At 68.0% G+C, this 55211-nt stretch carries 52 protein-coding genes and 4 pseudogenes (2 of these 56 cut by a window edge); 29 read left to right on the forward strand and 27 right to left on the reverse strand.

The window, feature by feature from the left end:
- From ACIRQP_RS18390 to ACIRQP_RS18400, 3 genes are all read right to left on the reverse strand, one after another.
- A protein-coding gene (locus ACIRQP_RS18390; RefSeq protein WP_403890786.1) for an RNA polymerase sigma factor crosses the window boundary here: on the reverse strand, window positions 1-631 show its 5' portion. 515 nt of this gene lie to the left of the window's left edge; only the first 631 of its 1146 coding nucleotides appear in the window; it begins with the start codon at window positions 629-631; its stop codon lies beyond the left edge, outside the window.
- Window positions 632-638: 7 nt separating this feature from the next.
- On the reverse strand, window positions 639-1046 hold the full coding sequence (locus ACIRQP_RS18395) for a YciI family protein (protein WP_403890789.1): 408 nt from the start codon (window positions 1044-1046) through the stop codon (window positions 639-641).
- A gap of 496 nt (window positions 1047-1542) precedes the next feature.
- Window positions 1543-2106: a dihydrofolate reductase family protein gene (locus ACIRQP_RS18400; protein WP_403891197.1), complete on the reverse strand. Its 564-nt coding sequence runs from the start codon at window positions 2104-2106 to the stop codon at window positions 1543-1545.
- A 346-nt stretch (window positions 2107-2452) separates the two neighbouring features.
- On the opposite strand from ACIRQP_RS18400, the gene ACIRQP_RS18405 reads away from it, so the two are divergent.
- Window positions 2453-3391 (forward strand): MerR family transcriptional regulator, encoded by a 939-nt coding sequence (locus ACIRQP_RS18405; protein WP_403891200.1) that lies wholly within the window; start codon window positions 2453-2455, stop codon window positions 3389-3391.
- A gap of 219 nt (window positions 3392-3610) precedes the next feature.
- On the opposite strand, the gene ACIRQP_RS18410 is transcribed toward ACIRQP_RS18405, so the two are convergent.
- Both ACIRQP_RS18410 and ACIRQP_RS18415 read right to left on the reverse strand, forming a co-directional pair.
- Window positions 3611-4753 carry a phosphatidylinositol-specific phospholipase C1-like protein gene (locus ACIRQP_RS18410; protein ID WP_403890792.1) on the reverse strand — a complete coding sequence of 381 codons (1143 nt, stop codon included), beginning with the start codon at window positions 4751-4753 and terminating at the stop codon, window positions 3611-3613.
- 464 nt (window positions 4754-5217) lie between these two features.
- Window positions 5218-5561: pseudogene (locus ACIRQP_RS18415) on the reverse strand (MMPL family transporter); the annotation flags it as partial.
- Between ACIRQP_RS18415 and ACIRQP_RS18420 the strand changes: the two are divergent.
- The 4 genes and pseudogenes from ACIRQP_RS18420 to ACIRQP_RS18435 all read left to right on the forward strand — a co-directional run.
- Window positions 5559-5879 (forward strand): annotated as a pseudogene (locus ACIRQP_RS18420) (TetR-like C-terminal domain-containing protein); the annotation flags it as partial. The pseudogenes ACIRQP_RS18415 and ACIRQP_RS18420 sit on opposite strands and share 3 nt — an antisense overlap.
- A 6-nt stretch (window positions 5880-5885) precedes the next feature.
- Window positions 5886-6086: a hypothetical protein gene (locus ACIRQP_RS18425; protein WP_403890795.1), complete on the forward strand. Its 201-nt coding sequence runs from the start codon at window positions 5886-5888 to the stop codon at window positions 6084-6086.
- A gap of 375 nt (window positions 6087-6461) precedes the next feature.
- Window positions 6462-7673 carry a cysteine desulfurase family protein gene (locus ACIRQP_RS18430; RefSeq protein ID WP_403890798.1) on the forward strand — a complete coding sequence of 404 codons (1212 nt, stop codon included), beginning with the start codon at window positions 6462-6464 and terminating at the stop codon, window positions 7671-7673.
- A gap of 1325 nt (window positions 7674-8998) precedes the next feature.
- Window positions 8999-10480 carry a multicopper oxidase family protein gene (locus tag ACIRQP_RS18435; RefSeq protein ID WP_403890801.1) on the forward strand — a complete coding sequence of 494 codons (1482 nt, stop codon included), beginning with the start codon at window positions 8999-9001 and terminating at the stop codon, window positions 10478-10480.
- Between the two features lie 72 nt (window positions 10481-10552).
- Here ACIRQP_RS18435 and ACIRQP_RS18440 read toward each other — a convergent pair whose 3' ends face one another.
- The gene (locus tag ACIRQP_RS18440; protein ID WP_403890803.1) at window positions 10553-11329 is read right to left on the reverse strand and encodes a TetR/AcrR family transcriptional regulator C-terminal domain-containing protein; all 777 of its coding nucleotides are present in this window, start codon (window positions 11327-11329) and stop codon (window positions 10553-10555) included.
- Window positions 11330-11539: 210 nt separating this feature from the next.
- On the opposite strand from ACIRQP_RS18440, the gene ACIRQP_RS18445 reads away from it, so the two are divergent.
- Window positions 11540-12085 (forward strand): ester cyclase, encoded by a 546-nt coding sequence (locus ACIRQP_RS18445; RefSeq protein ID WP_403890806.1) that lies wholly within the window; start codon window positions 11540-11542, stop codon window positions 12083-12085.
- A gap of 324 nt (window positions 12086-12409) precedes the next feature.
- On the opposite strand, the gene ACIRQP_RS18450 is transcribed toward ACIRQP_RS18445, so the two are convergent.
- Window positions 12410-12808: a winged helix-turn-helix transcriptional regulator gene (locus ACIRQP_RS18450; protein WP_403890809.1), complete on the reverse strand. Its 399-nt coding sequence runs from the start codon at window positions 12806-12808 to the stop codon at window positions 12410-12412.
- 129 nt (window positions 12809-12937) lie between these two features.
- On the opposite strand from ACIRQP_RS18450, the gene ACIRQP_RS18455 reads away from it, so the two are divergent.
- Window positions 12938-13327, forward strand: a complete 390-nt coding sequence (locus ACIRQP_RS18455) for a VOC family protein (RefSeq protein ID WP_403890812.1) — start codon at window positions 12938-12940, stop codon at window positions 13325-13327.
- Between the two features lie 226 nt (window positions 13328-13553).
- On the forward strand, window positions 13554-13964 hold the full coding sequence (locus tag ACIRQP_RS18460; RefSeq protein ID WP_403890814.1) for a hypothetical protein: 411 nt from the start codon (window positions 13554-13556) through the stop codon (window positions 13962-13964).
- Window positions 13965-14137: 173 nt separating this feature from the next.
- Here the strand turns inward: ACIRQP_RS18460 and ACIRQP_RS18465 are convergent, their stop codons facing one another.
- Window positions 14138-14770 (reverse strand): isochorismatase family protein, encoded by a 633-nt coding sequence (locus tag ACIRQP_RS18465; RefSeq protein WP_403890816.1) that lies wholly within the window; start codon window positions 14768-14770, stop codon window positions 14138-14140.
- A gap of 612 nt (window positions 14771-15382) precedes the next feature.
- Between ACIRQP_RS18465 and ACIRQP_RS18470 the strand changes: the two genes are divergently transcribed.
- From ACIRQP_RS18470 to ACIRQP_RS18480, 3 genes are all read left to right on the forward strand, one after another.
- The gene (locus tag ACIRQP_RS18470; protein ID WP_403890819.1) at window positions 15383-16795 is read left to right on the forward strand and encodes a family 2B encapsulin nanocompartment shell protein; all 1413 of its coding nucleotides are present in this window, start codon (window positions 15383-15385) and stop codon (window positions 16793-16795) included.
- A gap of 90 nt (window positions 16796-16885) precedes the next feature.
- Window positions 16886-18232, forward strand: a complete 1347-nt coding sequence (locus ACIRQP_RS18475; RefSeq protein WP_403890822.1) for a family 2 encapsulin nanocompartment cargo protein terpene cyclase — start codon at window positions 16886-16888, stop codon at window positions 18230-18232.
- Between the two features lie 5 nt (window positions 18233-18237).
- Window positions 18238-19149, forward strand: coding sequence for a geranyl diphosphate 2-C-methyltransferase (locus ACIRQP_RS18480; protein WP_403890825.1), 912 nt, complete (start codon window positions 18238-18240; stop codon window positions 19147-19149).
- Window positions 19150-19246: 97 nt separating this feature from the next.
- Here ACIRQP_RS18480 and ACIRQP_RS18485 read toward each other — a convergent pair whose 3' ends face one another.
- The gene (locus ACIRQP_RS18485) at window positions 19247-20152 is read right to left on the reverse strand and encodes a LysR family transcriptional regulator (protein WP_403891203.1); all 906 of its coding nucleotides are present in this window, start codon (window positions 20150-20152) and stop codon (window positions 19247-19249) included.
- An 89-nt stretch (window positions 20153-20241) separates the two neighbouring features.
- On the opposite strand from ACIRQP_RS18485, the gene ACIRQP_RS18490 reads away from it, so the two are divergent.
- Entirely contained in the window at window positions 20242-21567 is a 1326-nt protein-coding gene (locus tag ACIRQP_RS18490; protein ID WP_403890828.1) for an aspartate aminotransferase family protein, read from the forward strand.
- A 386-nt stretch (window positions 21568-21953) separates the two neighbouring features.
- Here the strand turns inward: ACIRQP_RS18490 and ACIRQP_RS18495 are convergent, their stop codons facing one another.
- Window positions 21954-22562 (reverse strand): TetR/AcrR family transcriptional regulator, encoded by a 609-nt coding sequence (locus tag ACIRQP_RS18495; RefSeq protein WP_403890831.1) that lies wholly within the window; start codon window positions 22560-22562, stop codon window positions 21954-21956.
- 93 nt (window positions 22563-22655) lie between these two features.
- On the opposite strand from ACIRQP_RS18495, the gene ACIRQP_RS18500 reads away from it, so the two are divergent.
- A complete protein-coding gene (locus tag ACIRQP_RS18500; RefSeq protein ID WP_403890834.1) occupies window positions 22656-23405 on the forward strand; it encodes an SDR family NAD(P)-dependent oxidoreductase in 750 nt (249 codons plus the stop codon).
- A 185-nt stretch (window positions 23406-23590) separates the two neighbouring features.
- Here ACIRQP_RS18500 and ACIRQP_RS18505 read toward each other — a convergent pair whose 3' ends face one another.
- Both ACIRQP_RS18505 and ACIRQP_RS18510 read right to left on the reverse strand, forming a co-directional pair.
- Window positions 23591-24541, reverse strand: a complete 951-nt coding sequence (locus ACIRQP_RS18505) for an SDR family NAD(P)-dependent oxidoreductase (protein WP_403890838.1) — start codon at window positions 24539-24541, stop codon at window positions 23591-23593.
- Between the two features lie 335 nt (window positions 24542-24876).
- Window positions 24877-26961 carry a SpoIIE family protein phosphatase gene (locus ACIRQP_RS18510; protein ID WP_403890841.1) on the reverse strand — a complete coding sequence of 695 codons (2085 nt, stop codon included), beginning with the start codon at window positions 26959-26961 and terminating at the stop codon, window positions 24877-24879.
- A gap of 267 nt (window positions 26962-27228) precedes the next feature.
- Here ACIRQP_RS18510 and ACIRQP_RS18515 point away from each other — a divergent pair, with 267 nt between their 5' ends.
- The gene (locus tag ACIRQP_RS18515) at window positions 27229-27411 is read left to right on the forward strand and encodes a hypothetical protein (protein ID WP_403890843.1); all 183 of its coding nucleotides are present in this window, start codon (window positions 27229-27231) and stop codon (window positions 27409-27411) included.
- A gap of 126 nt (window positions 27412-27537) precedes the next feature.
- Here ACIRQP_RS18515 and ACIRQP_RS18520 read toward each other — a convergent pair whose 3' ends face one another.
- A complete protein-coding gene (locus tag ACIRQP_RS18520) occupies window positions 27538-27714 on the reverse strand; it encodes a hypothetical protein (protein ID WP_403890846.1) in 177 nt (58 codons plus the stop codon).
- A 284-nt stretch (window positions 27715-27998) separates the two neighbouring features.
- Here ACIRQP_RS18520 and ACIRQP_RS18525 point away from each other — a divergent pair, with 284 nt between their 5' ends.
- Window positions 27999-28622: a DUF998 domain-containing protein gene (locus ACIRQP_RS18525; RefSeq protein ID WP_403890849.1), complete on the forward strand. Its 624-nt coding sequence runs from the start codon at window positions 27999-28001 to the stop codon at window positions 28620-28622.
- Between the two features lie 221 nt (window positions 28623-28843).
- Here ACIRQP_RS18525 and ACIRQP_RS18530 read toward each other — a convergent pair whose 3' ends face one another.
- The 4 genes from ACIRQP_RS18530 to ACIRQP_RS18545 form a co-directional block, all read right to left on the reverse strand.
- Window positions 28844-29530: a response regulator gene (locus ACIRQP_RS18530; RefSeq protein WP_403890852.1), complete on the reverse strand. Its 687-nt coding sequence runs from the start codon at window positions 29528-29530 to the stop codon at window positions 28844-28846.
- 11 nt (window positions 29531-29541) lie between these two features.
- Window positions 29542-30765, reverse strand: a complete 1224-nt coding sequence (locus ACIRQP_RS18535) for a sensor histidine kinase (protein ID WP_403890855.1) — start codon at window positions 30763-30765, stop codon at window positions 29542-29544.
- 23 nt (window positions 30766-30788) lie between these two features.
- Window positions 30789-31523 carry a hypothetical protein gene (locus tag ACIRQP_RS18540; protein ID WP_403890858.1) on the reverse strand — a complete coding sequence of 245 codons (735 nt, stop codon included), beginning with the start codon at window positions 31521-31523 and terminating at the stop codon, window positions 30789-30791.
- Between the two features lie 164 nt (window positions 31524-31687).
- A complete protein-coding gene (locus tag ACIRQP_RS18545; RefSeq protein WP_403890861.1) occupies window positions 31688-31810 on the reverse strand; it encodes a hypothetical protein in 123 nt (40 codons plus the stop codon).
- 455 nt (window positions 31811-32265) lie between these two features.
- Between ACIRQP_RS18545 and ACIRQP_RS18550 the strand changes: the two genes are divergently transcribed.
- From ACIRQP_RS18550 to ACIRQP_RS18560, 3 genes are all read left to right on the forward strand, one after another.
- Window positions 32266-32502 (forward strand): hypothetical protein, encoded by a 237-nt coding sequence (locus tag ACIRQP_RS18550; protein WP_403890864.1) that lies wholly within the window; start codon window positions 32266-32268, stop codon window positions 32500-32502.
- A 208-nt stretch (window positions 32503-32710) separates the two neighbouring features.
- Window positions 32711-33592, forward strand: coding sequence for a hypothetical protein (locus ACIRQP_RS18555; protein WP_403890867.1), 882 nt, complete (start codon window positions 32711-32713; stop codon window positions 33590-33592).
- Window positions 33593-34036: 444 nt separating this feature from the next.
- Window positions 34037-35689: a thiamine pyrophosphate-binding protein gene (locus tag ACIRQP_RS18560; RefSeq protein WP_403890870.1), complete on the forward strand. Its 1653-nt coding sequence runs from the start codon at window positions 34037-34039 to the stop codon at window positions 35687-35689.
- Between the two features lie 298 nt (window positions 35690-35987).
- On the opposite strand, the gene ACIRQP_RS18565 is transcribed toward ACIRQP_RS18560, so the two are convergent.
- A complete protein-coding gene (locus tag ACIRQP_RS18565) occupies window positions 35988-36956 on the reverse strand; it encodes a histidine kinase dimerization/phosphoacceptor domain-containing protein (protein ID WP_403890873.1) in 969 nt (322 codons plus the stop codon).
- A 92-nt stretch (window positions 36957-37048) separates the two neighbouring features.
- Here ACIRQP_RS18565 and ACIRQP_RS18570 point away from each other — a divergent pair.
- Both ACIRQP_RS18570 and ACIRQP_RS18575 read left to right on the forward strand, forming a co-directional pair.
- Window positions 37049-37324, forward strand: a pseudogene (locus ACIRQP_RS18570) (RNA polymerase subunit sigma-24); the annotation flags it as partial.
- A 415-nt stretch (window positions 37325-37739) separates the two neighbouring features.
- Window positions 37740-37973, forward strand: coding sequence for a hypothetical protein (locus ACIRQP_RS18575; protein ID WP_403890875.1), 234 nt, complete (start codon window positions 37740-37742; stop codon window positions 37971-37973).
- Window positions 37974-38241: 268 nt separating this feature from the next.
- Here the strand turns inward: ACIRQP_RS18575 and ACIRQP_RS18580 are convergent, their stop codons facing one another.
- Window positions 38242-38595 carry an ArsR/SmtB family transcription factor gene (locus ACIRQP_RS18580; protein ID WP_403890877.1) on the reverse strand — a complete coding sequence of 118 codons (354 nt, stop codon included), beginning with the start codon at window positions 38593-38595 and terminating at the stop codon, window positions 38242-38244.
- 86 nt (window positions 38596-38681) lie between these two features.
- Here ACIRQP_RS18580 and ACIRQP_RS18585 point away from each other — a divergent pair, with 86 nt between their 5' ends.
- Window positions 38682-39545 (forward strand): SDR family NAD(P)-dependent oxidoreductase, encoded by an 864-nt coding sequence (locus ACIRQP_RS18585; RefSeq protein WP_403890880.1) that lies wholly within the window; start codon window positions 38682-38684, stop codon window positions 39543-39545.
- A 213-nt stretch (window positions 39546-39758) separates the two neighbouring features.
- Complete coding sequence (locus ACIRQP_RS18590) at window positions 39759-40487, forward strand: SDR family oxidoreductase (protein WP_403890883.1); 729 nt, start codon at window positions 39759-39761, stop codon at window positions 40485-40487.
- A 339-nt stretch (window positions 40488-40826) separates the two neighbouring features.
- Here the strand turns inward: ACIRQP_RS18590 and ACIRQP_RS18595 are convergent, their stop codons facing one another.
- From ACIRQP_RS18595 to ACIRQP_RS18610, 4 genes are all read right to left on the reverse strand, one after another.
- Window positions 40827-43733 (reverse strand): NHLP bacteriocin export ABC transporter permease/ATPase subunit, encoded by a 2907-nt coding sequence (locus ACIRQP_RS18595; RefSeq protein ID WP_403890886.1) that lies wholly within the window; start codon window positions 43731-43733, stop codon window positions 40827-40829.
- A gap of 1 nt (window position 43734) precedes the next feature.
- On the reverse strand, window positions 43735-45864 hold the full coding sequence (locus ACIRQP_RS18600) for an NHLP family bacteriocin export ABC transporter peptidase/permease/ATPase subunit (RefSeq protein ID WP_403891206.1): 2130 nt from the start codon (window positions 45862-45864) through the stop codon (window positions 43735-43737).
- Window positions 45865-46085: 221 nt separating this feature from the next.
- A complete protein-coding gene (locus ACIRQP_RS18605) occupies window positions 46086-46892 on the reverse strand; it encodes an HlyD family efflux transporter periplasmic adaptor subunit (protein ID WP_403890889.1) in 807 nt (268 codons plus the stop codon).
- 190 nt (window positions 46893-47082) lie between these two features.
- A complete protein-coding gene (locus ACIRQP_RS18610) occupies window positions 47083-47289 on the reverse strand; it encodes a type A2 lantipeptide (RefSeq protein WP_403890891.1) in 207 nt (68 codons plus the stop codon).
- Window positions 47290-47991: 702 nt separating this feature from the next.
- Here ACIRQP_RS18610 and ACIRQP_RS18615 point away from each other — a divergent pair.
- Window positions 47992-48552, forward strand: coding sequence for a DinB family protein (locus ACIRQP_RS18615; protein WP_403890894.1), 561 nt, complete (start codon window positions 47992-47994; stop codon window positions 48550-48552).
- Window positions 48553-48747: 195 nt separating this feature from the next.
- Here the strand turns inward: ACIRQP_RS18615 and ACIRQP_RS18620 are convergent, their stop codons facing one another.
- Together ACIRQP_RS18620 and ACIRQP_RS18625 are read right to left on the reverse strand one after the other, a co-directional pair.
- A complete protein-coding gene (locus tag ACIRQP_RS18620; protein WP_403890897.1) occupies window positions 48748-49524 on the reverse strand; it encodes a MerR family transcriptional regulator in 777 nt (258 codons plus the stop codon).
- 4 nt (window positions 49525-49528) lie between these two features.
- The gene (locus tag ACIRQP_RS18625; protein ID WP_403890899.1) at window positions 49529-49702 is read right to left on the reverse strand and encodes a hypothetical protein; all 174 of its coding nucleotides are present in this window, start codon (window positions 49700-49702) and stop codon (window positions 49529-49531) included.
- Between the two features lie 228 nt (window positions 49703-49930).
- Here ACIRQP_RS18625 and ACIRQP_RS18630 point away from each other — a divergent pair, with 228 nt between their 5' ends.
- Window positions 49931-51073: a serine hydrolase domain-containing protein gene (locus ACIRQP_RS18630; RefSeq protein ID WP_403890902.1), complete on the forward strand. Its 1143-nt coding sequence runs from the start codon at window positions 49931-49933 to the stop codon at window positions 51071-51073.
- Here ACIRQP_RS18630 and ACIRQP_RS18635 read toward each other — a convergent pair.
- The gene (locus tag ACIRQP_RS18635; protein ID WP_403890905.1) at window positions 51058-51183 is read right to left on the reverse strand and encodes a hypothetical protein; all 126 of its coding nucleotides are present in this window, start codon (window positions 51181-51183) and stop codon (window positions 51058-51060) included. The two genes, ACIRQP_RS18630 and ACIRQP_RS18635, sit on opposite strands and share 16 nt — an antisense overlap.
- A gap of 112 nt (window positions 51184-51295) precedes the next feature.
- Between ACIRQP_RS18635 and ACIRQP_RS18640 the strand changes: the two genes are divergently transcribed.
- Window positions 51296-51817, forward strand: coding sequence for an SAM-dependent methyltransferase (locus ACIRQP_RS18640; RefSeq protein WP_403890908.1), 522 nt, complete (start codon window positions 51296-51298; stop codon window positions 51815-51817).
- 65 nt (window positions 51818-51882) lie between these two features.
- Here ACIRQP_RS18640 and ACIRQP_RS18645 read toward each other — a convergent pair whose 3' ends face one another.
- A complete protein-coding gene (locus ACIRQP_RS18645; RefSeq protein ID WP_403890911.1) occupies window positions 51883-52734 on the reverse strand; it encodes a LysR family transcriptional regulator in 852 nt (283 codons plus the stop codon).
- Window positions 52735-52814: 80 nt separating this feature from the next.
- On the opposite strand from ACIRQP_RS18645, the gene ACIRQP_RS18650 reads away from it, so the two are divergent.
- The 4 genes and pseudogenes from ACIRQP_RS18650 to ACIRQP_RS18665 all read left to right on the forward strand — a co-directional run.
- Window positions 52815-53324: a cupin domain-containing protein gene (locus tag ACIRQP_RS18650; protein WP_403890914.1), complete on the forward strand. Its 510-nt coding sequence runs from the start codon at window positions 52815-52817 to the stop codon at window positions 53322-53324.
- Window positions 53325-53473: 149 nt separating this feature from the next.
- Window positions 53474-53836: a DoxX family protein gene (locus tag ACIRQP_RS18655; protein WP_403890917.1), complete on the forward strand. Its 363-nt coding sequence runs from the start codon at window positions 53474-53476 to the stop codon at window positions 53834-53836.
- A gap of 355 nt (window positions 53837-54191) precedes the next feature.
- Window positions 54192-55021: pseudogene (locus tag ACIRQP_RS18660) on the forward strand (IS5 family transposase).
- A 162-nt stretch (window positions 55022-55183) separates the two neighbouring features.
- Window positions 55184-55211, forward strand: partial view of a class I SAM-dependent methyltransferase gene (locus tag ACIRQP_RS18665; protein WP_403890920.1) — the 5' end (the start) only. Its footprint extends 737 nt past the window's final position; only the first 28 of its 765 coding nucleotides appear in the window; its start codon is at window positions 55184-55186; its stop codon lies off the right edge, out of view.

Here is a 55211-nt window from a genome sequence, read left to right on the forward strand (position 1 = left end):
GGAGCAGCATGAGGGCGAGCAGCCCCGCCACCTCGGGGTGGTCGATCGCGGCCGCGAGCTGCCGGGTGAGCCGGATGGCCTCGGCGGCGAGGTCGACGTCGCCGGAGTAGCCCTCGTTGAAGACCAAGTAGAGGACGCGCAGCACGGTGGTGACGTCGCCGGCCCGGTCGAACCGCACGCCGGAGACGGTGCGCTTGGCCCGGCTGATGCGCTGTGCCATGGTCGCCTCGGGCACCAGGTAGGCCTGGGCGATCTGGCGGGTGGTCAGCCCGCCGACGGCGCGCAGCGTGAGCGCGACCGCGGACGACGGCGTCAGCGACGGGTGGGCGCACAGGAAGTAGAGCTGGAGCGTGTCGTCCACCGCGGGCGCGGGTCCGGGCGCCGGCTCCTCGTTGACGAGGTCCTCACGCCGGCGGCGGGCGGTGTCCGCCCGGGCCGCGTCGAGGAACCGGCGCCAGGCCACGGTGACCAGCCAGCCCTTCGGGTCCCGCGGCGGATCGGGCGGCCAGACGCGGACCGCCTCGACCAGCGCGTCCTGGACGGCGTCCTCGTCCGCCGCGAAGTCGGCTCCGCGGCGGACGAGGATCCCGAGCACGCTCGGCGTGAGGCTCCGGAGCAGGACCTCGTTCACCTCGGGGTCACTCCGTGATGGTGTGGGGCGCGGCCAGGAACGGGCGCACCTCCAGCCACTCGTGGATCGGCGCCCCGCCCGCCCCGGGGGCGGCCGACAGTTCCCCGGCCAGCTCGATAGCGCGCTCGTAGCTGTCGACGTCGATCACCATCCAGCCGGCGATGAGGTCCTTGGTCTCGGCGAATGGGCCGTCGGTGACCGGCGGGCGCCCCTCGCCGTCGTACCGGACGAACGTCCCCTCAGGGGCGAGCGCCTGACTGCCGACGAACTCGCCTGTCCCCTCGAGCCGGGCCGCGAAATCGTTCATGTACTGCACGTGGGCCGAGATCTCCTCCGGCGTCCACTGGTCCATGGGCGCATCGTTGACCGAAGCCGGGGCGCCGCGGTAGTGCTTGAGCAGCAGGTACTTGGCCATCGTGTTTCTCCTCGGTGCTGGTGCGACCCATTGTGGTCGCGTTCATCGCGGGGACGGAGCCGGTCACGAGTTCTCGACATCGCCGTCCGAACTTTTTTGGCTCTCGTAGATGAGCCTGGATGAGCCGTCTCGCGGTGCCCGGGTCCAGGGCGTGGCACGAGGGCGAGACCGAGCGAGGCCTTCCAGGATCAGCAGCGACCGAGCAACTGAATCAGGAGAAGGACAACCCGCCCTACCGGATCCCCCGCACCCTGCTCACCTGTGTCGAGCGCCTCACGAACCCGACTTCACCAACGACAGGATCCGGACCCTGCTCGCCACAAATGGCACGTGCCCCGCACCGGCGTCCGTCGACCACATCCCCCTTCAGCCGAACGAGCCGCCCCAGGCTGATCTACGAAGAGCCGATTGGCCGGGCCCTGCAGACCATCACCCGTGACTGAACCCGCACGGCAAGCGTCCTGCCCCTATAAGACGCAGATCACAACAGAAGCGACTATGCCGATACCGTGCCCGACCCCTGAACCCGGTAGCGCAGGTACACCACGCCACTGGCGAAGCGGCGCTCCTCGGCCATATCGAGCCTGGCACGGACCCCTTCCGGGAAGACCCGTGTGCCACCGCCCACGACGATGGGCGTGACGAACAGGTGGCATTCATCCACCAGGCCGGCCCGCATCGCCTGGCCGGCGAGCGTCGGACCGCCCACACTGACGTTCCCGCGCTCCTTCAGCGCCCGAACGTCCTCGGGGTCGAATCGCCGCTCGATCCGCGTCCGCGCACTGGGCGCGGCCCGCAGAGTGCTCGAATAGACGACCTTGTCCGCGGAGCGCCATATCCCGGCATAGTCCCGCGCCGCGGACGACTGCCCGTCAACGGAAGCAGTCTCCCAGTAGCGCATGACCTCGTACATCCGGCGCCCGTACAGATACGTCCCGGTCCCCCGCTCGAGGTCGTTGACGAAGGCGTGCACCTCCTCGTCCGGCTCGGCCCAGCCGAACTCCCCCTCGGAATCGGCCGTGTAGCCGTCGAGCGACGCGATCACCGAGTAGATCAGCATTCCTGCTCCCACCAGCAAGTCGTTAGTGATGACAGACCTCTTCGACCGCCCTCGCGGCTGCCCGCAAGGCCGAGCCCTACCCCGAACTCGCCGCCGAGCTCACACCTGCTCGCGGTCGGCCGACGCCCGGCAGCATAGCCACATGTCAAACACAGCGAATCTCTATCGGGATCCCGAAGGCCGGGTTCGGTCGGCCGAAGGGCTCAGGTCCTGCCCGGCCGGTCTTCGTGGGCCACGGCACGGGGGTATCCCCCGCACCAGACGCCGCAGGCTGATCCACGAAGATAGACCGGACAGGACCTGACCGCTTGAGTCTCCCGTAGGGGGAGACAGCAAAGTGGACAACATGAACGGCGACGCGCTCTACGCGATTGGTGACCTTGCCCGGCGAACCGGGCTGACAGTGAAGACCATTCGGTTCTACTCCGACGCGGGAATCGTGCCGCCGACCGACCGAAGCCCGGCCGGCTACCGGCTCTACGACATCGACGCCGTCACACGTCTCGATCTCGTGCGTACCCTGCGCGACCTCGGGCTGGACCTTTCCGCCATCAGGAAAGTCCTCGACCGAGAAGCCTCCGTACCCGAAGTGGCTTCGACGCACGCCGATGCCTTGGACGTGCAGATTCGTACCCTCCGTCTGCGGCGAGCGGTACTGAGAGCGGTAGCCAAGCGTGGCCCTACACCTGAGGAGTTGGATCTCATGCACAGACTCGCCAAGCTCTCCGACCGCGAACGACAGCGACTGGTGAACGACTTCATCGACGACGCCTTCGGCGGTCTTGACGCCAACCCGGAGTTCGTGGCCATGATGCGTTCGGCCATGCCGCAACTCCCCGACGATCCGGCTCCCGAACAGGTCGAGGCGTGGGTCGAACTCGGAGAACTCTGCCAGGACGCGGACTTCGGGTCCGCTGTCCGAAGGATGGCTGAATTCCAGGCCGCGGAGCGGGCGCAGGGCGACACAACCGGCCTGCATCATGATCTGACCACAGCGGTGCGTGAGCAGGTCGAGGAAGCTCTCGCGGCAGGAATCGAGCCGACGTCCGACCTGGCGGCGCCCGTTGTCGACTCCCTCACCGTTCTCTATGCCGAGACTTTCGGCCGCACCGACGATGCCGACCTGCGACGCCGGCTCGTCACCCGGTTGGAGACCGGCGCGGACCCCAGGGCGGAGCGCTACTGGCAGCTTCTGTCGACCATCAACGGCTGGCCGGTGCCGCCTGCTCTCGCGCCGGTCTTCGGTTGGTTCATCACCGCCCTGCGCACTCAGCTGAGCCGATAGAACACCGCCCAGCCCCGGACACCTCTGCCGCAGGGATGACGGATCGCCGAGCAAGCGGGCCGGGGCTGCCAGTTGGCCTCTGTCCGCTCTTCGGCGGGGGCCCGGGGGCGACGCGGTAGGAGTCACTGCGCACTCGGGCTGTGGCCCTGCACGGAATGTGTGTCTATCAGTGAGGGGACCAGCCACACATTCCGTGCAGGGCTGTGATTTTGGCGAAGCTCAGTGCTCCAGCTTGTCGTCGCGGCAGCCCTTCGGCGCGGACACCGGGTTGCAGCGGGCGGCGTCCGGGCCGGGCAGTGAGACGAAGAAGTCCCGATCGTAGCGAGCGGACATGCCGGCCGCCGGGAAGTCAGTGGAGACGATCTGGGCGCCGCTGTCCAGCGCCAACTCACGCATGGTCGTGTCGCGGCTGAGCACGGTGCTCATCGGCACGTCGGAACGGGTCCGTACGATGTACCCGCGTTTGACCAGATCCGCGATCTCCGCCGCGTTCGCGCCGCTCGGGTCGTTGCGCTTCATGAACGCGGCCGAGGGGGTGCCCGGTGCGGAGTCGGTGAACAGCACGCGGCCCTCGAGGTTCGGGTGGCCGGCCAGGTAGGAGGTGCGCACCTCGTTGGTGTTGTCCATCGCGAACATCACCTTGCCGGTCGACTGAGCCACTGTGGGCCAACCGCGCTGCAGAACAGACTGCTCGAGAGTCAATCCGGGCCGGCGAACGTCGTCGGGAGTGATCAGCTGGTTGCCGTCGAAGACCGAGCGGATCTCGTGCTCGAGCGTCCGGAAGGTCGACTCCTCCCACGGGGGGCTTTCGACGCCGCCGAGGCGTTCGAAGCGGTCTTCGCTGGCCTTGAATTCCAGCATCACCAGCAGCGGGACATGTCCGGGGTTGTTCTGCGACCAGCCACGAATCTGCTTCAGGCACTCGGTCAACTGGACGCAGGTGGTGTTGTAGTCGGCGTCGACCATGTGGAAGACCTTCGTGCCGGGTTCCCCCCAGGCCGGGTCCGCGAGTGGAGGAAGGCCCGCGTTCTTGCGGACCAGCGGCCAGTTGTACAGGCCGCCCTTCGGATCGGGCACGACGTCGAGTTCGACTGAGCGGACCTCCTGCTCGTCCAGCTGCTCGGTCAGCGGCGCATGCGAGTAGTACAGGTTCGGGTTCGCTCCGGGGTCCACCTCCAACTGGGCACGCTGTTCAGCGCCGGAGAGTTCACGGTGGTAACTGTTGTGTGTGGCCACCACCTGGATTTCGTTGATGCGTGTGCCGCCCTTGTTCGCGGCTGCCTGCGACGAACCCGTCGAAGCCGCCAGCGTTGCAAGTCCGGTGAGAGCGGCGGCGACGGCCAGCCAGCGGGGGAGAGACATGCGGTTCCTTTACGGCCAAGGGGGGGGTGGGTACGACCACCGTCCACGTTGGGAAACCCGGGTGGACCTGTTGTATCGTCAGCCGGCTGATCAACCGTCTCGAAAGTGAATCTTGGTCGTCCCGGAAGGTTGCCTCCCCCGCTGGACAGTCGACCCCCATAGGCTCTCGTCATCGAAGACGACCACGCCGTCCGGGAGCGCCTCTGCGAAGGGGGCCGATTCGGTGTCTACGGACAGCGTGCCGTCGCCGCGCTTGGACACGGACCGGACTCCCCGTACCAGGAGATACGGAGTCCGGGGCCCTTCCAGCGGCGACGAAGATCTGCCCGGGGTTCACAGTGCCCGCCTCGGGGTATCTGCCCCAACCCGACCTGGTCCCCGGATACTTCTCGATGGTTGGCCGTGACCGTGCCCACCTCCGGTGTGGTGGAGGTGGGCACACAGTGGCGCGCGTTCTCGCGTGGTCAGACTTCCGTCGCGTCCTTCACGTACGGCGACGTTGCTGTCGCGGCCCCCGGGACGGCAGCGCGCTCGTGGCCGCCTTCGCTGAGGCCGAACCGCTCGTGGAATTTCGCAGGACGCGAGGCGCGTACCACGCGGAGCGGCCGAGCAGGCGCATGGCGGCGGGGACGAGTACGCCGCGTACGGCGACGGCGTCGATGAGGATCGCCAGTCCGCTGCCCAGGCCGAACATCTGCATGAAGCTGATCTTGGCAGTGCCGAAGGCGAAGAAACTCACCGCGAGCAGGCAGGCCGCCGTGGTGACGATGCGTCCGGTGTGGCCGAGGCCGTCGGACACGGCGGTCTCTTCCAGCGCGAACTGTTCGGCGGGTTCACCGCGGCCCAACTCGCCGCGGCCGACACCCACGCGCTCTCGTCCCCGCTCCGGGCACATCTTGGGCACTTGTCACCGGACGGTCCGGGAGCCCTGCCGCCCCCCGCGACCGCTCTCCTCCTGGGCGCGTGGGGGCACATGCACGGCCTCGTCGTCCTGGAGGTGTTCGGGCACACCTCTTTCATCGGTGACCACCAGGCCGAGATCTTCCGCATGGCGATGCGGAACCTGCTTGAGGACGTCCACCGCCGGATACCCGTACGCGCGAGCGGGCTGCCGTCGGCCGACTGAAGTGTGTTGCCGAAGGACCCGCGGTATCGGTCCGGTCACTACGAGGTCCTTGACGCCGAGTTCGAGAAAACCACCGACCGCGTCGACAAGGTGCTCGCGATCGCCGAGCGGGAGCGGTGGCCCGATGGCGAGACCCGCGTCCACGGCGAGCAGTGGGAGTCCGGCCCCGATTCACGGCGTGGGCGAGTCTGGTGCCATGTGCCATGACGCGTGGCGGACTCATCGCTCTTCTCGTCGTCTTCGTCGTACAGGTCGGTGCGGGAAGCCGGAGAAGGCGACCGGGGCGGGACCGTCACGGATCTGTCCCTACGGGGCCGGAGGCTGGGGCGAGCCGCTGACCGCGGCTTCGGCGTCACCCACGCCACACTCACGGCCCGCGGCACCGGCCGCCCCCGTGCCTGGCGGAGCTGACCGACGCAGACGACCTTTCACGGGACCGCCACGCCTGGTGGCTGGATACCCGTTGACGGGGTGGTGCGACACCCCGCGGACGATCGATTGAAACGGTTGATCTTGCCCCGTGGCTAGGATCACCCCCGAGCTCCTGGTGGAACCCGGGGCGAGCTTCCCACCAGCAGTGCAATGGTGCGCGACACGAGAGAGGCGGGGTGGCAGATGATGAACGGGCCGCATGGGTCGGATACGCCCTACCTTGACTACAACGCCACCGCGCCGATCCGGCCCGAGGCTGCCGCAGCCGTCATCGAGGCCATGCTGTCGGTGGGAAACGCCTCAAGCACGCATCGACCGGGACGGCAGGCGGCACATCGGGTCGACATTGCCCGTCGGCAGCTGGCCGGCCTTCTCAACTGCTCGCCCGGCGAGATCATCTTCACGTCCGGGGCGACCGAGGCAAACAACCTGGCTCTGCACGCGGCCTACACCGCCGGAAATCCCTTGGTGACGACCCCTGTTGAGCATCCTGCTGTGCTGGAGACGGCTCGCACCGTCACCGCTGAGCAGCCCGAGGATCTTGTGCTGCTGCCTGTCGGAACCGACGGCCTGGTGGATCTCGGCGCCCTGGATCAGGTCTTCGCGGGACGCCATGGGGGTGTGGTCTCCCTGATGGCCGCGAACAACGAAACCGGCGTCCTCACCGACCTCCACGTCGCGGCAAAGGCGGTCCGTGAGGCCGGCGTACTCGTTCATACGGACGCCACGCAGATCATCGGCCGCCTCCCCGCGGATGTCGCTGAACTCGACGTCGACCTCGTGTCGTTGTCCGCCCACAAGTTCGGCGGCCCACAGGGAGTCGGTGCCCTGTATGTACGGCGCGGGGCGCCGCTGTCGCACCGGCCGCTCCTTGTGGGGGGCGGTCAGGAGCGGGGCTGGCGCGCGGGCACGCTGAATGTGGCAGGGATTGTCGGCATGGGGGCCGCTGCCGAGTCCGCGCGCCGCGGGCTCGGCGAGGAGGCCGAGCGGATTGCCTCCCTGCGCGACCGTCTCGAATACCTGTTGACCAGCGCCCTGCCCGACTGTCGTATCAACGGCCGACACGATCAGCGCCTGCCTGGCGTGACGAGCGTCATCTTCCCGAGTGTGCCGGCGGACGCGGTCCTGGCGGCCATGCCCGAGGTGGCGGCCTCGGGGGGCAGCGCGTGTGCGTCCGGCGCCCCGATGCCGAGTCATGTGCTCCTGGCGATGGGGCTGTCCCAGGAAGACGCCGACAGCACGATTCGCTTCTCGCTGGGCTACGCGACCACGGACGCCGAGATCGGACACGCGGCACAGGCCGCCGTACGTGCTGTGAAGCAAGTTCGCTCCGCACTGGCCGAAGCCCACGGTCCCCGCTGACGGTTACCCCGTGATCGACAACGCGGCGAGGCACGGTGCAAGGACTCGCGAGCCCGGCATGATCCAAACGAGAGGCCCTGCGCGCCGGCCGCCGCCGGGCAGGCGGGACTTCGAAGACACGTCCTAGCTGCTCTGTCCATGGAGGTTGGTGACGGTGATCACGCTTGGGAGATCTTGAATGAGGTCGCGGGTGGTGGGTCGCAGACGCAGATCTCCCCGCCGGCCCGGGGGGCGATCACCGGCAGCAGCCGAACCGGATCCTTCGAAGCCTCGGCACCGCGTCGACATACTTGGCAGGCGGGGCCTCCGAGCCGGCCCCGGCACCCAGCCGGGCAGCGGCGACACCGGCGCCCAGGACCAGGCAGTCGAACTCTCTACGCGACAGGTCCACGGTCGGCTCCCAACTGCGGATACCGAACGCCGCCCACCGACTCGTCGAGACGTACGAGCGGCAGGCGTTCGGCGACAGGGATCACTCCCGCTCAGCGCACCACACGCCTATCCGCCGCGCGCGCCGGGGGACCACACCCGTAGCAGCTCCCGCAGGTCAACGGCGATCACCGGCTGCTGACGAATCGGCCATATGAGTCCGACGTCCTCAGACCGCACCATGGGGTGCCGATACCTCCGCCGCGGCGGAGGAGGAGCCACGCGGACGGGCCGGGGCTGTTCGGTCTTCCTCCGCGCCCACGGTTGCCACGCGCCGCGCAAGCGGCCGGTTCACACTCCCGTCCCGTGAACCGCCCGGGGCGGGCACTGTGGTCGTTCCCGCGGTCGTGGGCTCAGGGCACAGACCACACCACAGCGGGTGCCCGCGTGAGACAACATGGCGGCGTCGTTGAACGGTGCGACTCCAAGCGCCGGGCCCGGGGATGTCATGGCTCCCCCGGTACTTGGTGTTGAACAGCCGGTGCTGTCGGATGAGCGTTCCGAGTGCCTGTTCTGCCATCGGGGCGCCCATCCTGGCGGCGACGGTGTTCCCGGCTTCCGGCAACTTGTCCTTGACCTGGATGGCGAACTGCCGCGTGCGGCCCGACTCGGGGTTCGGCGAGGTCGCTTCGGCGTGGAGCTCCTGGGCAACGCGCTCCAGTTCCACGCGGTCGCGTTCGGACATGCCCTGCGCGCCGCTGATCTGCCCCATGAATCCCGCTGACTGGACGAAGGCGCTCAGGTCGAGCGTCGCCTCCACGCTGCGTGCGGTCCGCTATCGGGCTACTTTGATGCCCGGCGTTCTGATTTCGCCATATACAGCGAAACTCTGGTGAATATGCCACCGACCTGAACCGGACGGGGCTGCCCCAGGAAGCGGTGGAAAGGAGCAGACCGTGCCGATCGCTCGTCGCGATGTCCTCAAACTGGGTGGCGTGGCCCTGCTGGCAGGGTGCGGCGCCAGTGCGGTCGCTGCCTGCGACTCCCCGGCGTCGCCCGGCACGCCCGGTCCCACAGGAAAGGCGGATTACACGGTGCGGATCGCGACCGGACGTGTCGAGCTCGCACCGGACACGGTCATCTCGACCACGACGTACAACGGACAGTTCCCCGGTCCGCTGCTGCGGTTCACCGAAGGCCGCCCGGTCGTGGTCGACGTCCACAACGACACCGGCATCCCGGAGCTGTTGCACTGGCACGGCCAGCGGATTCCCGCCGAGGTGGACGGCGCTTCCGAGGAAGGCACCCCGTTCATCCCCGCGCACGGGATGCGGCGCCTGTCGTTCACCCCCGGACCGGCCGGATTCCGCTTCTACCACACCCATGTGGCAGCCCATGGTGACCTGACCCGGAGCACGTACACCGGTCAGGTAGGCCCGGTCTACATCGAGCCGAGAGCCAACCCCGGGGCATTCGACCAGGAAGTGTTCCTGACGCTGAAGGAGTTCGAGCCCTCCCTCAGCCACGGCGGGGACATGGCCCAGAACTTCCTGGCCGGCTCCCCGGTGCCGGCCCTGAAGCGCAGGGGCGAGAAGGCCATGGCCGAGTCGCTGGCCCGGGGGATGCCGCACGGCTACGAGGTCGGCTACCGCGCGTTCAGCGTCAACGGCCGCAAGCTGGGCCACGGCCGGCCGATCCAGGTCAAGGCCGGGCAGCGCGTGCTGTTCCACGTTCTCAACGCCAGCGCCACCGAAACCCGCAGCCTTGCTCTGCCCGGTCACACCTTCAAAGTGGTCGCGTTCGACGGCAACCCGGTACCCCGCCCCGCCAATGTGCCAGTGCTGTGGATCGGCACCGCCGAACGTGTCTCGGCTCTGGTGGAGATGAACCATCCGGGTGTGTGGGTGCTGGGCGACCTGGCCGACGACGACCGGAAGGCAGGTATGGGCACCGTGGTCGAGTACGCCGGCCGTACCGGCTCCCCGCGATGGACCGCACCCGCCGCATTCACCTGGGACTACCGCTCCTTCGCCCATCCCGGTGCCCCCGCCCAGCGGCCCGACCATGTGATCGACCTGCTGGTGGAGAAACGCAACGCCGCCGACAAAGGGTTCAACGTCTGGCCCCTCAACGGCGTCCCCTTCTCCATGGACACCGACAAGCCGGTCCTGGACATCGACCGCGGCAGGCGGTACCGGCTGAGGTTCCGCAACGCCAGCGACGACATCCACCCCATCCACCTGCACCGCCACACCTTCGAAGTCACCCACATCGCCGGCACCCCCACACACGGCCTGCAAAAGGACGTCGTCATGCTCGGCGGCTACCAGAGCCTCGACTTCGACTTCACCGCCGATCAGCCCGGACTCTCCCTGTTCCACTGCCATCAGCAACTCCACATGGACTACGGCTTCATGATCCTGCTGCGCTGCTCTTGACGTCGGCTTCACCGGGCGCGATCAGTGCCGGGCGGCCACTGTGTGGCGGACGCCGTACAAATCGGCTCCGATTCAGGACGCGGCCTCGGCGGAGTCTCCGCCGAGGCCGGACGTCGGGCGGGGCTTTGAAGGGCCGCCGTCGTACGGCACGCCGGTCCGCGCCGCCAGTCCGGCGATCAAAAGCTCCAGGCCGTAGTGGAATTCGACGTCGTGATCGCTCGTGGCGAGGTAGGGCGCGACGTCGGCGAGCAGAGGGTCGCCCGTGCTCGTGATGTCGTCGACACGCTGCTGGATCCGGTCCGGATCCGTGGTGCCCAGGTGGAGGGCGTAGCCCAGCTCGCGCATGAGCGTGCCGACGATGAAGGCGGTGTAGCTGCGCAGTACGTGGACCATCTCCTCGGGGGAGAGGCCGAGTTCGGTGACGGTGGCCAGGGTTGAGCCGATGGCTTCGAGGGCTGCCGGCGACTGGGTCGGCCTGGTGAGCACCAGGGGGAATGCCTTGGGGTGGCGCTTGGCGGCGGCACGGAACGCGGCGGCATGCGCCCGGATCCGGTCCTGCCAGGTGCCGGTGCCGGTGTTGGTGCCGCTACCGATGGCGGTGCCGCTGTCGGTGTCGGTGCGGGGGAATTCGATCCGGGCGAGCAGTACCTCGGCCACACCGTCCAGCAGGGCGTCCTTGTTGGGCACATGGCTGTACAGCGACATGTTCTCGATGTCGAGTTCGGCGGCCAGCTTCCTCAGGGAAAAGGAGTCGGGTCCGTCACGGTCGATCATCGTAACGGCCGCGGCGATCACCTTGTCCCGCGTCAAACCAAGGCGTCTGCCCCGGCCGGTGCCTCGAACCGTCATCCGTCGTCCTCCCACATCCTGAGCTTCCGGCCATAAGCATCTCGCCATGTACTTGACATCACTTGCGGCGCAAGTCTAGCGTCGCGATCCCGAACGAAAAGACTTGCATCGCAAGTCTTTTGGAACCGCCGCAAGCCCATGGGCGACCGGTCCCCAACCGCCCCGAGGTTCCATCCCCCACGGCATGGCCGAGCAGAAGCCGGAACGATCATGATCACTGAAGAAGTGCGCACGGCGCGTCAGAAACTCGTCCTCGATCACTTTCACGACGAGGTCCGCCAGGAGTGGGACGACGTTCTGTCGACATTCCCGCACCCCCACTACGAGCTGATCTCCACGATGACCGTCCATGACGGCGACCGCGCCGTCCGCGGCTACTACCACGACACCCGCGTCGCCTTCCCCGACCAGGATCACGAGATCATCGCCCTGCGCCACAGCGACGACGCCGTGATCGCCGAGTTCTGGCTGCGCGGCACCCATCGCGGCCCCCTCGGCGCCATCCCGCCCACGGGCAGCCGCTTCCGGGTGCGTATGACCGCGTACTTCATCTTCGACGAACACGAACAACTGGTCTGCGAGCGCGTCTACTTCGACACCCTCACCATGCTCCGACAGCTCATCGGCGGCCTGAACATGAAGAACCCCAGGAACTGGATCCTGGCCGCACGCTGCCTCAAGGGCCTTCTGAAGATGTCCGGCGACGAGCCCCACCCCACCCTCGTCAACACCGCAACTCCCGCCCTCGCCGACTGAGTCGACTCGGCCCGTGGCCCCCACCCCACGGAACCCCACCTGTGAAGGTCCACCACCTCAACTGCGGAACCATGCGCTACGTCACCACGCACCTGGTCTGCCACGTCCTGCTCATCGAGACCGGCACCGGCCTCGTTCTCGTGGACACCGGCTACGGACTCGACGACATCTCCGAACCCGCACGGCGCGTAGGCCCGGCCCGCCACCTCGTCAGACCCGCCTTCGCCCCCGAGGAGACCGCCGCCCGCCAGGTCGAGGAACTCGGCTTCCGCCGGGAAGACGTACGCGCCCCGGTGCGGAGCCGCTCGACGAGGTCGGGGCGGGTTACCGCGCGGTGTCACCGCGGGTGTCATAGCGGTGGCGAGCGGCCTCGATCTCGCCGAGGTACCGGCGGGTCCAGGCGCACATGCCGTTGACCGTGTCGCGCAACGCCAGGCCGGCTTCCGTGAGGCGGTAGTCGACGCGCGGCGGCACGGTGGCGTACACCGTCCTGTCCACCACACCGTCACGTTCGAGCCCACGCAGGGTCTGGGTGAGCATCTTGTGACTGACGCCGTCCACCGCCGTCCGCAACTCGCTGAAGCGCAGAGTCCGGTCCTCCAGGGCGTTGATGACCAGAAGCGCCCATTTATTGGCCACACCGACGTAGATCTCGCGGGCCAAGGAGTCGGCGCGCATCACATCGGCGTCCTCGGGCATGCGGCTGACCTGTTTGGTCACCACGAGGTTCCCCTCTCACCGGAAAGTACGTTCTTCCACGTCAGAGCATACTCACCTACGGTTTCCGGTTACCGGAAGAAACCGCGGGTGCCTCGGCGCGCCTGCCGCGGCCGACCTGGCAAGGAGCCACTTGTGACGATCCTGAGGACCTACGCCCGTCTGTGGACGGATGACCTCGACCACGCGCTGCCACTGCTCAAGCAGCTCACCGGCGCCGAGCCGCATCTGCGGATGGCGTTCCACGCGGTCGAGCTGGCGGCCATCGGCGACTTCCTCGTCATCGCGGGCCCGGCCGAGGAACGCGCGGCGTACGCACATGCCTCCGCCACGGTGGTCGTCGAGGACCTCGATGCCCTCCGGACGACTCTGGAGACCGCCGGTGCCATCGTCACCACCCCGATGACGAGCGGCCCGACGGGGCGGTTCCTCTACGCCCGGCATGCCGACGGTGCCGAGGTCGAGTACGTCGAGTGGACGCCGGAGCTGGTCCGGCTGCACGGCCGGGGTGCAGAAGCCGCGTAAACGGACCGCCGCGCTCATGGAACCGAGCGCCGATCCGCTTCCCGGTGCGCCCACGGCCCCGGTATGAACGTAAACCGCCAGGTCGGGCAAAGCCCGGCCGGCCCCGGGCCGCAACGCGCGAACGTCATGAGTGTGCGGGTGTCATGAGTGTGCGTACTCATGCGTGCGGACCTCCCCTCACACACACTGTTCGTTACATGACAATCCATCGGGAGGGGCAGGCGTGATGCGTGCGAGGAACATGGTGATCGTGGCGATGGTGACCGCGTTCGGCCTGACGGGGGCAGGAGTCGTGCCCGCTGTGGCGGCCGGAGGTCTTCTTCCTCACCCCGGGCCGGAGGGTTTGGTGTGGGTGGAGGAGATGACGGGAGACGGTGGAGCCGCGTCGGGGGGTGCGTGGGAGGGATTGCCGACCGTGCTCACCGTGGCCTGTGAGGGCGGAGGCAGTGTGGTGGTGACGATGGAGTCGCAGCAGCTGCGGGTGGCCGAGTTCGCGGTGGTCTGCCCTGCCGGCAGTGCGGGCGTGGGCTCGGTGACCATGGATGCGGGCGTCGTGCGGCGGGGATCCTTCACGGTGGGGATCGATGCCTCGCAGGACAGTATCCGGTGGGCCCTGACGGTGACGCAGCCCGAGTAGAACCCCTCCCCCGGCCCTCGCGCTGACAGCCCGTCAAGCCCGTGGGTGTGCAGCGTGGAGCCGCGGCACACCCGGAGACGCGGAACGCGCGGTCCGTGGCGCGGCATACCCAGGCCTGACGACCCGTTGTCGGCGTGCGAGTCGCCGGTCCGGGCGCGTGCCTCGCCCGCTGGTCAGTTGTTCTTGCCGTACGCAGCCGAGATCTGGCCGACAAGCACGGCGAACGGCATGTCGAGTGCCGCGTAGACCTGCTCGGCCGCCGGCGACGCGTTGTCGGCGAGGATCTCGACCATCAGGGTTGCGTAGTCGCTGACGATCACACCCGCCTGCTGCAGGCGGGCGATACCGCCCTCCCGCTTGGTCTGGGAGAACGTGCCGGAGGCATCCACGGCCACGTACGTGTCGTATCCCTCCGCGGCCGCGGCGATGGCCGGCAGCGCGGCGCAGACCTCGAGCGAGATGCCCGTGAAGATGAGCTTCTTGCGACCTGTCGCCTCGATCCGCGCGCGTACCCTGCTGTCGTGCCAGGCATTGACCGTGCTGCGGTCGATGACGTCAATTCCCTTCGGCAGCACGTCGGCGAGTTCGGGGATCAGTGGTCCCCACATGCTCTCGGCTGCCGTGGTGGTGACGACTGTGGGAACTCCGAGTGCCTGCGCCGCGCGGCCCAGAGTGCTCACGTTGTGCTTCGGTTCCAGAAGCCCTGTGTCACGTACGCCGCTGTACAGGCCGACCTGGTGGTCGACCAGGACAACCGCCGCGTTGTCGGCCGTGAGGAACTCCAGGAATTTGGATCCATCGGACATGACAGCTTCTCCTTGACCGCCATCATCAGTTGATCACCAAAACTTATAGTCAATTTCAGTGACTACTCCGGATCCTCCACGGCCCGTCGCTCGAGAGCCATGGCAAACCGATCGACCTGTACGGCTTCAACCCGACGGCCGTCTTCCCCAATGACTTTGTGGTGTACAACCACTACATCTCGACCCATCCCCGATCGCCCTTCACCGGCCGGATCGTCGTACAGAAGCCCGGGACGGAACATGGCGGACACGACCCGCCTGGTGGAGTTCCAGCGCGATGCCACGACCGGTCATTGACGGTCGGACGATGCTGCCCGTCGGCAGTTTCGGTGTGAGGACGCGGCCTGCGCACACACCGGCGGCCGGACCGTCCTTGCCTGACCGCCTGGAGGTGAGCTCTGAATACCGTCGGCCAGCCGGGTAAACCTCGTCCAGGCACGATCATCGTATCGAGTTAATGCAACGGCTTCTCTGGGCGAACCGGCTGCACCGGCCGTTACTGTTCCCCGAGATCTGGACGAATTCCCAGACGTTTGCCCCCTTTATCCCTCTTTCCCGGTGCCGCGCGTGCCCGTCGGCCACCGCCTTTATGCATGAAGGAGAGCGCGACCGATGACTGTTGATACCAGCCCGGAAGCACAGATGGAGCCGCCTCGGCAGTCCAGCCTGGGCACGGCGGCCGCCCGTAACCTTGCCACGACCACCAAGTCCGCCCCGCAGATGCAGGAGATCACCTCTCGCTGGCTGCTGCGGATGCTCCCCTGGGTGGAGACCAAGGGCGGCGCCTACCGGGTAAACCGTCGGCTGAGCTACACCGTCGGGGACGGGCGCGTCGAGTTTGTTCAGGACGGTGCCGACGTCCGGGTGATCCCCCGCGAGCTCGGCGAACTGGCCCTGCTCCAGGGCTTCGAGGACGTGGAGGTGCTGACCGCGATCGCCGACCGGTGCGTCCAGCGCGACTTCCGTCCCGGCGAAACACTGGTCGAGCGCGGTACGCCCGCCGAGCACATCCACCTGATCGCCCATGGCCGCATCAGCCAGACCTCCGTCGGCAAGTACGGCGACGCGGTCGCTGTCGCCGTACTTGCCGACGGCGACCGGTTCGGTGAGAACGCCCTCTTGGACGCGGACGCCCGGTGGGACTACACCGCCACCGCCGAGACCGCCGGCACCCTGCTCACCCTGTCCCGCGCCGACTTCGGCGCCGTGCTGTCCGCGGCGCCGAGCCTCCGGGCCCACATCCAGCAGTTCAGCTCGCTTCCCCTCAAGCGGCAGAACCGTCACGGCGAGGCCGAGATCGCCATGTCGGCCGGCCACACGGGCGAGTCGGAACTGCCCGGCGCGTTCGTCGACTACGAACTGAAACCGCGCGAGTACGAACTCTCCCTCGCTCAGACCATTCTGCGGGTCCACACGAGGGTCGCCGACCTCTACAACGGGCCGATGAACCAGACCGAGGAGCAGCTCAGGCTCACCATCGAGGCGCTGCGCGAGCGCCAGGAGCACGAGCTGATCAACAACCGGGAGTTCGGCCTGCTCCACAACGCCGACTTCAAGCAGCGCATCCAGACCCATTCGGGCCCGCCCACCCCGGACGACCTCGACGAGCTGCTCTGCCGCCGCCGCGGCTCCAAGTTCTTCCTCGCCCACCCCAGAACGATCGCGGCGATCGGGCGTGAGTTCAACCGTCGCGGGCTCTACCCGAACCACGTCGACCTCGGCGGACAGCAGGTCCCGGCCTGGCGCGGGGTCCCGATCCTGCCCTGCGGCAAGATCCCCATCACCAAGGAGAAGACCAGCTCGATCCTCGTCATGCGCATCGGCGAGGACAACCAGGGCGTCATCGGTCTGCGCCAGACAGGCCTACCGGAGGAGTACGAACCGGGCCTGTCGGTGCGCTTCATGGGCATCGACGAAAAGTCGATCATCTCCTACCTCGTCACCACGTACTACTCTGCCGCCGTCCTTGTGCCCGACGCGCTCGGTGTATTGGAGAACGTGCAGATCGCCGGCAGGCACGACTAGGGCGTGTTGCGAAGGTAGCGCCGTCCGCCCGCAGGCCAGGCGGGACCTTCGCAACACGCCCCAGGCCCCGTCCCGCCCGGCCCGGCGGCTATGTCACCCGGACCCGCCGGGCCGGACAAGCGAGCCCGGAAACCGGGACACCCACCCCACCCCACCAAGGAGCCATGGATGCCCAACCCTGAGCTCTTCCCTGTGCAATCGAGCCTGCCGGCGGCCGCTTCCCACCTCGGGGCGTACATCCTCGCCGACGCCGCCGCCCGCGTCCGCGACGTCAAGGCCGCCACCGACGGCCCGCCCCTCGTACCTTCCTCACCCGCCCCGCCCTCCGTGGACGTCCCCGCCGCCGAGGTACGGACACCGGCCCCCGACCTTCAACGGATCCTCCGTGGCCCCAGCGGCCTGGGCACGGCGAGCCTGCGCTTGGCCCGGCGCGAGGAGCCCCTGCCGACGCCGACGGAAGGCAATCCGATCCCGGGCCTCTACCACCACCCGGTGCCGGAGCCCGACCCCGTGCGGGTGGAGGAGGTCAGCCTCAAGATCAAAGCCTGGGCGTTGGACGAGGTCGACCTGTACCCCGACGACTGGGAAGACCAGTTCGACGGTTTCTCCGTCGGGCGCTACATGGTCGTCTGCCATCCGGACGCTCCCACCGTCGACCACCTGATGCTCGCCACGCGCCTGATGGTCGCCGAGAACGCGGTGGACGACTGCTACTGCGAGGACCACGGAGGCTCGCCCGTCGGCTTGGGCGAACGACTTCTGCTGGCGCACACCGCCCTCGACCCCTTGCACACGACGAAGGAGTACCAGCGGCAGTGGGCGGAGTCGCTTCATTCGGACGCGCCTCGACGCGCCTACCGCTCCGCCATGGAGTACTTCCTCCAAGAGGCCAGTCCCTCCCAGGCCGACCGGTTCCGGCACGACATGGCCCGACTGCACATGGGGTACCTCGCCGAGGCCGCCTGGGCCCAGCAGGACCACGTCCCTGAGGTGTGGGAATACCTGGCGATGCGCCAGTTCAACAACTTCCGTCCCTGCCCCACCATCACCGACACCGTCGGCGGCTACGAACTTCCGGCGGACCTCCACGCCCCGCCCGCCATGCAGCGGGTCATCGCGCTCGCCGGGAACGCCACCACCATCGTGAACGACCTGTACTCGTACACCAAGGAACTCGCCAGCCCCGGCCGGCACCTGAACCTGCCGGTGGTGATCGCCGAACGGGAGGCCATCTCCGACCGCGAGGCCTACCTCAAGGCGGTCGAGGTCCACAACGACCTCATGCGTGACTTCGAAGCCGAAGCCGCCGCCCTGGCCGCCGCCTGCCCCGTCCCGAGCGTCCAGCGCTTCCTGCGGGGGGTGGCCGCGTGGGTCGACGGCAACCACTACTGGCACCAGACCAACACCTATCGCTACAGCCTGCCCGACTTCTGGTAAGAAGAATGGATTCATCTGTGACCAACACCGAGCGCACCACCACCACCGTCGCCGCCGGTACGAGCACCTCCGTGTTCATCCCGTCCCCTGCGACGCCCTACCAGGGGGACATCGCCCGCTACTGGGACCACGAGGCGAGGCCGGTGAACCTGCGTCTCGGCGATGTCGACGGCCTTTACCACCACCACTACGGCATCGGAGACGTCGACCACGCCGCCCTGGGCAACGCCGAGAACAGCGCATACGAGAAGAAGCTGATCGCCGAGCTCCACCGACTGGAATCGGCACAGGCCGAACTCCTCCTGGACCACCTCGGCTCCATCGAGCGCGACGACACCCTCGTGGACGCCGGCTGCGGCCGCGGCGGCTCGATGGTCATGGCCCACCAGCGCTTCGGGTGCAAGGTGGAGGGCGTCACACTGTCGGCCAAGCAGGCCGACTTCGCCAACCGGCGTGCCCGCGAACTCGGCATCGAGGACCACGTTCACGCCCGCGTCTGCAACATGCTCGGTACGCCCTTCAAGACCGGGCAGGCCAAGGCCTCGTGGAACAACGAGTCCAGCATGTACGTCGACCTGCACGACCTCTTCGCCGAGCACTCCCGCGTCCTTGCGAGCGGTGGCCGCTACGTGACCATCACCGGCTGCTGGAACCCGCGTTACGGTCAGCCGTCGAAGTGGGTATCGCAGATCAACGCGCACTTTGAATGCAACATCCACTCCCGCCGGGAATACCTGCGCGCCATGGCCGACCACCGCCTCGTGCCACAGGCCGTCATCGACCTGACTCCCGCGACCCTGCCCTACTGGGAACTGCGGGCAACGTCTTCACTGGTCACCGGCATTGAGGAAGCGTTCATCAACTCCTACAAGGACGGCTCTTTCCAGTACCTCCTGATCGCCGCGGACCGAATCTAGACAATCAATTCCAGGGGGTCGGTATTGCTTCGGCCGGCCTTGCGGGTCGGCCGAAGCGGAGCCACCTGGCCAAGGGCCGTCCCCCGGACTCGATCAATCACTCGCTACCCGGCAGCGGCGGGTGGGGATGGTGACGCAGCGCGTCCAGGACGACGCGTACCGCCGCGCGAGGTGGTGCGCTGCGACGGATCACCGCCGTGATCGTGCGCGTCACAGGAGTCGTGAGTTCCCTGGTGACGACGCGATACCGGCGGTCGACCGCCAAGCCGGGCAGCAACGCGATCGACAGCCCCGCCTCGACGTGTTGCAGGGTCATCATGTAGTTGCTGAACCGGCACACCACCCGTGGCTCGAACCTCGATTGACGGCACAGGCGAAGCGCGAGATTCGCCATGTACGACTGAGGCATGTCGAAGGCCCACGGCTCGTCCGCGTAGGCCGCGATGTCCACGGTGCCGCGCCCGGTCGCGGGATGCCCCGGCGGTACCACCAGCAAGATCGGATCCGTGGCCAGCGGCACGAGGTCGAGGTCCGGTCCCAAGGGGAGCTCGTCAAAGTTCGTGGTCGTGATGATGATGTCCGCGTCGCCTCCGCGCAGGGCGGGCATGCTTTCGTGCGGTTCCATTTGCAGCAACTCGACGGTGAGGCGCGGATGCTCGCGCGCCAGGCGGGTCACCGCCGGCACGGTCATGGTGTGAATCGCGCTCTGGAACGCCCCCATCCTCACCAGCCCGGCCGGCTCTTCGTCGAACCCGCGCAGCTCCGCCTCGACGGCGTCCATGTGATCGAGGATCGCCCGCGCCCGCCGCGCCAGGATCAGCCCGGCCGGGGTCAGTCGCACCCGGCGTCCCGTTCGTTCCAGGAGCTGTGTGCGCGTCTCGGCCTCCAGCAGGGCCAGCTGCTGGGAGACGTTCGACGGGCTCAGGTTGGCGGCTTTCGCGACCGCCCGAACGGTGCCCAGCGTATCCAGCCGGCTCAGCAGCCGGAGCCTCCACGGGTTCATCACGCTCTTATTGTTGTGCGGTTCCACCGAACAGGAAAGCCGGAATTGCGAGATGGACGTGTCGCTCGGCGCGGCCTACCGTCGGAAGCATGGCTGCTTCGACCACTCCGCCGTCCGCCGAAACCTTCTGGGCCGACGCCGAAAGGCACCTCGTCCGCTACGGAGGCGAGTTCACCCGCGAGATCATCGACCGCGCCGCCGGCAGTTTCCTGTTCACCGCCGACGGCCGGAAGATCCTCGACTTCACCTCCGGCCAGATGAGCGCGCTCCTCGGCCACTCGCACCCGGCGATCGTCGCGACCGTCCAGCGGCAGGTCGCGACCCTCGACCACCTCTACAGCGGCATGCTCAGCCGTCCGGTGGTCGACCTCGCCCGACGGCTGGCCGACACACTGCCCGCACCGCTGGAGAAGGCGCTGCTGCTGACCACCGGCGCCGAATCGAATGAAGCCGCGATCCGGATGGCCAAGCTCGTCACCGGCAAACACGAGATCATCTCGTTCGCGCGATCCTGGCACGGCATGACGCAGGCCGCCGCTTCCGCCACCTACAGCACGGGGCGCAAGGGCTACGGCCCGGCCGCGCCCGGCAATTTCGCCATCCCGGTGCCGAACGCGTACCGGCCCGACTTCACCGCGGCCGACGGTTCGCTGGACTGGAACCGTCAGCTCGACTTCGCCTTCGACCTGATCGACGCTCAGTCGACCGGCAGCCTGGCGGCGTGCCTCGTCGAACCGATTCTGAGCTCGGGCGGAATCATCGAGCCGCCGGTCGGGTATTTCGCGGCGCTGCGAGAGAAGTGCCGGGAACGCGACATGCTGTTGATCCTCGACGAGGCCCAGACGGGCCTGTGCCGCACGGGAACCTGGTACGCGTTCGAGCGTGACGGCGTCGTCCCCGACATCCTCACGCTGTCCAAGACGCTCGGCGCCGGACTGCCCCTCGCGGCCGTGGTGACCAGCGCCGAGATCGAGCAGGAGGCGCACAGGCGCGGATTCCTGTTCTTCACCACGCACGTCGCCGATCCGCTGGTGGCCGCGGTCGGCAACACCGTTCTCGACGTCCTGATCGACGACAAGCTCGACGAGCGCGCACGGTCCCTCGGCGCGTTTCTCCGCCACGGCCTGGCGGACATCGCCGGCCGCCACACGGTCGTCGGCGACATCCGTGGCCGGGGCATGCTGGCCGGGCTCGAACTCGTCGTCGACCGCGAGACGAAGCAGACCTCGGACGAGTTGGGCGCCCGGGTCACCCGACGGTGCCTCGAACTCGGCCTGCACACGAACATCGTCCAGCTTCCCGGTATGGGCGGAGTCATGCGGATCGCGCCGCCGCTGACCGCCACCGAGGACGAGCTTTCGCTCGGCTTGACGATTTTGGACCAGGCGATCGGCGACGCCCGCGCCGAACTCTGACGACGCCGGAATCGCGGCGGCCGACCGCACCCCCGGAACGTGCCCCCTTCCGGAGGCCGAGGCGAGGACATCGTGAGCCAAGTCCGCGCGTTCCGGGTCGACTTGGAGCATCAGGCTGTCCGGTAGTTCCAGCCGGCCCCAGGCCGGCGTGCGGTCGCCTTCGGTCCACACCGCCGTCGGGCATTCGTCGGCCCGGTCGAGGAACAGACACCAGCTCCAGGTGAGGCCCCCTATGTGCCGGTAGCGGGTCGCCGGGAAGGTTCGGGTGGCCAGCTCGTGCATGGCGCGCAGCGCCATGGGCCCGGTGTGTTCATGACGTCGCATGGCGCCATGCCGACCCCTCGGGCCGCACCCTCGATCAGCGGCGTCTTGCCTCGCAGCGGTTGTCAGGCGGGCGGCCAGTTTCGTAGGGCCGTGTCGGCCACCCGCTGCAGCTCGTCGCGGGTGGTGCCGCTGGCGGCTTGGACGGCGATGCCATTGGCCACGGTCATGATGTAGCGGGCGAGCAGTCCGGGATCGGCGTCCGGTGGCAGGTCGCCTGCGTGGACAGCTTGCTGGAACCGGTCGCGGAGGCTGGAGGTGGCCTCGTTGCGCCAGACGACGAGGGCATCGTGGGCGCTGCTTCCAGGGGAGCCGGTGGCGAGGGAGCCTTGGACGCCGAGGCATCCGGTGGGACTGCCGGGGCGGGTGGTGGCCCGGACGGAGCCGTTGAGGAACGCGGTGGCCACCTGCCGGGCGGTCGGTTCTTGCAGGGCCCGGGTCCCGTACGAGGCGGGGCCTTCGGTGTAACGCTCCAGGGCCTTGCGGAACAGGTCCTCTTTGTTGCCGAAGGCCGCGTACATGCTGGTGCGGGTGATGCCCATGGCACTGGTCAGGTCGGTGAGGCTGGCGCCTTCGTAGCCCTGTTCCCAGAAGACCCGCATGGCGCGTTCGAGGGCCTCGTCCGCGTCGAAGCCTCTCGGTCGGCCGATCCGCGCCTTCTGGTGGGTCTCCATGTCGTCAACCATACCCCTTCCGCACTGGTCGGTACGGAAGTGCTAAAGTCTCATTCAGTACCGATCGGTACCGAAGTTTGGGAGGATATTCGCATGGGACAGCTTGAAGGTAAGACCGCCGTCATCACCGGGGGCAGCACCGGCATCGGCCTGGCCACCGCCGTACGGCTGGCAGCCGAGGGCGCGCACGTGTTCATCACCGGCCGACGTAAGACCGCGCTGGACGCGGCCGTGGAGACCATCGGCTCCGCACGGGCCACCGCGGTGGCGGGCGACATCTCGAACCTGGCCGACCTGGACCGGCTGTACGACACGGTCCGCGCCCGGGGCCGGGGCCTGGACGTGCTGTTCGCCAACGCCGCCGCCGCGTCGTTCGCGACGCTGCAGCAGGTCACCGAGGAGCACTTCGACGAGACCTTCGACGTCAACGTCCGGGGCACATTGTTCACGGTGCAGAAGGCGCTGCCGCTGCTCAACGACGGCGCATCGGTGATCCTGAACTCCTCGGTGCGCGCCGATGACGGTGTCGCGGCGTTCGGCACGTATGCCGCCTCCAAGGCAGCGATCCGGTCCTTCGCCCGGACCTGGGCAAACGAGCTCAAGGGCCGGAACATCCGGGTCAACGCGATCTCCCCGGGCACCATCGACACTCCTGGACTCGACGGCGTGGCTGCTACAGGGGACACGCCCGTCACCAAGTCACAATTCGCCGCAGGTATCCCACTCGGACGGATCGGGCGCGCGGACGAGGTCGCCGACGTGGTGGCTTTCCTCGCTTCCGAACAGAGCAGCTTCATCCTCGGCGCCAACCTGTACGTCGACGGCGGCGAGAACCAGATCTGACCCGCACACGACATCCGTCGCGCGATCAACAGTGGCGCCGTCCGGAGCGGCAACGATCCGGGACGGCGCCCCCGACGCGGTGATCGCCTCGGCGGGCCAGTCGGACGCGCCGCTGCGGCTGCCGCTCGGCTCTCATAATGGTCCGTGGCGCACTTGTCGTAGGTGACTTTGCAGTTGAGGTCGACCTATGGGAGACCGAGATTCGGGTCGGCGTCAGCCAGGTCGCAGCTGGCGTCCCAAAGGCGAGCCGCGACCGCGGTGTCGGCCAGGTGACTGTAGAGGGGCTCCGGCCGCGGCCTGCCCCGCAGGCCGAAGAGCCTCGGCCCCCACAACTGCCCTCCCCTCACCTCCGGGTCGAGGACGGCCCGCACCGCAGGCCACGCTCCGGCGTCCTTGCCCTGGACGACCAGGCCGGCGGGCAGGCCGCTCAGTCGCTCACCGACAGTCTTCACGTGCACCGGCGGGCGGTCGGGCGTGAGGGAATCCAGTGCGCCGCCAGGGTGGACCACCACACTGAGCATCGTGCTGTCGGTGGCCCGCAAACGGCGGTCGAGTTCGAGGCCGAAGTACATCTGCGCCAGCTTCGACCGCCCGTAGGCGCGCTTCGGCCGGTAGTCCTCGGCGGACTGCAGATCGTCCAGGTCCAGTCGTTCGGACTTTGCCGCGAAGCTGCCGACCGTCACGATGCGTCCTGCCGGCGCGGCCGACAGCAGGGGTGTCAGCCACTGGGTCAGCGCGAAGTGGCCGAGGTGGTTGGTCCCGAACATGAGCTCGTTGCCGTCCTTGGTTTCGCGACGCGGCGGTTCATCGAGCGCGACCCCGGCGTTGTAGACCACCGCGTCGAGGCGATCGAGTTCCAGGGCGTCCACAGAGTTCCGGAGAGACGACAGGTCGGCGAGGTCCAGCTGACAGTGGCGCACGTACGTGCCGGGGACGCGGGAGCGGATCGAGGCCATGGCAGCTTCAGCCTTCGTGGGGTGCCGACTGCCGAGCACGACGTCGGCCCCGGTTTCGGCGAGCTGCTCCGCGACGAAGTAGCCGATGCCCGCGTTGCCACCGGTGACCAGAAAGGTCCTGCCCTCGGCACGTGGCAGACGATGAACGTCCCATATCCGGGTCTGGGATTCGGAGGTCATGGCGGCAGGTTCCTCACGCTCAGTGTGACTGGATGGGTATGGGCGGGGCCCGAGCTGCACGCGTGGCGCCCACCCGCATCTCAAGGTCGCAGCAGCCACCTACAAGTCACCGACAGATAGCCGTCAACACACCGACAGCCATTCGATATCCGCTCAACGATTACAGAGAGCGGATGGTGCGTGACATGGCTCCCTGCCGTTGCCGAGCACCAGAGCGGCCAACTGACGTGCTCAGCTATCAGATGGAGCGCTCAGTCGGATAGGCCGCCGGCGACGACATCGAGCGTCACCACTGCCCGTGGGCGCTCCCCGCACACAGCGTCTCCTGACAGCCCTTACACAGCCTCACCGTCCCACTTTCTTTTCTGCGGACTGATGAGCAGGAGTGCGATGTCGTCGTTTCCTTGAGCTGCGAGCCGTGCCCGTCCGATCAGAGCGTCGGCGAGCCTGTCCAAGGCCATGGGATCGGCTCCGGCCAACTCGTCGGCAAGCTCATCGATGGCATCCCCCAGGTCGGTACTTGGCCTTTCGATCAGACCGTCGGTGTAAAAAGTGAGCACAGCGCCGGGCGGCAGTTGGACTTCGGTAGTCACATACTCGGCATCGGGCTCGACGCCGAGGACAAGTCCCGCTGGTAGGTCAAGGATTTCGGTTCGGCCGTCCGGATGGCGCAGAATCGGCGGCAAGTGACCGGCCGTGGACAAATACGCCGTTCCGTTCCGCAAGTCGAGTTGGGCGTAGAGACAGCTGGCGAACAGATGCGAGTTCAGGTCCGTAAGCAGACGGTTGGTCCGCGCCAGGACTTCTTCGGGAGGCGTGCCGACGCTGGCCTGACTGCGGACGGCGGTACGGAGCTGTCCCATGAGCGCGGCGGCGCTGACATTGTGGCCCTGAACGTCGCCTATAACGGCAGCCACCGTGGTGGCATCGAAACGGATGAAGTCGTAGAAATCTCCACCGATATCCATGCCTTGGGTCGCCGGGAGGTAGCGGGCCGCGACGTCGAGTCCTGGAACCTGCGGTAGAGCGTGAGGGAGCAGAGCGGCTTGCAGACCACGCGCGACTTGGCTCTTCGTGTCGTACAGACGGGCCCGCTCCAGGGCCTGCGCGATCATTCCGGCGAGCGAGGTAAGGGCAGCGCGTTCTTCCATGGTGAAGGTATGGGGCCTGTCGTAACCCAAGACACAGCAGCCGATGATGCGGCCGGATGCAATCAATGGAAGATAACTAAAGGCGGCCATTTTTCTATAGAGAGAAATGTTCGGATACAAGCGGAGAAGCTCTTTATTGTCCGGAAAGAAAGCCGGGTGGCCCGTTTCGATGACCCGCGAACTGGCAGTATCGGAACGCATCAGATAATTATCAAGGGTGTCCACGTCTTCCCGCGGGAAGCCGTGGGAGCTGAGGACCTGAAGTCTTCCCTCGTCGGCGGTGAGCAGCGCCAGGCCCTGGGCGTTGACAACGGGCATGATCTGGTCGGTAACCGACTGGGTAACGTCTTCGACCCCGACAGCCGTGGTGAGGGCGGAGCCCAGATGCAGGAGATAGAACAGGGCACCGGCGCTGGCCGGTCCACTGGGGGGAGCCAGGGGCGGCACGTTACTTCCCGCGGGCGCGTCAGTACTGCCCGCGGGAGCGTCAGCGCTTCCCGGGGGAGCGTCAGTGGGACTGATCGAGACACTGACGCCGGTTATGTCAGGAAGGAAGCGAAATGACAGCCAGTGATCGGGAGGTCGTAGAGCGGTGAACGACGTGGGGAGCCTGGTGAAGAGTGCCGCCAGATAGGCATTTTCATGGGCGGGATCATCGAGCCAGGGCAGGACGTGCAGAGGGTGAGACCCCAACAGGCTCTGCCGGGTGCCGCCGAGCAGCTCCGCGGCTTTGCTGTTGAGGAAAGTGAGACGGCCATCCAGGTCCAGGGCGCAAAGACCTTCCTCCAAGCGCTCGGTGAGGGCGACAGCTGCTTGGGCTTCGGTCTCTTCCCTTTCCGGAGGAGGCGATTGATCCAACCTCCGCAATTCGGTCTCCGCTTGTATCGGATCTCCGTTGTCCGCAGCCTGTTGCACGAGCCGACCCATTCGGCGGCCGGCCGCGGTGATCTCGCGCTCCTCCTGGCCGGAGAGCTTGGCAGAGCGAGTGCCGGGCCACAACAGAAGCACCACACCACAACCGGCGGCCCCGGTGTCCAGGGGAGCCACACACATCGCGATGTGATAGGGGAACGCGAGCGCTGTGCGCGGATATCGACGGGCAAGTTCCTCGTTACTGCTCAGCCACACCAGTTGGCATTCGCGTGCCGCCTCGGCCACCGGGACGGGGGCGGCCAGTGCCACCCGGGACCATGGCGTCGCGATTACCTCCGACACTCCCGTGACCACGACCATCCGCAGCACCTGGTCCTGCGGGTCCAGCAGGTACACAGCGCCCACATGCGCTCCTGTCGCCTGTGTGACATCCAGCAGCGCTTGGTCCACTCCGGCCCGGGCACGGGCCGAGGCGGTATTTCCTCTTCTATGCTCCACGCTTACACAACCTCGGGCACAGCAACGAATCCGGATCGTTGACGGCGCAGGTACTAAGGGGGTCCGAACGGCCCAGTCATAGGTTGATCGAAGACGGTCACAACCACAGTCTGCCGACGCCGCGCTCAACCTCACCCACGAGTCAACCATCCTACCGCCCCGTGTATGGCGCCATCCCAGCCTGAAGATGCCTCTATTATGGCGGGCGGATTTTCCCAGTTCTCGGCAAGGTTGGTCAAGCAGAATATCCAGGCACAGCGGCCTGATGCGCCAGATGCGCTGGATAGTTTTCTGCCGTTCTGGATGTGCGCCGGATACGATATCCAGAACCAGAATTTCCGCAGGTAAGCTCCGTACTATACGTTCCGCTTCGAGAGCGCCATGCTTGTTGCAGAGAATGAAATTGACGCCGCCGAGGCGACCGACCGCCCAATATCAGTCGAGGGCGCACGCGGCTGGAGCGTGGCCTGCTCCTCATCCCCGGTATGGGCTGAGTTGGTGCACGATGATTCCGGGCTCGGTGCCCTCGGGGTCGGCGCTGGCCGCCCAGGCGTCGCGATAGATGGCGACGAGCGCGTGCACGGCGTGGCCGATGGCATCGGCGGGCGTGCGGGCGGCGCGGCGGCCGGCGCGGGTGATGACGGCGATCATCTCGCACGCGTCACCGTCAGCAGCCCATGACGCCCGCTGCTCATAGGGAGATCCACATCTCCAGGGTGCGCTCGGGCCACGGACAGAGCTCGGAAGACGAAGCCGTGCGGCGAGGCCAAGTGGGGTCTGCCCGACCTCGTTCCAGAGGGCTTGCCGGAGTGCCCGAGACCGACGCCGCGTGATCCGCTGTCCGCACGGGAATCGTGCGACAGAAGGTGGACAGTTGAAGGATCGGATCGGGTACTCCGCATGGATCGTGGGTGTGGTGCAGTTCTTCGTCATCCATGGGATTGCCGAGTCGGCTTGGTCGAGACCATACAGTTGGGCGCGGAACAACATCGGTGACTTGGGCAACGCTCACTGCGCTGTGCAGTCGGAGCCCGAAGCCTCGGTATATCTGCTCCCCCGAACACGGCCTGATGAACGTTTCATTCATCGCTCTCGGAGCGCTGCTCGTCGTTGGCGCCGCCCTGACCGGTGGTGCTCTGTGGTGCAGAGGCCCGGCCGCGGCCGTGGCTCGGTTGCTGTTGGCCGGTGCCGGTGTGGGATTCGTGCTGGCTGGGCTGGCCCCTGCGGACGTCAGCGAGAACCAGCACGTCCTAGGTGCTCTGCTCATCATGGGAACGGGCAACATCGGTCTGCTCCTGGCGGGATTCGCCCTGGCAGACCACGTACCGAGGCCACTGCGCTGGGTGACCTGCCTGCTGGGAATCACAGCAATCACGGCACTCGGGCTCTTCCTCTCCCACCACTACCTCGGCCTCGGTATGGGAGGCATGGAACGGGTCGCGGCCTTTCCCCTCCTGATGTGGACGCTGGCTGTCGGTGTTCATGGCCTCATCCGCCGGGCCAGCCGTATGTCCGATGCCATGCCGGCCGGGCGCGCCGTAGAGGCAGTTCGTAGATGATGAACAGCCTGAAGATGGCCGGCCTCGGCCTTCTGAAAAGTGAATCCGGAGATCTCGGGGACCACTGACTCAGCCGCGTTGGTTCAGAACTCCGGTCAGGTCCCGATTGGCCGCCCGCGCGGCATCGAGGTCGGATCCAGGGGCTGTCCCGTAATCCCCGGCGGGTGCGCGGCGTCAGTCCGGCGCCGATCCGGCCGGGGACCGCCGCTTTCCGATCTTGCTCACCCATCAGTCGATTGATGAGCGGCAGTGATGAGCCCCGACTCGTAGGCGCTGATCACTAGTTGTGCACGATCACGCGCCCGCAGCTTGTTCAGCAGTCGGCCGATGTATGTCTTGACGGTGCCATGGCTGAGGTGGAGGTACTCGGCGATGCCGGCGTTGGAGAGGCCGCGTGCCACGAGCACCAAGACCTCGCACTCACGCTCCGTGAGGTCCTCCAGAGAGGAGTCCGACGCACGGTGAGCATGGGGAAGACGAGCGAACTCGGCGATCAGGCGTCGGGTCACCGAGGGTGCGAGGAGTGACTCGCCGGCGGCGACCGTGCGGATGCCCGTCAGCAAGGCCTCGGGGGAAGTGTCCTTGAGGAGGAACCCGGCTGCCCCGGCCCGCAACGCACCGTAGACGTACTCGTCAAGGTCGAAGGTAGTGAGGATGAGGATGCGTGTCCCGGCCGTCTCGGGAGACCCGGCTATTCGCCGTGTCGCCTCGATGCCGTCCATGCCGGGCATCCTGATGTCCATCAGCACCACGTCCGGGCGGAGCCGCCGCGCGCTCTCGACGGCTTCGGCGCCGTTGCCGGCCTCGCCCACTGCGGTCAGCCCGGGAGCGGTGTCGATGAGCACACGGAAGCTGCCTCGGAGCAGAGGCTGGTCATCAGCGACGAGTACCCGGATCGGTTCGGTCATGCGGTCGTCTCCTATCGACTCGTGGCCGTGCCGTGAGCAGGTTCGGGCGGGAGACGAGCCGATACGGCGAATCCGCCGCCGGGCCGCGGCCCCACGGCCAACGTCCCTCCGTACATCATCACGCGTTCGCGCATCCCCACGAGTCCGTGACCGCCCCTGAGATCCGTCCGGTCGGACGCGGCCGCCTTCCCGGCTCCGTCATCCACCACCTCGATACGCACCTCTCCACGCGAATCCGCTGTGATCGTCACCTGGCAGTGCGTTCCCTCGCCGGCGTGCTTGACCACGTTCGTCAGCGCCTCCTGCACGATTCGGTAGACGGTCAGCGCCGTCCCCGTGGGGAGGGCCGCGGCCGGCTGGGTGCGCAATCCGGTACGAATTCCCGCCTGCTCGGCACGTTTGACGAGGGACGGCAGGTCGTCCAGTCCGGGAGGGGGAGTCGTCTCCGCCGAGCCGGGACTTCGCGTGCGCTGCCCTGCGGTATCGCCGCGCAGCACTCCCAGAGCGCGCCGCATTTCAGTGAGCGCCTCCCGGCCGGTCTGCTCGATCGTCCGGATGGCGTCGCGCGTCTCCTGAGGACGTTCCTCGGCCACATGATTGGCGACCGCTGCCTTGACGACGATCACGCTCAGGCTGTGCGAGACGATGTCATGCAGCTCTCTGGCGATGCGCAGGCGTTCCTCGGCCAGCCCCTCCTCGGCCAGGCGCCGGGTCCTGCGGGCTGCTCGGGCTCGCCGTTCACTCACGACACGGCCCGCGGCCCACGCGGAACCGACCACCAGCCAGACGAGGACGGCGGTCCCAGCGGCCTCCAACCACGGACCGGACGGTGTCAGTACCGCCTCTCCGGTGATGACCGCGGCTGCCGAGACGACCAAGGCCAGGACCAGTGCCGTCGAAGCCCGGCGTGTTGGCTCCAGGAGGCCCACCGCGTAGAGGGCCAAGGCCGCCGAAATGTAGGGATCGCGGGTGATGTCGAGAAGCGTCGCCGCTGCCGAAGCGCCCAGGACCACGGCAAGGACGGGCAGGGGCCACAGGCGTCGAACAGCCAGTGGCGTTCCCACACAGACGGCCACCAGCCAGCCCACCCACATGGGGCCGGAAAAGCGAGGCAAGCCGTCGGAGGCGTCCTGGCCGGCCAGCACCACGTACGCGGCTGCCACGATGGCCGCCACGCAGGTGTCGAGCGCCAGCAGGTGCGCGCCTGTCCGGAGGTGCCATCGCGCCATGTGCATCGCTCGACGATACCGAGGGCCGCTCATCCGGCCTGCCCGAAGAAGTACATCGCGGTGCCCACGGCGCCCACCAGGAGAAGCCTTCCGGCGACCGTGACAGCTCGCGGGGTGGGCCCGTCACGCAACGCGGCCATACCGAGGGGAACGAGCGCGATGCACAGCCCCGCGGCAGCAGCGACCGACCACGGGGTCGTTCCCTTCAGCACCCCCAGCGGCATCGCCGACGCCAGAGCCAGGGCCGCCGCACGCAGCCGTCCGAACACCCGGGAGCGGTACGCGCCGATGGCCAGCAGGACCCAGCCGCCCATGATGGCGGCGTTGAGCGTGCTGAAGATGTGGAACGCGCCGTAGGTCTCGCTCACCGTTCGTGTCGCCGATGCCGGCCCCTGGACGGCCACCAGTTGGAAGGCCAGGTGGTCCACGCCGGCGTGAAACGTCCGGGCGAACAGGCCGAGAACGGTGAGCACGCCGCCCCACACGGCCAGTTCCCGGAAGCTCTCGCCGATCCTCACGGCCAGGAACGCGACGCCGGGCCAGAGCAGAACCCACCCGGCGACAGCAAAACTGTACGAGGCCGCCACGAGGTCCGGATGGTGCTCGTACGCGCTCAGTTGCGCGGGGAAAAAGAAGTCGAAGCGCAGGCGCAGGAGTACGCCGACGAGCACCAGCAAGGGCCCGACGACGAGGGATGCGCCGCTCACCCAGCGCCCGGGAAGGGCAGGGTTCGGAACGGCGGTTGACGGATTCGTGACGGTCATGGGGCCAACGATGCTGCCGCGGCACGCGCCGCGTCGTCGGAGCACGGACCACTCTTTCGGATCGGACCGTGGTCGGACCGACTTGCCTCGTGTGCGCCTCCGGTCCGATCCGCCGACCGGCCACCTCGCCCATGCGCCGGGTGTACGGCTTCCCTCGCCACCGTTCAGGCCCAGTTCGGCAGATCGGTGCCCCACTGGGTCGGTGTACGGTTCCAGTTCGCGGGTGCGCCGTCCCGCTCGATCGAGATCACGCCCCAACCCGCCCAGGTGCCACAAGTCGTCACCACACCAACGACTTTGAGGTGCACGCGTGATGGCCCCATCGTGTGTTCAAGAGTCAGAAGTGGGCCGTTGTGGCTTTTGTCCTCAGCTTCGCTGGACCCCACATCCGCTGGACCACCACCGGTAGCACGGCATATCTCCCGCCGAACTCCTCGTTCAGGGTCACCGGAGGACGGCTGGACGGCATGCGCATTTCCAGGGACTCAACGTGCTGAACCCTCGTGGCCCCACCTACAGTTAACCCTCGCAGCTCGGCGATTTCCCAGGAGCGAGGACGTTCGTGAGTCGGCCCGCGTGCGGACGGAAGCATGTTCGCTCCAGGAGGGGACAAGCCGACCGGCCAGCAGCTGTGACGGTCCGTTGGCGACGCGTTCACCTCCCAGCGGTATCAAGGCTGGAGACGTTGTTGACGCGGGGCACGCCGTCCTGTGTCACGAGGATCGACATCGTGGGGGATCACATGAGGGTTCGTCGCACGACTGCGCTCGCCGGACTGATGGTCACGGGCACGCTGCTCCTCGCGGGCTGCGCCGACAGCAGCGAGGCCGTCACCTGGACCGACGAGCACGGCAGAGCCTGCACAGGTGTCGCCGTGGTCGACTCGGACGGCGACCGAGAGGTCAGCGGTATCGACTGCGACTACCCACCGGCGGGCAAGCAGCCGGGCGACTCGACGTGGAAGCCGCTGCCGGGCTGAACCACTCTGCCGTTGAAACGGAGGTCTGGCCCTCGGCTTCTCCAGAGGAGGGGTCCATGTCGTCGTCGGGTACATGGACCGCACGTGCGTACGGCCCGCCCCTTCCTGCCCTCACCTTTTCTTCACCCCTGGAACGTGGGTGCGTTCGTAGACTTCGTCAGCTGAGTCACAGAAGCCGAGTCGCAGCCACGGATCATGAGGAGGCGTCATGCGCCGCATGCTGGCCGGGTTCATCGCCGTCGGCACGTTGCTGGTGGCCGCCGGGGTCTGGGTGGGGATCCAGTTCGCGTGGGGCAGCGGGGCGGCACTGATCGCGGGGGGTGGGGTGATGGCCGCCCTCGGCCTCGCGGGCCACCGCCAGAACCGCGCCCTCGAGGCCCAGGAGCAAGCCCGCCGGCCGCTGCTCAACCCGCTGGGCGAGCCACCGCCCGCACCCGCATACGAGGACGCGGACTCGGACGAACAGCACGGTACGTTGCTGGAGTTGTACGGCGGCGACCAGCCCGACCCGGGTGCTCTGGAGCGATCGTTCCCGCCGCGGCGGCGGCCTTACCGGGTGCACACGGACGGACTGACGGTCGTGACCGACACCGGGCGGCTGGTGATCCCGTGGAAAGCGGTACGAGTCGTATGGCATCGCCAGGAGATCACCATTCCCGGGCCGACCCTCCCGGGCGTCGGTGCGCGAACTCTTCTGGCCTTCTGCGAGCTGGGCCTGGAGGGCACGGAGGAACGGTTGACGCTCGCCGGGTCGCCGAGGCAGGAGGAACTGTCGGCCTTGATCGTGGACCGTACCCGGGAGCGGATCATCCGGCGGATCCGCGAGATCTTCGACCGGGAGGGCAAGGTGTCGATCGGTGAGCTGACGCTGACGCGCGAGGGGATCTACGACGGGGACGGCGGGCATCTGCCGTGGAGCGGCGACTGGCGGATCGGTGGGCTGCCTTTCCCGAAGGACAAGGGCGGGGGCCTTTGCTACAACACGGTGTACGTGCACAGCGCCGACGGACGGACGCTGGCCGCGCAGGTGCCGGAACTGACCGCGGCAACCGTCGTACTCAAGGAACTCTCCGGCTCCGGCACTTCCTAAGGGCTGTCTTCCGGCGGGGCCGCGAAGGTCTGCGAGTGCGCCGCTCGGGTTGCCGTGACGCACCGTCCATTCCGCGCGGTATTCCGCCGCGGTGCCGGTACCGCGATGCGCCGTGTGATCCGTCAGGCCCGAGGAAGCCCAGCCCGGGGGAGGTCAGCCCGAGGAAGCCCAGCCTGCCGTCGGAGCGGCACGCGGGGTTACGCCGATTCGGTACCAGGTCAGGACCGTGGGAAGTCACCGCCCCCTGTCATCGAGGTTCGAGGTGAAGGTGCGTATTACCCTCTGGCTCTCCGGCGACGGTGCGGCGAATCGCTCGACGAGGAAATACCTGTGGTGCGCAGTGTGCCGGCGAACACCGTGGTCGATCAGGACACTGGCGGACCGACATCCCTCAAGCAGTGCGGCTGTTGGTTCACATGAATCGAACCGAAAGGGAAAGCCCCGATGAAGGCATTCCAGGCCGTCACCGAAGCAATCGCCGCAGAGGGGCTCGACCACTTGTTTGCCGTGATGGGGGACGCGAATCAGGACGTGATCGTAGACCTGGGCGAACGGTATGGCGCGACCTTCGTGCACGCACACCATGAATCCAGCGCCGTCGGCATGGCCGACGGGTACGCACGGTTCAGTGGCAGGCCCGGTCTCGCGTCGGTCACCCAGGGGCCGGGCTACACCAACGCCACGACCTCGCTGGTGGCCGCGAGGCTCCATCGCACACCCCTGATGGTGGTCGCCGGGCATGCTTCCCTGCGCGACCCGTACAACCCGCAGGGGATGGTGGACCAGCCGGCGCTCGCCAAACTCACGACCGAAGCCACCGTTCGACTGGATTCCGTCCACAACATGGACTACTGCCTGGGTGAGGCATTCCGTCAGATCAAGGTACGGAAAGGGCCGTTCATCCTGAACCTGCCCCAGGACATCCAGCAGACGGAAATGCCGGACCCCGGCTGGTCGTACCGGCCCATGTACTGTTCCCATTCTCTCCAGCCACCGCGTACGCAGGATATCGAAGAGGCGGCCGAGCTGCTCGCTTCGGCCCGGCGCCCGACAATTCTCTGTGGACTCGGCGCGAGAATTGCCCAGGCGGAGCCCGAGATCCGCAGACTGGCCGGGCATCTCGGCGCGCCCGTCGCCGTCTCCGTTCTCGCCTCCGGATTCTGTGCGGATTATCCGCAGTACCTGGGAATCAGTGGTGGCCTGGGTTCGGATCTGACGGTGAACACCCTCACCGAGAGCGATGTGATGGTGGTCGTCGGCGCCAGCCTGAACGAATGGACGACCCACTTCGGAAAGATCCTGGAAAACGGGAAGAGGATCATCCAGATCGATGACCGGCCCGATGCTTTCGGCTGGTTCGCCCGCGTCGCGGTCGGCATGACGGCGGATGCCAGAACGGCCGTGTCGGCCCTGGCGGACCGGCTCAGCGAGACCATGGCCGCACGTCGGCCCGACGCCGGACTCGTACAGCGGATCCAGGAACAGGACAGGAAACTGCGGAGCGTGCGGTTCACCGACGGAGACGCGACGGATCCGCGGCGGGCGGCTCTCCACCTTGAGGACGCGCTGCCGAAGGACGACCGCATTCTGGTGCTGGACGGCGGCCACGCGGGCATGGTCTGTATGAAGGTCCTCACCGTGCCACGCGCGGAGAACTGGAGCATCGGCTGGGATTTCGGTGCCATCGGCCAGGGACTGGGCATCGCGATCGGTGCCTGTTTCGCGCGCCCGGGAGAGCGCGTCACACATGTGACCGCGGATGCCTCGTTCATGATGAACGTCGCTGATTTCCAGACGGCTGTGCGTTACAAGCTGCCGCTCACGGTGATCGTGTTCAACGACAACGCGGTGGGCCAGGAAAAGCATGATCTGATCCACAAGAAGCTGAACCCGTCCTACGCCGATATGCCGGAGCCCGACTTCGCGAAACTGGCGGCCGGCTTCGGGGCCAAGGGCTTCACGGTGCGTACGCCTGATGACCTCGGCGAGATCGACAGGGCGCTGGCCGTCGAGGACGGCCCGGTCGTGGTCGACGTACGCATCAACGGTGATGTCGAACTGGCGATCAGCTGGGAGATCGCCAAGCATCTGAGCTGAGGGTTGTCCTTGAACGATCCCGGCCGTGCCTGCCGGCCTGCTCGCCTGCTCGTCTGACCAGCGGCGACAGCAAATCGCAACCGGGAGTACCAGACGCCGGCTCGTTCTGACGGCTTCGACCGGCCGGTCGGGTCTGTCCCCCGTGGGAGCTACGCGCAGGTGTCCACCGTGAGGTGACGATTTCGGGTCGCTGGATGCGAAGCGTTCGGAGCAACCGCGGCGCCTGGTGTGCGGACCGGCGAAGGAGTCTTCGGCGGACCGAGCGCTGCCCGTCCATTTCTCCGCATCAATTCTCTTACTAGGAGCACATTATGATCCGCAATGGCAGGGCATCCGCTCTGATCGCGCTGTGCTGCACCGTGGCCGGTGCGGGGCTTGTCGGCTGCGAGGAAGCCTCAACGGCGGATTCGAAACCGTCCGCGAGCAATACCACTGCCGGCGCTACGGAGCCTGCGGACGATGCGGTTTTCCGGCGCGTCTGCTCCACGAGCGTGAGAAGTCCGCCGACGCACGGCGTCATGGCCTCGGTGCCGTGGTCGGGGTTGATCAGGTCGAGCAGGTGCCGCAGGTCGGTGATGGTCCGTCTGTCTGTGCCGACGACGGCGGTCAGGGTCTGATCGAGGCGCGCCGGCGCGGCGGTCAGATATCGTGCCGCCTCGGCCTGCACGACCATCGCCGTCACATGGTGGGTCACGACGTCATGGAGTTCGCGGGCGATGCGGGTGCGTTCGGCGGCGCGGGTGTCCTCGGCGACGCGGCGGCGGCGTTCGGCCTCCGCCACCCGGGTGGAGCGCAGCCACGCCCCGATGCCCCAGGCGAAGGCCAGCGCCAGGTAGAACGTCAAGAACTCGCTCGGCGGCTCGCCCGAACCGAGCTGGTGGAGCGCGACCGCCAACGGCACGTACGCCGCGGAGAACAGGAGCGCGGTGGCGCGACGGTGCCGTTCCAGCCGGGACCCCAGGCTCAGCAGCGCGGTGCCCGCGACGGAGTGGTAGCCGCGAAGCTGGTCGACGGCGAAGCCGAGCGACACGAGGGTGAGACAGACGACCGGCCACCGCCGGCACACGGCGAGCGGGAAGCACCGGAGGGCGATCGCCACGATGGCCAGCACGTCGAAGGGGCGGGCCGGCAGGCCGCCGAGCTGCGTCCCGTGGCTCTGGAATGCCGGCAGGAGCGACCCGGCGAAGAGCAGCAGCCCGAGCGAGAGATACCGGACCGGGCCGTCGAACCGGCGCCATCGCTCCGGGATCTGCCGAAGATTGATCACTGGGGAAGTTTGGTGGTGGCGTCAACTCGCTCTGCGCGCCGGCGTCGAGGCATCCGCGCCACTCAATGCGGAAGATGCGGATGCGGAAGACGGTCGCGTCGTCGGATGGTGGCGGAGTCCTGCATGCCGCCTCGGCGCCCGTCGTAGGGGCCGGCAGGGTGGCCCACGTGCTGGGCAGGATCGACGGCTCGGTGTCACTTCGGCCGGCACAGGTCAATGGCCACCCGGCGCTGATTCTCCGGATGGGGGCCGAGATCGACACCGTCATGGCGGTGCGCATCGTCGACTCCCTCATCACCGGGCTCAACGCCGTCCGCAATCCGGAGAAGCTGTCGCATATGGAGCGGGAGACCACGCTGCGCCGCTGAGAGGGGAATCCGACGAACGCGAGGTCGCTCCCCGGTCAGAGACAAGAGTCCGGGGCCGGATACTGCTGGACGCGGTACCGGGAAGTCGAAAAAACTCACGGAGCGTCGGGGGCGGGCGGCGGAGCGGGCCCGATGCCGACCCGTGCTCCGCCTTCGGCAGGAGCGGACGGGTGATGGCGCTCTGGTGCGACTGGTTGTCCAGCCGCTACGGTCCGGTGACTGGCTCATGCTCGGGCCGGGCCGCCCGCGTACGTACGGCCGCGTCAAGAGAGGGGGTGACGGCGCATGAACTGTCCGTCCTGTGGTGCGTCCGCCAGTCAGGCGGACGACGGTTCCTGGTACTGCTCCGCGCAGTGCGGGTGGAAGACTGGGATTGCCAGGGTTGCCCCTTCCCGGTCAGCGGTAGCCTCGCTTCATGAGCGCACGCAGCAACTGGTTCCCGGAGAAAGGCGACACGGTGCCCGCCCCCACGCCCAGTGACGGTCCGCAGATCACCCATGCCGAGTGCCGGCAGTGCGGCACGCACATCGCCGGGCTGGACGGCCGCTACAGCTGTGGGGTGTGCGGCTGGGTCAACCACCACTCCGAAGGACACCGCGAGCTGCCCACCGCCGAAGACGACACCGACACCACCAACCACCTCGCCTGAGGAGCGTTGGCCGACCTCCGGCCGCATGGGTTGCGTGCGGGCCCGGTCAGATGCCGGGGTCCCCCACGGCACACCCGGGAACCGCTTGGCGGAGCCGGGGGTCCCGGGGTGTTGTTCCGGTCCACCTGGCGGTCCGACTGCCCCTCCACCCGTGCGGAGGGGGCCCGTCTCGTCGACCTGGTCCCCGTCTCAGCTGGACGGGTCCGATTCGCGTACCGTCTCAGCTGATCCGGTCCGCGCCTGCCTTCGGCAATCGGTCGGCAACCTCTCAAGCGTGAGGTGATCGGGGCGGCGCGCCTTCTGTGAGCACGAGTGCCAGCAATCCGGGAAACCGCGCGTCGAACTCGGGCTGCCGAAGCCGGTTGAGCCTGCGTGATCCCTTGTCCACCTGCTCCAGAAGTCCGGCGGCTCGCAGGACCGCGAAGTGGTGGCTTGCGGTCGCTTTCGAGACCGGTAGGTCGAATGTTCCGCATGCCCGACTGAATTCCGGTTCACCGGCGCATTCGCGCAGGATCGAGCGGCGTACCGGATCAGCGAGGGCGTCGAGTGCGTCCTGGAGGGTCACCTCCTTCGGGTCGGCGTGAACCAGGTTTCTGGAACGGCGCGGGACCGGCTCGGCCATGGTGGATCCCTCCTCCGCTTGACATGTTAGATCGCCATCGTACAGTGACGAGTGTTCGATCCGCGTCTAACTCAGTGAGGCCTGCCATGTCAGCGTCGATCATCAGCGGGCCACCAGTGGCCGTGGTCACCGGAGCCAGCCGGGGAGCGGGCAAGGGCATCGCCCTCGCACTCGGGCAGTCGGGCGCGACCGTCTATGTGACGGGACGCAGCCGGCGATCGTCCGATTCGCCCTACGGTGGCACGATCGCGGAGACTGCCGCCCTCATCGACGAAGCCGGCGGCAGAGGCATCGCGATGGCCATCGACCATTCCGACGACGAAGCCGTGGCGGAACTGTTCGCCCGGATAGGAAACAATCACGGCCGACTCGACATCCTGGTCAACAACGCGGCCAAGGTGGTCAACACCACGCCCCCCGGGAGGTTCTGGGAACAGCCGCTGGAGGCAGCCGATCTCATAGCGGTCGGCCTGCGGTCGCACTACGTCGCAAGCTTCCACGCCGCCCCCCTGCTGATCGCCAATGGCCGGGGACTGATCGTCAACACAGGTCACTACGGTGCTGTGGCCTACCACCTGGGACCCGCCTACGGCGCCCAGAAGGCCGGCTCCGACAAGATGGCCGCCGACATGGCCAAGGAACTGCGCCCCCACAACGTCGCCGCCGTCTCGATCTGGATGGGTGGGCTGGACACCGAGCGCGCACGCGCGCACATCGCGACACTGCCCGCTGAGGCCAGACCAACCAACAGGCGCGAATCCCCGCAGTTCACCGGCCGGGTGATAGCGGCCCTCTATGCGGCCGACGATCTCATGCGGCTCTCCGGCAGGGCACTGATCGGCGCTGAACTGGGCGCGCACCTCGGTGTCACCGACATCGACGGCAGCACCCCGCTCTCCCTGCGGTACGCCCTGGGCGGACCGCCCGAACTGCACCCCAGCCTGTACTGACGCCGCTCGACAGCCGCCTGGCGGCACGTGCGTCCTCCCCCACCCCGCCCGGATCAGCAGAGTTCGCGAGAGTTGGGCGCTGACCCGAGGTTCGGCCGGTCGATGGCCGGTGAGCGACACATTGGCCAGATGTACGAACCCGGCCTCACGCCAAACACCCACATAGGGAACATGTGTCATATTACGAATGCATCTCCCGACGAAAGGCATGTCATGAAATTAGCGGTCATCGGTGGTACCGGGCTGATCGGGTCGCAGGTCGTCAAGAATCTGAACGCCGCCGGGCACGAGGCGGTACCGCACTCACATTCCACCGGAATCGACGTCATCAGCGGCCAGGGGCTGGACGAGGCGGTGGCGGGGGCCGACGTCGTCGTCAACCTGACGAACTCCCCGACCTTCGACGACGCCTCCCCCGCCTTCTTCCAGACCTCGATGGACAACCTTCTGGCCGCGGCCCGGAAGGGCGGCGTCGGCCACTTCGTCATCCTCTCGATCGTCGGCGTGGACCAGGTGCCGGAGCTCGACTACTACCGGGCCAAGACCCTCCAGGAGGACATCCTCGCGGCCGGGCCGATCCCCTACTCGATCGTCCGCGCGACACAGTTCATGGAGTTCATCGACGCGGTCATGTCCTGGACCGCCGACAACGACACCGTCCGGCTGCCCGCCACACCGATCCAGCCGATCGCCGCCAAGGACGTGGCCGACGCGGTGGCGAAAGTCGCCGCGGGCGCCCCGCTGGGGGGCATTCACAATGTCGCCGGCCCCGAAGTCTTCCTCCTGGACGAGCTGGGCCGGATCACCCTCTCCCACAAGGGCGACAGCCGCACCGTCGTCACCGACCCCACCGCCGGCATGTTCGCCGCCGTCAAGAGTGACGTCCTCACCGACACGGACGCCCACCTCGCCCCCACCCACTACGCCGACTGGCTCTCCTGAACCGCTCGCCCTCCGGCTTCCGGCTCGGCCGGACGCCGACGATCCGGGTAGCCGGAAGGTGCTCCATGTACTGAGCGCTGTAGTCCGCAGAACTGGCCGACCACAGCGCTCAGTCGCACCCGGCCGTTCGGCCGGTGACTGCCGACTGCCGCGGCTTCCAGTCCGGATGGACCATGACCCGCCCCCACGACCGCCGTTGGCAGTCGGCTCCACAGGAGGAAATGCGGCAGACCCAGCCCCCAGCACCCCAGCAACCCAGCAACCCAGCAACCCGGGCTCGCAGGTCGTCCGGGGCGGCCGGGTCGAGCGCCAGGCCACGCGCCCACAACTCGCGCGGCCTCAATGGGCGAGCTGGCGCCGTACCAGCTCATGAAGCCGGCCTTTCGTGTCGGCCAGCAGGTCGGTCGGCGGCCCCTGTTCCACGACGCGGCCGTCCGCCATGACGATGACGCGGTCGGCGTCCATGACGGTCGAGAGCCGGTGGGCGATCACAAGGCGGGTGGCGCGGAGTCGGCTGGTGCTCTCGGTCACGATGCGCTGCGTCGCGTTGTCCAGGGCGCTGGTGGCCTCGTCGAAGAACAGGATGCTGGGACGGCGGATGAGGGCCTGGGCGATCATCAGCCGCTGCCGCTGCCCACCGGAGATCGCGCCGCCGCCGGAGATCAAGGTGTGCAGGCCCATGGGCATGTGTGTGATGTCGTCGGCGAGGCCGGCCATCTCGGCGGCTTCCCATACCTCCTCCTGGGAAAACGCCTCGGCGCCGCTGACGCAGTCCAGGATCGACCCGGTGAACGGCTGCGCGTTCTGCAGGACGACCCCGCACTGTCGGCGCACGGCCGCCTGGTCGAGAGCGGCCAGGTCCTGGCCGTCGTACAGCACACTGCCCGAGAGCGGCTGGTCGAAGCCGATGAGCAGCCGGAGCAGGGTGGACTTCCCGCAGCCGCTCGGGCCGACGATCGCCACGAACTCGCCCGGCCGGATCTCCAGTGACACGTCGTCCAGGATCAGCGGGCCGTCGGCGGAGTAGCGGAAGGAGAGTTTCCGGGCCTCGATCCCGCCGGACAGGACGCCGGGCTGGGTGCTGGCGGAGCGGACCTCGGGCTGCTCGTCCAGCACCGGCTTGATCTGTTCGAACATCGGCAGTGCGGCTGCCGTCGAGACGAACGCGCCGCTCAGCTGGGTGACGGAGGTCAGCAGCATCGTCACGGCGGTGTTGAAGGTGAGGAATTCGCCCGCCGACATGCTGTTCCGCGCCGGGCCCGCCAAGAGCATGAACATGATGAGGGAACAGAGCGGCAGATAGACCGCGTCGAGGACCGTGGTCAGGTTTCTGATCCGGCCCGTACGCTGCTGCAGTTCGCGGGAGCGGGCGAACTCGTCGGCCCACGCCGCGTACGCGAAGCTCTCCGCCGCCGCGACCCTCAGCTTGGGCAGCCCGCGCAGGGTCTGGAACGCCTGGTTGTTGAGCTTGTTGCTCAGCTCCACGAGCCGTCGCTGCCAGCGCACCTGCCACAGCCCCATCCCGAGGAACACGGCCGCGATGACGATCAGCATGGCGATCGCCGCCAGCGCCAGCGGCACGCTGTACCAGAGCAGCAGTACGAGGTTCATCGCGCCGACCGTGCTCGCCTGCACGGCCACCGGGCCGACGCCCGAGAGCACCCTGCGGATGGAACTGATCCCCATGGCCGCACTGGCAAGTTCGCCGGTGGAACGGCTGGTGAAGAACTTCGTCGGCAACCGCAGCAGCCGGTCCCAGACGGCGGGCTGCAGCACGCTCTCGATCCGGCCCTCAAGACGCAGCAGGGTCAGGTTCTGCAACAGCGCGAACGCGGCGGTCACCACGCTGGTGATCATGACGGCCAGCGAGACCTGGGCGATGAGGCTCGTCTCGGCGTTCGGTACGAAGACCCCGAGCACCTGCCCCGTCGCGATCGGTACCAGCGCGCCGAGGCCGACCGTGACCAGCCCGCTCAGCGCGAGATTCCGCGCGTCAGTGCCGCTGCCGCGCAGACTGAAGCGCACCAGCCGCGCCGGTGTCATGGGCCGGTCGGGCAGCGGCCGGTAGAACATGACGGCACGCGGCTCCAGTTCCCCGGCGTTGTGCGGGCCGAGCCGCATCCGCAGCCCCGAGGCCGGGTTCACCGCCTCGTACCGGCCGCGCCGCCACAGCAGCGCGACCGGCGCGCCGGACTTGGCCCAGTGGCCCACCAGCGGGCCGGCGTCCGTACGCCACCAGTTCCCGTCGAGCCGGACCGCGCGGGTACGGATCCGGGCGCCGACGGCGATACGTTCGACGGCGCTGACGCGGTCGTTGACCAGACCGCTCCTCGGCGGTCCCGAGAGGGTGATCCCACCTGCCTCGGCGACCACTTGGCAGATGGCGAAGGCGGCCTCGTCGCCGCCCGTCCCGGGCATTCCCGCCGCGCTCCGTCCGGTTCTGGCGGGCCCGTCGATGGAGGCGATCAATGCCTGGTCCGCCTGCGCGCGTACCGCTTCACCGGCCTTGATTCCGGCCGCGGTCCGGTCGGCGTGGGCGTTCTCCAACCGCTCGATCCAGCGGTCGACCGCGGACAGCAGCCGGTGCTGCTGGTTGACCATCCGCTGCCACAGCGCGCCGTCGACCAGCAGATCACCGGCCGCCTCGGCGCTGTACGCGGCGCCGTACGCCACGCTGCCCGGGGGGACCTGCATCCACAGGAGGTCGTCATCGTCGGTCAGGGCGTCGTCGCCACCGGGGCGTCCGTCCAACGGCGCTTCCAGCAGGACGCCCAGACCGCGCCCGATGCCGAGCGCGAACGCGTGCTCCAGCGGAGTCGGTGCCGGTGCGGATGCCCAGGTCCCGTCCGCGCTCGGCTGTGCGTACGGCCCGAGCTGATCCTGATGCGGGTACTGCTGCCCGTACGGGTCGTACTGCTGCTCGTACTCCGCGCGGTACAGCTCGCGCAGCGGAATCCGGCGCAGCAGACACTCCTGCGAGGGCTTGCCCGCCAGGGTGTGCTGAGCGCCCTCGACCGGGCCGAGCAGCAGCGCGCCCGCTTCGAGGCGGCCGAGATAGTGCCAGTGGCCCTGCTCGGCGGCGTCGACCGCGAAGAGATCCAGCGTCCCGTCCATGACGAGCCACAGCACGTGCGGCCCTTCCAGCGGCACACTGCCGAGACCGGTGTGGTCGAGCGGCGTGCCGAGTCCGCCGAGGGCGTGTATCACCGCGCCGGTCCCGTCTACGGGCGGGGGAACGGACGACATCTCAGTGCTCCTTGACGAGTTCGGCGTACGGACCGCGGGCCGCGACCAGGTCTTCGTGCCGTCCCCGTTCGACGATCGACCCGTGGTCGAGCACCACGATCTCGTCGCTGTCCCGCACCGTGCTCAGCCGGTGCGCGATCACCACACACGCACAGCCCCGCCGTCGCAGGTTGTCGATGACCAGCCGCTCGGTCCGCGCGTCCAGAGCGCTCGTGACCTCGTCGAGAACGAGGACGCTCGGTCGCCTGACGAGTGCCCTGGCGATCTCCAGGCGCTGCCGCTGCCCGCCGGAGAAGTTGCGTCCGTCCTGCTCGACCCGGCTGTGGACGCCCCCGGGGCGCCGTACGATCACGTCGTACAGCGCGGCGTCCTTGAGCGCCGCGACGACGGCGTCGTCCGGTATGGACGGGTCCCACAGGGCCACGTTGTCACGGACCGTCCCTTCGAAGAGGAAGACGTCCTGGTCGACGAAGGAGACCGACGCGGCGAGCGCACCACGGGAGATGTCCTCAAGACGCTGCCCGTCGATACGGATCGTCCCCTCCCAGGGCCGGTAGAGTCCCGAAATCAGCCTGGACACAGTGGATTTGCCACTGCCGGAGCCGCCGACGAGCGCCACCTGCCGCCCGGGGCCGACCGTCAGGGAGAAGTCCTTGAGCAGCGGCGCGTCCAGCGGGCTGTAGCCGAAGGTGATGTTCTCCAGGTGCACATGGCCCGTCAGTCTGCGGGTGTTCGCGTCGTCCGGCGTCGGGCGCGTGTACAGCTCGTCGGCCGGGAAGCTCTCGACGTCCTTCAGCCTGGCCACGTCGGCGGCGAAGTCCTGGACCCGGCCGGCCACTCCGTTCAGCCGGGTGATCGGCGCGGTGAAGCGCGTGACGAGCGCCTGGAAGGCGACGAGCAGACCGATGGAGATATGGCCCTCGACCGCGCGCAGTCCGCCGATCCAGAGGATCAGCGCGCTGTTGAGTGTCGCGAGGGCCGGTGCGACGACGGCGAGGGCGGCGGTCGGTACGCCGAGGCGCTGCTGCACGTCCAGTGTGGTGGCGTGCTGCCCCGCCCAGCGGCGGAAGTAGCCGTTCTCGCCACCGGTGGCCTTCAGGGTCTCGATCAACTGCAGGCCGGTGTATGAGGTGTTGGTCAGGCGGGCACTGTCCGCGCGCAGTTTCTGGGTGTGGGTGGCGCGCAGCCGGATGACGATCCGCATCGCCACCACATTGAGCAGCGCGATCAGCACTCCGACGACCGTGAGCTGCGGATCGTACGTCCACAGCAGGACGGCGTAGAGGATCACCACCACCCCGTCCACGCCGGCGGCCGCGAGGTCCCGTGCCAGTGTTTCGGCGACCGTGTCGTTCGACTGAAGGCGCTGGACCAGATCGGCGGGGCTGCGCTGGGCGAAGAAGGTGACCGGCAGCCGGAGCAGATGGCGCAGGAACCGGGCGCTGCTCAGCGTCGACGAGATGATGCGTCCGCGCAGCAGATTGGCCTGCTGCAGTCCGGTCAGTGTGGCGGTGAGCACCACCGTCGCCGCCATCGCCGCGAACAGGGGCCCCAGCAGCGAGGTCTGCTTGCCGATCAGGAACATGTCGATGTACGTACGGCTCAGCGCGGGCACCACCGCGCCGACTCCGACCAGGAGCAGGCTGGCGAGCAGGGCGGCCAGGAGCGTGCCGGTCGTGCCGCGCAGCCGCGCCGGTACCGCGCCCAGCACACCCTGCTTGCGGCCGCCCTCGCGGAAAGCGGCCGACGGCTCGAAGACGAGCGCGACCCCGGTGAAACTGGTGTCGAAGTCCTCGGTGGAGACGAAACGGCGGCCCTTGCCGGGGTCGTTGATGTACACGCCTCGACGGCCCAGCTTGCGCCCCGTGCCGTCGTACACGACGTAGTGGTTGAACTCCCAGAAGAGGATGGCCGGTGGCCGCACCCCGGCGAGTGCCGCCGGTTCCATCTGCATGCCCTTGGCCTGGAGACCGTAACTCCGCGCGGCCTTCAGCAGGTTGCTGGCTCGGGAGCCGTCGCGGGACACACCGCACGCGATGCGCAGTTCTTCGAGTGGGACATGGCGCCCGTAGTGGGCGAGCACCATGGCGAGCGATGCGGCGCCGCACTCCACGGCCTCCATCTGGAGGATGGTGGGCGTCCGTACGGCCTTCGGCCGCTTGGTCGCGGCGGACTTGGCGCCCCGGGAAGGCTTCGTGGACTCGGCGGACTTGGGGGACTTGGGGGACTTGGGGGTCCGTCCGGGCCGCGGGAGCCTGGCGGGCCCCGGGCGGTGCCGGCCGTGCCCGGCCGGAACGGGCCGTTCGCGCGATTCGGGTCGCTCCTCCGGCGTCGCGGAGGCGTTCGGTACGGTCACGGCAGCAGCCAATCGATCGGACGCTGCTCGGCCAGGTGAATGGTGCCGTCGGCGAGCGTCATGGAGTCGACCGCGTACGGCGGACCGTCCGACGTCGACCAGGTGAAACCGGACGTGGTGGACGAGGAACGGTCCAGCTGTACGAGGACGGGGACGGGCTGACCGCCCTTCGAGAAGTGTTCGCCCAACTGGTTGCTGCCGAGGGCTCCGGCGATCCGCTGGGCCGTCAGCCCGGTCCGCCCCACTGACTTCACTTCGCCGCGCAGCACCCCGTACCGCTTGGCCGGCACGGACTGGACGGTGAGATCGACCGAGGCTCCCACGGAGATCTCGGAGCCGTTGTCGGCCGGCAGGTACAACATCGCCATGAGCGGGTCGTCCGGGCTGTCGATCCGCTCCACGGCCGCGACGTCCGTGCCGGTGGTGACCACGGAGCCGATTGTCGCGACGAGTGTTGTCACCCGGCCCGCGGCGATCGTACGGACGACGGTGGTCCCGCCCGCCGTACGGACCTTGAGAAGCGGTGTGTTCGCGGGAACGTGCCTGCCCTCCTCGACGAGCACCTCGGTGACCTGGCCCGCGACCGGGCTCTGCAGGACGTAGCTGCCCTGCCCGTGGGTGAGGATTCCGGCGGCGCCGACGGTGGACGACAGGGAGCCGGTCACCGCCCAGACGGTGGCGGCGGCCATGACCACGACCGTGACGGCGAGGACGAGACAGCCCTGGGGCCGGGCGAAGCGCACCGGCAGATCGATTTCCTCCGGCGACCGCAGCTTGGCGAGCGCCTGTTGGCGGAACTGCACGACACACTCTTCCCTTCCGGGCCGTCAGGTCCTGTCCGGGCCTCGGGCGGCCGTATGCCCCGGAACCTGGAGCGGCACCGGGGCACGTGGCGCGGTCCGTCGGTCGGGGAAACCGCCGACGCGCCGTAAGTCACCGCGCGTGGCAGTGATCACCACACGAGGTCGTGCCGCTCAGCGGCACCTGACCGACTCAGAGGTCGACGCCGACGCCAACCGGGAGGCCGGACGTGAGGCCGCCGACAACACCGGTGGCAGTACCGACGATCCCCGAGACGGGGAGGACGGAGTCAGCGGTGGAGACGACGGTGCCGACCAGACCGCCGACGAGGCCACCGGACACGTTGTCCAGGTCGCTGTCGGAGATTTCCTGGGTCTCGACCTGCGGGGTGAAGGACATGATCTTTGCTTCCCTTCGCGCTGATATCTCGGAATTTCCACAGCGGTCGCGCGCTTCGTCGGGCCCCGGAACGGAGCCTTCCGTCTGTGCGATTGCCGCGGTGCGAAGGATGAAAGCACGGGGTCGCGCCGCCTTGCCAATCACATCGCCTCCCGATCGCGACGTATCGCGGCACCGAAACGGCATGGTGTGCAGGCACGTTCATGAAGTGGTGGCAGCATCCCCACGTCTTTGCAGGTGTGATTACCCACGGACTGGGCCCCCCGCGACGACCGAACGAGACATTCCACGCCAACGCGCAGACCCTCGGACCGAACTGCGAAGCCCACTGGGAGATGATGTACCGCCCATGTGACCGGTGTGCAGATTCACGAGAGACCGCGCGCTCCCGCGAATTCGCACCCCAGCGCAGCGAGGTGTGCGCGGTGGGTGATCAACCGTGCTGCGTGATAGGCCTATTGGTTATGCCGTGCGCACTTCTGCCGACCGTACGGGACGGTGTCGGCGCGGTGCGCGGTGACAGTGCGCGGGCTTCGGCGATCCAGCTCGCTTCGACGGCGTCGGCGACGGTGCGGGGTGCTGCTCCCGGAGCGTCCGGGCCGTCGGGGAGCGCCTCGCGTGCGTCGCGGGCCCACGCGTCGGGGCTCGGATTTGTCGGACACTGCCTGGCGAGCTTGGACGTCACGGACGAACATGGAACGCATGAGTGACGAACCCGCACGATGGAGCATCGCAACCATCTACCCGGACATGTGGGCCGACCCGGGCGACGACCCCCGCAACAGCGAAGGACCCAGTCCGGACGGCGAGCTTGCGACGCTGCAGGACTTCCTGACGAACTACCGCATGACGCTGCGGATGAAGTGCGAGGGCCTGGATGCGGAGCAACTGGCCCGTAGGTCGGTTCCACCGTCGACGATGTCGCTGCTCGGCCTGCTTCGGCACCTCGTCGAGGTGGAACGGGACTGGCGCAACTGGATCAGCGACGGTGATCCGCTGCCGAAGCTGTACGGCGAGGGTGGCGCGGACTTCGACGGAGTTGTCGCCGAGCAGGCCGAGGTCGACGCCGCGTACTCCGCTCTGGAGCACGAGCAGGCCGCGACCGACGCCGCGCTGGCCGGGCACCCGGATCTGAGTGAGCGTCTGGGGAAGGAGGGGATCGCGGTTCGGGAGCTGATGGTGCACCGGATTGAGGAGTATGCACGTCACTGCGGGCACGCCGATCTGCTGCGCGAGTGCATCGACGGAAGGGTAGGCCAGTAACGAGGGCCCGCTGCGAAAGCGTCGACGGGCCGGACGAGGTGTCACCCGGTCCGACGCGTCCGTATCGTTTCTCCAGGTCCGGCCAGGGCGTGTTGTGTGCGTGGGTGCGCGGCCGAGGCTGTCGTCGCGTGTCGCCCGGCTTGAGCGAAAGGCGGGCGTCCCGCCGCAACCCCGGGCCTGCCGGGGTTGCGGCCGTCAACGATGCGGGACGTCGATCCCGGCCGCGCGCAGGTTCGCCTCGACCAGCGCGTTCAACCGGGCGATGGACGGCACCCGCTCCTCCCGGTGGTGGTTGACCAGTCCGTACCGGGAGGCGGCGTCGGACTGGTTCAGGAACCCGGTCGGCATCGCCAGCAGCGCGCGGTTGGCCAGCAGCTTGTCGGCCACCGCGCACGCCAGCTCCTCGATCCGCGGGTCGTCCGGATCCCAGGACATCGCGTCCCAGCCGCGCTTGGTCAGCTCGACGAACTCGGGATCGTCCATCCAATGTTCGAGCATGGTCAGGAAGCTGTCGAAGACCTCCGGAACCAGCGCCCGTGCCAGCACCAGAGCCTCCCGTTGAGTGGCCACGTAGTCGGGACTGAAGCCGAGATCGTTCAGTCGGTCCAAGACCGCGCAGGCCCGGTCGGGCAGCAGGAGCCGGTCGCCATGGGCGAGCCGGTGCAGCGTGTCGCGGCGCGCGATCAGGTCCTCGATCCGTTCGGTGAGCCGACGATGGACGTCGTCCAGGGCGGCGGTGAACCGCTCGGGACCGGCGTCGAGCAGGTCACCGATCTCGGCCAGCGGCACGCCGGCCCCGGCCAGCGTCCGGACCTGGACCAGCCGGAGCAGGTCGGCCGACCCGTAACGCCGGTAGCCGGAACCGTCACGTTCGGGCTCCTGGACCAGGCCGAGCCGGTGATAGTGCCGCACTGTCTTGATCGTGACACCGACGAACGCCGCCGCCTGACCGATCGTGAGCCCATCTGCCATCGGCTCAGCACACCTCCAGATCGTGGGCGGCCAGAACACGGGCGGCTGCGGTCTCGCGCACCACGTCGGCGACGGCACGGAAGTCCTCGCACGGGATCGGGCCGTGGTCGCCGTCGGCCTTCGCACTCGCCTTGAGGTATGGGTTGCGGGCGATCACAGGGCTGAGCGTAGCGCGCATCTGTTCCAGCTCATCACCCTTGTCGCCGAGGCCGGCACCCGGCGACCACTCGATAGGACTTGAGCTTGACCTTGGGTCAGGGTGCACGCTCATCGCACGGCCGCCTCGAAGGGGCCGGTGGTCACCAGGCCACCGTTGCGCTGTTGCGCTGTTGCGCTGTTGCGCTGTTGCGCTGTTGCGCTGTTGCGCTGTGCCGAACACCTAAGTATCGCGAGACAAGGAATGACCATGGGTGAGTCCCTCCACACCATCATGAACACCGCTGCCGGGCCGGATCGCCCGGAGCTGCAGAAGGCCATCCAGGAAATCGTCGATTCCGGTTTCGCCGGGGTGCAGCTGCGCGTGCACGATGAGCGGGGCCAGTGGGTCGGCAGCGCCGGGGTGCGCAAGCTGGGCGAGGCCGCCAAGCCACCGACCAACGGGCACTTCCGGATCGGCAGCATCACCAAGACCTTCACCGCGACCCTGGTGCTGCAACTGGTGGCCGAGGGCAAGATCGGGCTGGACACCCCGGCGGACGACTACCTGCCCGAGTTCGGGCTGGACCGACAGATCACGGTGCGGATGCTGCTCCAGCACACCAGCGGGTTGTTCAGCTTCACCGGCGAGATCTATGACGACGGTACGGTCGTGCCCGGTGTAGTCCCCGCGGTGGGCAAGGAGTGGATGGGCAATCAGTTCCGCACCTACCGGCCGGAGGAGCTCGTGCGGCTGGCGTTGTCCAAGCCGGCGCGGTTCGAGCCGGGGACGGACTGGAGCTACTCCAACACCAACTACGTGCTGGCCAGGCTGCTGATCGAGAAGGGCACCGACCGCTCCTACGCCGAGGAGATACAGCGGCTGATCCTGGGTCCGCTCGGGCTGACCGGCACCGTGATGCCGGGCGCCTCGCCGGAGATCCCCGAGCCGCACGCCCACGGCTACTACGGGTACGAGGATGCCGGCCAGTGGAAGGTGGGGGACACCACCCGCTTCAACCCGTCCTGGATCTCCACCGCCGGTGACATGATCTCGACCAGCCAGGACCTGCACACGTTCTTCTCCGCGCTGATGAGCGGCAAGCTCCTGCCGGCCCCGCTACTGGCCGAGATGCGCACACCGCACCCCAAGATGGGCTACGGCCTGGGGGTGTTCGTGGAGGAGACGGACGGCGGTGGCACCATCCTCCAGCACAACGGCGGCTTCTGGGGCTGGGCGGCGCTGATGTACAGCACGCCCGACGGCCGTAAGACCCTGACCGGCTCGCTGACCTCCGGGGACGCCGAGCTCGACTGGCCCGCCCTGGCCGAGGCGTTCGAGAAGGTGAAGCAGCGGCTCGTCAAGGAGGTGTTCAGCGACGGGCAGACCGAGCCGGCTCAGCCGACGGGCTGAGCACGCGGCCACTGTTCGGCCTCGGTGCCCTTGCGCTCGACCCGCACCAGCCGGTCGCCCCGGTCCACATCGATGCCGCATACCCCGGGGAGTTCGGTGGCGCGGGCCAATTCGGACCGTCTGACTCGACTTCATGGCGCCGCGTGGCGCACCACGAGGGCAAGGGAGGGCGGCCGCACCGGGCGGCTGTGCGGCCTGGACCCTGCCGTCGGGATGCTGGAGGTGGCGCGGACGCGCCCGGACATCGAGTGGATCTTCGGAGACCTGGCCGTGGCGCCGGGCTGGGACCGTGAGTTCGACCTGCCGGTGATGACCGGCCACGCGTTCCAAGTGCTCCTCGGCGACGACGAGTTGCGCGTCGCGCTGACGGCGATCGCCGCGGCGCTGACCGACGACGGCAGCTTCGTGTTCGAGACCCGCAATCCCCTGGTGCGGGAGTGGGAGGACTGGCATGTGCGTTACTCGGGCGAGGTGGTGGACTCCACGGGTACCGCGGTGCGCTGCGCGTGCGAGGTCGACGCGCCGGTGCGGGGCGACCTCGTCTCGTTCACGCACACCTACACCAGTCCCGGATGGGACAGCCCGCGGCAGAGCCGCAGCATGCTGCGCTTCCTCGGTCCCGACGCGTTGTCGGGGTTCCTGGGAGATGCGGACCTGGTCGTCGCGGAGCAGTTCGGGGACTGGGATCGCGGCCCGTTGACGGACCTCAGCCCGGAGATCATCACCGTCGCGCGCCGCCGCTGACGCTCGGAGCGGCATTCCGCGTGGTACCCCGGTCTCCTCGGCCCCCGATGCGGGCGGTGCGGTGCTCAGTCGTGGTAGGCGGCGGTCGCGATCCGGACGAACGACCGGATCAGTGGATTCGTGTCGCCCTCGTTCCACGCCGCCACCACGCGGCTCGGCGGCATGTCGATCAGCGGCACCACGGCGAGCCCCCGGGATGGCTCATGGTCCAGGAGAGTCATGCCGACCGTCCCGTTCCACAGAACGGCTTGCCGGCATTCCTGGACGGCGCGCACCACCGGACCCTCGCGAGGTTCCCCGCCGTTCCAGTACGACTGCCAGAGCGGGTCGGTACCCTCCGGGAACAGGAACCAGCGGCGGTCGGCCAGGTCAGCAATTTTCAGGCTGTCACGACGGGCCAGCGGATCGTCGGCGCGCAGCAGGGCTCCCACCGGGTCGGCGCGCAGCGCGTGCACGGTCAGACCGGTCTCGTCGAACGGCCCTCGGGTCAGGGCGACGTCGACCAGTCCGGCGTGCAGTCCGCAGGTGGGATCGGTCAGGTCGGTCTCGCGGACGCGGACCTCAACGCCCGGGTGCCGCCGGCGGTAGGCGTCGGCCAGCCGGGTTGCGCCCGGGTCGGTGCTGTCACCCAGGATGCCGACGGTGATCGCCGCGGCTCCGGCTGCCGCGGCCACGCGTACGCGTACCCGGTGGGCCTGGTCGAGCAGGGCGCGCGCCTCATCGAGCAGCACGGCCCCCGGCGGAGTGAGCGTGACACCGGTGGACGACCGGTCGAACAGCGTGGCGCCGACCTCGGTCTCCAGTTGCTTGATCGCCCGGCTCAGGGGCGGCTGACTCATGTGCAGCCGGGAGGCCGCCCGGCCGAAGTGGAGTTCCTCGGCGACCGCCACGAAGTAGCGCAGCGTACGTAGCTCCATGCTGCAACGATACCCGTACGGTATCGGTAGCACAGAATGGGTCTTGGACAGCCGCAGTGCCCTGGCAGTGGAATCGAAGCATGAGCGACAAACCGAAAACCAGTGAGGCGATCACCGACCCCGCCGTATCGGTGGTGGGCCCGGACGACGGCGAGACGATCTTCCTGGGCGCCACGCGACTGCGGGTACTCGAAGACGGCACCAACACCGGGCACCGCCTCGGACTCGCCGAGTCCGTCCTCGCACCGCACACGCCGGGACCGCCGCAGCACCGTCACGCGCAGCACGACGAGGGTTTCTACGTCATCTCCGGCGCGGTGCGGTTCACGGTCGGACACAAGGACTACGACGCGACGGCGGGCACGCTCGTGATGGTCCCGCCCGGGGCCCCACACACTTTCGCCAACGTGACCGACCAGCCGGCTGTCATGCTCAGCACTTTTACGCCGGACCTGTATGTGCAGTACTTCCGAGACCTGCGGGACATGATCGCCGGCGGTCAGGCACTGACCCCGGAGGCGCACATCCAAACGATGAGCCGCTACGCCACCGAGCCCGCCACCGACTTCGCCCCGAGGCCGGAAGGATAACGCCGCCCGGGTGCCGGCCACCGAATCCGTACGGCCGCGGCTCCTACCACTGAAGGTCCGAGCCGCTGGCGCACTCGCGTGTGCCTCTTGTTGGTCCTCACTCTGGTGACGATGTAGTCGCCTGCGACCGGTAATCGTGGATGGGAATCGTGAACGTCGCTTATTGGATCGTCGCCGGACTGCTCGCTCTCTTCCACCTCTACGGGGGCGGGGTGAAGGTGGTGCAGAGCCGTGAGCGGCTCCGGCCGATGATGGCCTGGGTGGACAGCACGCCGATGACGGCGGTCAGGGCGATCGGGGTGATGGAAGTACTCGGCGCGATCGGGCTGGTCATTCCGCCGCTGACCGGTATCGCGCCCTGGCTGGCCCTGGCTGCCGCCATCGGGTTCGTAGTCCTGCAGATCGGTGCGACCAGGGTCCACCTGAGCCGCGGAGACCGCCAGGTCGCTCTGAACATCACGCTCAGTCTGGCCGCGGCCGTGACCAGTTGGCTGGCGACGACATGGCTGTGACGACGTGGCTGTGACGGATATGGCCGTGAGCTCAGGCAGGCCAGACTGCGGTACACCGGCGGCCAGTTGGGCCTGGTGGTGAGCGAAGTAGTTGGTTTCGTGTCGATCCTTCGGGTCGGGAAGGCGTCGAGGGCGAGACCGGAATGGCTTCGGTGCAGCCTGTATCCGCCTGCCGTGAACAGTCAGCCGGGCATTACGTTGGGTATGAAGACCTCCGTGCGGTGTAGTCCTGGACAGCTCCACCACACCGGAGGTCTTCGCCGTGATCAAGCCCCAGCGGTGTCAACAACGCTCGTGACCAACACATCTAGGGCGTGTCTTCAATTGATCTTGAGTAGTGGATCATGGTCGGGTAATACGTCGCCATGAACTGTCCCATGCGGAGTGGGAGTTCCTCCGTCCGTTGCTGCCCCAGTCCTTGCGCGGACGGAAGCGGCTGAACGACCGAACCGTGCTCAACGGGATCGTGTGGAAGTTCCGGACGGGCACGGCCTGGCGGGACGTGCCGGAGCGGTACGGCTTCTGGCACACGCTGCACACTCGCTTTCGCCGGTGGGCCCTAAACGGCACCTTCGAGCGGATGCTCCGGGCCGCCCAGGCCCGGGCGGACGCGGCGGGCGAGATCGACTGAGTGGTGTCGGTCGACTCCACCGTCGTACGCGCCCACCAGCATGCCGTCGGAGCCAGAAAAGGGGGCTCCGCATCCCCGCACCCGGACGTTCCCGGGGCGGCCTGACCAGCAAGATCCACCTGGCCTGCGATGCCCTGGGGCGCCCGCTCGGCTTCGTGCTGACGGGCGGCAACACGAACGACTGCACGCAGTTCACCGCCGTGATGGAGGCGATCCGGGTGCCCCGCCTCGGGCCGGGACGGCCCCGGCTGCGGCCCGCTCATGTGCTGGGCGACAAGGGCTACAGCTCCCGCGCGATACGCACCTGGCTGCGGCGGCGCGGCATCGCCCACACCATTCCCGAGCGGGCCGACCAGAAGCGCAACCGGGCCCGCCGCGGCAGCCGAGGCGGACGCCCGCCCCGCTTCGACAAGCAGCTCTACAAGCAGCGCAACGTCGTGGAACGGTGCTTCAACCGCCTCAAGCAGTGGCGTGGCATCGGGACCCGCTACGACAAGACCGCCGAGTCCTACCAAGCGGCCGTCATCCTCGCCTCGCTCCTGATGTGGGCGTGACATGTGAAGACAACTCCTAAGGGGCCTGGCCGAGGTTCGCTTCGGTACGGCCGTGCCCGATAGGGGCGCCGGGATCAGCGGCGCACTTCGCCGCGCCCGCTTGGCGTCGTAACCCGAAAAAGCAGTGGCCGCGCGGGCTCGGGGCCACATACGTTCACCTCCATGGTTGACGCAACATTCGGGCATCCGC

It is taken from the genome of Streptomyces sp. NPDC102274 (genome assembly GCF_044766385.1).
In the GTDB taxonomy this organism is placed as follows: domain Bacteria; phylum Actinomycetota; class Actinomycetes; order Streptomycetales; family Streptomycetaceae; genus Streptomyces.

Bases quoted from the DNA above. Each gene is read 5' to 3' on its own strand.
- ACIRQP_RS18395 (WP_403890789.1), bottom strand. From the start codon at position 1,046: ATGGCCAAGTACCTGCTGCTCAAGCACTACCGCGGCGCCCCGGCTTCG.
- ACIRQP_RS18400 (WP_403891197.1), bottom strand. From the start codon at position 2,106: ATGCTGATCTACTCGGTGATCGCGTCGCTCGACGGCTACACGGCCGAT.
- ACIRQP_RS18405 (WP_403891200.1), top strand. From the start codon at position 2,453: ATGAACGGCGACGCGCTCTACGCGATTGGTGACCTTGCCCGGCGAACC.
- ACIRQP_RS18410 (WP_403890792.1), bottom strand. From the start codon at position 4,753: ATGTCTCTCCCCCGCTGGCTGGCCGTCGCCGCCGCTCTCACCGGACTT.
- ACIRQP_RS18430 (WP_403890798.1), top strand. From the start codon at position 6,462: ATGGTGCGCGACACGAGAGAGGCGGGGTGGCAGATGATGAACGGGCCG.
- ACIRQP_RS18440 (WP_403890803.1), bottom strand. From the start codon at position 11,329: ATGACGGTTCGAGGCACCGGCCGGGGCAGACGCCTTGGTTTGACGCGG.
- ACIRQP_RS18445 (WP_403890806.1), top strand. From the start codon at position 11,540: ATGATCACTGAAGAAGTGCGCACGGCGCGTCAGAAACTCGTCCTCGAT.
- ACIRQP_RS18460 (WP_403890814.1), top strand. From the start codon at position 13,554: ATGCGTGCGAGGAACATGGTGATCGTGGCGATGGTGACCGCGTTCGGC.
- ACIRQP_RS18465 (WP_403890816.1), bottom strand. From the start codon at position 14,770: ATGTCCGATGGATCCAAATTCCTGGAGTTCCTCACGGCCGACAACGCG.
- ACIRQP_RS18470 (WP_403890819.1), top strand. From the start codon at position 15,383: ATGACTGTTGATACCAGCCCGGAAGCACAGATGGAGCCGCCTCGGCAG.
- ACIRQP_RS18475 (WP_403890822.1), top strand. From the start codon at position 16,886: ATGTCACCCGGACCCGCCGGGCCGGACAAGCGAGCCCGGAAACCGGGA.
- ACIRQP_RS18480 (WP_403890825.1), top strand. From the start codon at position 18,238: ATGGATTCATCTGTGACCAACACCGAGCGCACCACCACCACCGTCGCC.
- ACIRQP_RS18485 (WP_403891203.1), bottom strand. From the start codon at position 20,152: ATGAACCCGTGGAGGCTCCGGCTGCTGAGCCGGCTGGATACGCTGGGC.
- ACIRQP_RS18490 (WP_403890828.1), top strand. From the start codon at position 20,242: ATGGCTGCTTCGACCACTCCGCCGTCCGCCGAAACCTTCTGGGCCGAC.
- ACIRQP_RS18495 (WP_403890831.1), bottom strand. From the start codon at position 22,562: ATGGAGACCCACCAGAAGGCGCGGATCGGCCGACCGAGAGGCTTCGAC.
- ACIRQP_RS18500 (WP_403890834.1), top strand. From the start codon at position 22,656: ATGGGACAGCTTGAAGGTAAGACCGCCGTCATCACCGGGGGCAGCACC.
- ACIRQP_RS18505 (WP_403890838.1), bottom strand. From the start codon at position 24,541: ATGACCTCCGAATCCCAGACCCGGATATGGGACGTTCATCGTCTGCCA.
- ACIRQP_RS18515 (WP_403890843.1), top strand. From the start codon at position 27,229: ATGGCGCCATCCCAGCCTGAAGATGCCTCTATTATGGCGGGCGGATTT.
- ACIRQP_RS18520 (WP_403890846.1), bottom strand. From the start codon at position 27,714: ATGATCGCCGTCATCACCCGCGCCGGCCGCCGCGCCGCCCGCACGCCC.
- ACIRQP_RS18525 (WP_403890849.1), top strand. From the start codon at position 27,999: ATGGGATTGCCGAGTCGGCTTGGTCGAGACCATACAGTTGGGCGCGGA.
- ACIRQP_RS18530 (WP_403890852.1), bottom strand. From the start codon at position 29,530: ATGACCGAACCGATCCGGGTACTCGTCGCTGATGACCAGCCTCTGCTC.
- ACIRQP_RS18535 (WP_403890855.1), bottom strand. From the start codon at position 30,765: ATGCACATGGCGCGATGGCACCTCCGGACAGGCGCGCACCTGCTGGCG.
- ACIRQP_RS18540 (WP_403890858.1), bottom strand. From the start codon at position 31,523: ATGACCGTCACGAATCCGTCAACCGCCGTTCCGAACCCTGCCCTTCCC.
- ACIRQP_RS18550 (WP_403890864.1), top strand. From the start codon at position 32,266: ATGAGGGTTCGTCGCACGACTGCGCTCGCCGGACTGATGGTCACGGGC.
- ACIRQP_RS18555 (WP_403890867.1), top strand. From the start codon at position 32,711: ATGCGCCGCATGCTGGCCGGGTTCATCGCCGTCGGCACGTTGCTGGTG.
- ACIRQP_RS18560 (WP_403890870.1), top strand. From the start codon at position 34,037: ATGAAGGCATTCCAGGCCGTCACCGAAGCAATCGCCGCAGAGGGGCTC.
- ACIRQP_RS18575 (WP_403890875.1), top strand. From the start codon at position 37,740: ATGAGCGCACGCAGCAACTGGTTCCCGGAGAAAGGCGACACGGTGCCC.
- ACIRQP_RS18580 (WP_403890877.1), bottom strand. From the start codon at position 38,595: ATGGCCGAGCCGGTCCCGCGCCGTTCCAGAAACCTGGTTCACGCCGAC.
- ACIRQP_RS18585 (WP_403890880.1), top strand. From the start codon at position 38,682: ATGTCAGCGTCGATCATCAGCGGGCCACCAGTGGCCGTGGTCACCGGA.
- ACIRQP_RS18590 (WP_403890883.1), top strand. From the start codon at position 39,759: ATGAAATTAGCGGTCATCGGTGGTACCGGGCTGATCGGGTCGCAGGTC.
- ACIRQP_RS18595 (WP_403890886.1), bottom strand. From the start codon at position 43,733: ATGTCGTCCGTTCCCCCGCCCGTAGACGGGACCGGCGCGGTGATACAC.
- ACIRQP_RS18610 (WP_403890891.1), bottom strand. From the start codon at position 47,289: ATGTCCTTCACCCCGCAGGTCGAGACCCAGGAAATCTCCGACAGCGAC.
- ACIRQP_RS18615 (WP_403890894.1), top strand. From the start codon at position 47,992: ATGAGTGACGAACCCGCACGATGGAGCATCGCAACCATCTACCCGGAC.
- ACIRQP_RS18620 (WP_403890897.1), bottom strand. From the start codon at position 49,524: ATGGCAGATGGGCTCACGATCGGTCAGGCGGCGGCGTTCGTCGGTGTC.
- ACIRQP_RS18625 (WP_403890899.1), bottom strand. From the start codon at position 49,702: ATGCGCGCTACGCTCAGCCCTGTGATCGCCCGCAACCCATACCTCAAG.
- ACIRQP_RS18630 (WP_403890902.1), top strand. From the start codon at position 49,931: ATGGGTGAGTCCCTCCACACCATCATGAACACCGCTGCCGGGCCGGAT.
- ACIRQP_RS18645 (WP_403890911.1), bottom strand. From the start codon at position 52,734: ATGGAGCTACGTACGCTGCGCTACTTCGTGGCGGTCGCCGAGGAACTC.
- ACIRQP_RS18650 (WP_403890914.1), top strand. From the start codon at position 52,815: ATGAGCGACAAACCGAAAACCAGTGAGGCGATCACCGACCCCGCCGTA.